A 57,231-nucleotide genomic window follows, 5' to 3' on the forward strand; every position below is an offset into this window, starting at 1 on the left:
TCATGGAAGCCACGGATGGCAACGCCGCGCAGCAAAGCAGCAGCCACTATCGCTGGGACGAAGGCGGGCGATTGGCCGAACGCCGGCTGCCCGCCACACCCCATGCGCCCGCACAAACCCACCGCTACGAATGGGATGCCGCCGGGCGCCTCACGGCGGCCAGCGTATGGCAGCACACCGGCGAGAACACCATCCAACTGCAAAGCCGCATAGCACTGGAGCGCGACGCGCTGGGCCGCATCACCGCAGAAGTGCAGCAGCTGTACCGCCCAGGCAAGGGCGGGGGCGGCAACGGGGGCGCGGAGCAGATCGAATACGAACACCGCATCGCCCACACCCTGGATGCGCTGGGCGCACGCCGGCACAGCCAGCTGCAAGGCCTGGGAGAGATCGCCTGGCTCACCTACGGCTCAGGCCATGTGCACGGACTGCAGCTCAACGGAGCCAGCCTCATCGACTTCGAGCGCGACAGCCTGCACCGCGAAGTCCGCCGCAGCCTGCACCCACCCACCGCCGCAGCAGACGCACACAACCCCCTGCAGGTGCAACGCCAATGGGACAGCCTGGGCCGCCTCACGGCCCTGGGCACCACGGGCCTGCAAGCGCTGCAGCACACCGACCTGACGGACACCGGCGCCCAGGTCCACACCCTCATCGGCCAGATCCTTGGCCGCCGCTACCACTACGACAGCCTGGGCCAGCTCGTTGCCATCGAACAGGCCGGCGCCCCAGGCCAGGCCGCACAACTGCTGCGCTACGGCTACGACAGCGCCGGACGCCTCAGAGCGGCCACCGACAGCCAGGACCCCCAGACCACCACCCGCTGGCAGATCGACCCTGCAGGCAACCGCCTGCCAGCACCCGGTGCACCGGGCCAGACGAACACCCAGGACAACTGGGCTGCCCAGGTCCACGCCCACTGGCGGCACACCGACTTCAACCTCATGGGCCTGGGCCACCTTGCAGGCCAGCGCCAAGGCCCCGTGCAGCGCTGGGAAGACAACCGCATCGGCTTCACCGAAGACTGCGTCTGGCGCTACGACCCCTGCGGCAACCGCATCGCGCAAATGAAGGCGGACCACAGCCAGCAGCAACTGCACTACGACGGAGCCCACCAGCTCATAGCAGTGCGCAGCAGCCAGATCCAGGGCAACGCCGAGCAGCTGCGCCACCACAGCTGCTACACCTACGACGCCCTGGGCCGCAGGCTCAAGCAGCAAGTGGAAAGCGCAGACACCGAACTGCCCACACGCACCCACTACTACGGCTGGGACGGAGACCGCCTCATCCACACCGAACGCCTGCAGGGCGGCGACGACACCCGCCACATAGAGCACACCATCTACGAACCGGGCAGCTTCACGCCCCTGGTGCGCCTGAGCACCACGGCCAGCGGCGACCCGCAAAGCGAGCCCCACCTGCTGGTGCAAGCCATCACCGCAGGCCTGCCCGACCAGGACGACCCCAACCACACGCCGGCCCTGGCCCTGATGCAAACCATGCTCAGCGCCATGCCGCGCGACATGCAGCAAGACGCCGCCCGCCACCTGCGCCACACCCTGGAGCACGGCCTGCCGCCCAGCGCCCAGGCCATGCTGGGCGAACAGGCCGAGGGCACCGCCCGCATGCTCAGCGGCATGCAGGCCAAGTTGCAGGAACAGGAAAAAGAACAGCACGCCCGCATCGCCATCCACCACTACCACTGCGACCATCTGGGCACGCCCATGGCCCTGACGGACCAGACCGGCCAGGTGGCCTGGGCCGCCAAGCTGGACCCCTGGGGCAATGTGCTGCAGGAGTACAACCCGCAAGGCATCCTCCAGGCGATCCGGCTGCCAGGGCAGCACCATGACAGGGAAACGGGGCTGTATTACAACCGGCATCGGTATTACGATCCGGTGGTGGGGAGTTATATCAATCAGGATCCGATTGGGTTGAATGGAGGCGTTAATTATTACAATTACCCAAAAAATCCAAATATTGGCATAGATCCATGGGGGCTGGTCGATTTAAATCTCTTTCCGGAGTCTGAAAATATTCGAGGTTTTGCAAACAAGGTTCCACCTAAGTCAGGGGTTTATCAAGTAGGAGCACATGGCAACCCTAGCTTGATTGTTGATGACAAGGGAAAAATTCTGTCCCCCTCAGACTTGGCGAAGAAAATCAAGAGCGACCCAAACTATAAAAGTGGAACACCTGTGGAATTACTTTCTTGCAACACTGGAAAAGGAAATGATCCATATGCGAAAAAACTAGCAAACGAATTGGGCGCAAAAGTAAGTGCACCGGATCAATACATGTGGTATTCCAGTGATGGAAGCACTACGCCGATGGGAATGACATCGGCAGGAGCTCAAGATAAGACCGCCCCTGGAAAGATGATAGATTTCAACCCTTCGTCAAAGGGGAAGTGATGCGGTACATTTTTATACTATTCATACTCATAACAATGACCAACATAGCCAATTCAGATCAATCATCCGGGTCAATTTATCATTTAAATCCAAATGAAATCCTTAATCTTAAAAAGAAGGCTGAAATTGATTCCAAGGCTTCTTATAGGCTTTACGAGTACTATACACTTTCTGAATACAATGAAGAAGAGTCCATGACTTGGCTGGAAAAAGCTGCCTTGTTGGGGCATGAACTGGCGCAATTCAACTATGTAAAGCATTTTTATGACAACGGAAATAAAAAGAAAGCAAATTCGCTAGCTAAGAAATGGAAAGACAATGTTGAGATAAATAAGTTATTTCTTGAAAAGAATCCCTCAAATAAAAAATAACAACTTCATTAAGTTTGATAGACTGTTTTTCTATAGACATTTCCCGCAAACTATATAAGTTGAAATATGACATAAACTCGGAAAATATGGGACACCCAGCGCACCCGCCCCGAGCGAACAGACCGGAAGCACCGCGCGCATGCCGAGTGGTGCACAGGCACAATGGTAGTAATAGCGCAGCATTGCCATCCTCCACTGCAACTGCGTACTCTGGGCAGCGCACTGCAGGCTCTGACGGACTGGGTTAGATATGTGATACGGACTGCAAAACTTGGCCCTTGAGGCAATTCTTTCCAGAAATACAACCCGAAAGAGATCCACCAGGCCTTCTGGCTACGAGGGCAGCACCATGACAGGGAGACGGGCTGTATTAAGCGCGACTTTCATAGACATGGCCCATTCCCAAAATTAATAAAAAACGATCCTGGGCAAAGCTAGGTAGAATCTGCTGCAGATAAATTATTGATTTCAAAAATGGAATAAAATTTGACTGCTATTGTTTCGATTAGAGAATTTTATTTCCTGAAATTGATGGCAAATAAAAATGAAAAAATTGGCATTAACTATAAGTCTATGTATTTTAACTTCTACTCAAAATTCCATGGCTGCAGATGAAAAAGAATGGATGTTGTTGAGTAGATCCGATGGATGCATATCATTGGAGGAGTTGTATTTTGAGTATCAATATCTAAATCGAAAGAAAACTCCTGGTGAAATATTTGGTGAGGTAAAGAAAAAATATAAAACAACAACCATTAAACCATTTCTGGATTATATAAAAGACGAAAAAACGGATGGAGAGAAGATTGGATTAAATGAGAGATCATTTTTTAAGAATTTCAATAGAAAAAATGCGATAATCATTGAAAGCAAAGAAGATAATATTGAAATAATTCTAGTCACGAAATTATTGTGCGAAAAGATTTTTAAAAAATAGAATACTTAACCACAGTAGCAGGAAAAACCACCAAGGACGATCTCCCTAGGGCGCATGATGAATGCTCAGCACCTAAGTGACTGGCGGCAGCATTCGTATCACGCATATAGTACTAAACACATCCATTTCTACCACAGGGATAGCAACTGCCTCATCCACGCCGAACGCATGCAGCACGGCGGGGAAACCCGCCGCATAGAACACATGGTCTACACAAGCCGGGCAGCTTCACGCATGAGCACCACGGCCAGCTAACCCTCTGCTGGTCAAGCCATTACCGCAGGCCAGCCCGACCGGGGCGCCCCCAGTCACACGTTGGCCCCGACCTTCATGCAAACCATGATCAGTTGCATACAGGCTCAACCGTAAAAACAGTAAAGAGAGCAGCACGCCCACATCGCCATCCACCACTACGACTGCGACCACCTGGGCACGCCAATGGCGCTGACGGACCAGACAGGCTAGGTAGCCTGAGCAGCAAAGCTGGACCCTTGGGGAAATGGTACTGCAGGAGTACAAAACGCAGGGCATACACCAGGCGATCCGGCTGCCGAGGCAGGACCATTCCATTTCGGTGCGGCATTGCACGTCATACAAGATGCGACTTCACCCTCTCACTCGGCATTTCAATTTTTGATTGGACAAGAGAGTACTATGGAAATTCTTATTCATATTGGCAAGGAATCGATTGTCCCCAGTAAGGATAGCTCTCTATTTGAGAGTACAAAGAAAGCGTGGGAAGCATTTAAATCCGGCGACATAAATAGATTCACCTGCCCCTGTAAATAAAATGAGAAATTACAGTTTCATAACGTGCACAGCATTTATGTGGCCCGCTACCTGCTGGGGATCAGGCGATATATCTGCCATCTATTTAATTTCAGTAGATACATTGGTTTTTATATTCTCAATATATTGCGTAACAAAAATCAAATGTGCGAAGAATAAAGTATATGCAATGGCATCTATTTTTTTTCTATTTCTTTTTAAGAGCATTATTAATTTCAAAATACCTTTTGTTGATAATGAATTTTCCATAATAACGTCAACTTGTATTTTTGTTATAGCAAGTGTTTGCATCATCATCCGTTTCAAGAAATAGTATATATACAAAATATACTATGGAAAGCTCCGTCTAAAATTGGTGATAAAAAAAGCGCCACGGCGCACAGCACAAAGCAAGTTCAGTTAAATGCAGCTTAACTTCAAGGGAAGGAAAAGAATGGTAACGGCGCATCGTCATTCCCTGCCATCCATGTGTCCATATGGACACGCCAATGGCCCTGACAGACCAGACCGGCCAGGTGACCTGGGCTGCGAAGCTGCACCCCTGGGGCAATGTGCTGCAGGAGTACAACCCGCAGGGCCTGCAGCAGGCGATCCGGCTGCCGGGGCAACACCATGATGCATTACAACCGGCATCGGTATTACGATCCGATGGTGGGGAGTTATATCAATCAGGATCCTATTGGTTTGAATGGAGGAACGAACATATCAGTGTATGCGCCAGATCCATTGCAATGGATTGATCCACTGGGATTAGTGAGGTGGGCTGATGCAGTGAATAATGGGTTAGGAATTTTAGGGAGCGCGGGCGGTGCAATCGTTGGCGGTGCCTTGCTGGCGGCACCAGAGCCAACCCTGATAACAAAAGTGGCTGGATCTGCCGTGCTTTCAAAATCTGTATATGGTTTTGGTGCAAGCTGGTATGGATTTACAAGAGCCTTGAGCGATGACCCAAGCTACGATATACCGAGCGATCAATCTTCATTGCCTCGTGCACTCGTTTGTGCTGCTGGATGCAATGATGCAGGCAGAGGGGTTGCAGATGTGATGGATTTAAGCTTGGATTTGGCTGTTGGAAAGATTCCAGTCAATAATAAAATAAAACTACCAATAAAATGGGGCATGGATGTGGACCCACCATGGAAACAGCCTGTCAGCAGTATGTTCACTCCTCGGCAAAAAACTGCTCTGGATGTATTGCAAGGAGCGACTGCTGCGCAAAGCATGATGAACTCCGGGGCGTCCATTTGCAAGAAATAGAAATCAATGAAAATAGATCACAAATCATCTTTAGTGCATTTTGAAAAATATTCAGATATATACGCTGGACTTGTATCTATTCTGATGAATTTAATGCTGGTTATTAATTTATTTGAGAATAGTGTAAGTTTACTATTTGGTTTCTTATTTTACATTTTTTGTGGATTGTATATATTTGGCGCAGGCTCAATGGAGCTAAGAAGAAAAAATAATAGAGGTTATTTTATTTTCTTTTTATTCTATTTAATTCCATATTTTTTCTCTGGTGTGTTTTGTTTATATTTTGCATTATTTAATAATGCTTAAAAACCCGCGAAGAATTCAAAATATCAATAAGCGTGCAATGATATTTTTATTCAAGTAGTACGACCACCTGGGCACACCCATGGCCCTGACCGACCAGACCGGCCAGGTGCCCTGGGCCGCAAAGCTGGACCCTTGGGGCAATGTGCTGCAGGAGTACAACCCGCAGGGCATCCACCAGGCGATCCGGCTGCCGGGGCAGCACCATGACAGGGAAACGGGGCTGTATTACAACCGGCATCGGTATTACGAGCCGGTGGTGAGAAGTTATGTGAATCAGGATCCGATCGGGTTGGCCGGAAGGGTTAACAAAGTATATATGCGATAAATCCCATGATTTCCATGGATCCTTTGGGCTTGGTTCCCGTAAAAACGTGTGTAGAGAGAATTTTGAAAGCAGCGGAGAAAAATAAAAAATCAAGAAAGATATTCATACACCTCCAATTATGGCTTTGGATCGAAAGTAAATAAATGTAATCTCGTTGTTCATGAGGTGCTAGAAAATGCAGATGTCGAATCTTCCTCGCGCTACAGATTCGAAATTATCTCAAGAGGACCAGCAACTGCTGGAGATTGGGAAAATCCACAAAAAAGCAATTCCCGTATTTGAATTTGTTACTTCTACAAAGCCTGGTAATATTGTTGCAGTAGCATGCCTATATGGGGACGCTACTGGGCATGTGCCATTCGTGACGGGGAGTCGTGCAACCATTGGCGCAGGCTCAGAAGATGGATCACATTCAACTAGTTGGTCAAGGAATGGGGTATCGCCTAAAGGCAATCCAATATATAGAAGATGCAGGATTGAAAAAGATTATGAAAACAGTAATTTACATAATAGCGGCAGCGCTTGGTTTTCAAATAATATCTTTGCTAATTTTCTTGATGGCACCGATGAAAATTGATTTATCGGATATAGAGGGATTTAATTTGTCTTATATTTTTAATAAGCTTGGAAATCCAGACTATGATTTGAGTGTCAAAGATATATTGGGATGGCAAAGCCATCGCTGCCTAATTCGTCAAAATGTCGTAATTAGGATAAAAGAATCGAACATTAAACCAACTGCTTTCCCTGCATCAATAAGTGTTTCAAATACATTGGGGGAAGAAACTCATTATTTCAAGTTATCAAAACACTCAAGATCTGACGGAAATAACAATTTTATTAGAACGACCACCATAACCGTATGGCCATACGGTGATTTTCTAATAAGTAAAGAGATTGTTGAAAACAAAAATCACCAGTCACAGTGAGTCTCGATATGCGTAGATTGTTCAGCCCCATGGGTTATAACAAGATGAGGCCAATACGCGCAGATCGCTTGGTCATGTTGGGTATCCACGACGAGCACACCACAAAAATGCTGCAGGAGATGCGCAAGTAACTGCAAAAGCAGGAGCGAGCGTAACAGGGCTCCGTAGCCATCCATCACTACCACTGCGACCATCTGGGCACGCCCATGGCCCTGACCGACCAGCGAGGGTTAGTGGCCTGGGTCGCACAGTAGGACCCCTGTGGCAATGTGCTGCACGAATACAACCCACAGGGGACGTCTCGCAGAGGTTTGAGGTATGGAGTGGTGAAGAAGGATTGCTTCATAAAGCACATCACTTAAGCCAGGAAATAGTACAACCGGGCGAGAATAGTGATCTAGGAAAAATTACAGAACAAGCTTGGAAAGATTTCAAAGGCAATGAAAGTAATGCGTTCAAAATTACTTGCGGATGCGATTGGACTGATTTTCTTTCTTGCATTACCCACGCCGGCTTTCGCTTTTGCAACCGATGTGGTGTTGTATTATTTTTGGGCAATATTTTTCGTATTTTTGGTTTGCATTGTTGGATCTATATATTTGCATTCAACAAGGAAAGCAATATACGCATCAATTTGGATAATAAGCGTATTTTTCTCTGTTTATTGTGAGGTTCCAAGAAATATAAAAATGCTGGTGACGATTTATTTACTCATTAGTCCGATAATTATTCTTGTGTTGATTTTTTATAGAAGTAATAATAAGCAGCAGAGCGAGAGAGAAAAAGAATAACACCTGACAAAGATCGTGAAAAATAATTTCCAAGATAGTATTGATGATGGCGGTGTATGGATCATAGAAAGAACTCTGGTGCGCTTAATGCAAGAAAATACTGGAAAACTCCATGAAGATTAAATTGGTAATTATTATTTTAATCTTGCTAAATGGATATTTTTTCTTCAGAAAAGATGGTTTTGATTATTATATAAATAAAGATTACGACTTTGTTTGTGTATTTCCGCCATATACGCCAAAATTAGTTGTTCTTGAAGAGCTGAGAAAATATTCAAGTGATTTAAAGGATGATGTGGCGTACAAAGAATCAATGGACGATGGTATTTTTACTTATTTCTTTATAAAAAATAATGAAATAATTTCTTCTGGAGAAGAAATGGTGAAGAATAATTCGATGGGTGAATATGGTTGTTTGGGTAGATGAAGATATTACCGCGATTTAACTTTCCTTGAAGTGAAGACTTGTGCCAAGTGCCATAGTCTTTTCTAACTAATGCACTCACACAGTTAAGCGAGTATTTTAGTACTGCATCCAATCTGGAGTGGGTGTGCACAGATCTTTCTTTGCTGATGTTGGACTAGCTGTTGTTGCAAAAAATAAATGGCTCTTTTTGGCCGGGGCGCTACTGTTATGCATGTCAAATTGTCCAATAGTCACGGTAATTTTGGTGGCGGATGTAGATTAGTTAGGCTGCAAGTAATAGAGGCTCCACTGGAATTTTTGGAGTTTCATTCTTGGGTATTGCGAAATAAGCGCTTGTTTTATGAGTATTGAATACATAAGCCCATGAAGAAGATAATAAAAGTATCTTTCGGATCATTCGTTGTGGTTGCACTTCTGGGATTTATTTTTCTTATTTCTTCAATCGAGAATGAAAAGGAGAGCTTCTTCTCTTCCTATGATCTATTGGATGAAGATGGACAAAGATATATCTCTTGGGTTCCCGCTTTTTTACCAAAGACTGCCTTTAATATCAGAATATATGCTGATGTGGAAACTAATCATTTTTATATGTTCTTTCAGCTGGAAAAAATTCAATCTATTGATTTTCAGAAAAAGATGAATATGAAAGCATCAAAAAATGGAGTCGCGCTGCTTCAAAAGGGCGTTGAGAAAATAAAATCAGGGTGGTGCGCTTTTCAGGACATTTCGAATGGATTTGGTGAAAATCTATATCTGCTGGGAAAAGTAAGCTCTAGTGAAGAAATTTATTATGTGACGAAGGCGACAACGGCTACTAATTTGAATTCAACTGAATATACTTCGGAAATGGCGAAGAAATATTGTGAGCATGGCGATTTCAAGCCTGAAATACAATATCTGGACATCAGGTAATTGGCGAGGGTGAATCTGTAGGATGTGATTTTTGCCGTCAGAAGACCGCTTCAGCCTTGCATCGCTCCTACAAAAAAGCGCTTGAATACGCACTCCATCCTCGCTGCCAAAGCACAGCACAGGCCTCATCGTGAATTAAATTCACAGATGGTGTTCCAGCAGACCGTCTAGTCCCGCGCAGCCCTTGAATCCATGATCCCGCCATCGACAGCCATAGGGTTCCTTGCATGCGGCAACTTTTTCCATCGCTTTCCACGGCCTCGGGCGCGGTCCTTCTGGCGCTTGTGATTTCCACGCCAGCCTTGGCGGCTTCGACGGTGCCGGCGGGTTCGGCTGAAGCCTCCAACTGGGCTGCCACGTGGCAGGCCAGCCCGCAGCCGGTCTGGGGGGCGGACTTCCTCTTTCCCACCAATCTGCCCGCCGTTCTGCAGGACCAGACCGTGCGCCAGGTGGCGCGCATCAGCCTGGGCGGGCCGCGCCTGCGCGTCGTGCTGTCCAACGCCTATGGCGGCCAGCCGGTGACCGTGGGCAGGGCGACCGTGGCAAAGCCGTTGCCGGCGGGCGCCATTGACGCTGGCAGCCTGCAGGCCGTGACCTTTGGCGGCAGCGCGCAAGCCACCATTGCCGCAGGCGCATCCCTGGTCAGCGACCCTGTGGCCTTGCCGCTGGCCTCGCTGTCGCAGGTGGCCGTGAGCCTGTACGTGCCCGGCGCCACGCCTGTGCAAAGTTTTCACTGGGATGGGCGTCAGACCGGCTGGATCGTGGCGGGCGACCAGTCCGCTGCTGCGGCGCTGCGGACTTCGGACCCTGGCGCAATCAGCAGCACGGCCCGCCCGCTGTTGGCGGGTATTCAGGTTGAGGCCGACCCCGCGTCACCCGCGGCGCCCGTGGTAGCGGTGATGGGCGACTCCATCACCGACGGCGCCACGGCCAGCCTGGACCGGGACAGCCGCTGGCCGGATTTCCTGGCCGCGCGCCTTGCGCCGCACGGCGCGGCGGTGGTCAATGCCGGCATTTCGGGCGCGCGCCTGCTGTCGGATGGCATGGGCGAGCATGCGCTGGCGCGGCTGGAGCGTGATGTGTTGGCCCAGCCCGGTGTGCGCAGCCTCATCGTGCTGCTGGGCATCAACGATATTTCCTGGCCCGGCACGGCCTTTGCGCGGCAAGCGCCGCGTCCCACGCTGCAGGACATGACAGAGGGCTATCGCCAGCTGATTGCCAGGGCGCGCAGCCACGGCCTGCGCGTGATCGGCGCCACCTTGCCGCCTTTCGAGGGCGCCTTGCCAGGCACGCCGCTGGACGACTATTACCAGGCCGAAAAGGACGATCTGCGCCGGCATGTAAACGCCTGGATACGCCTGGGCGGCGCCTTCGATGCGGTGATCGACTTCGATGCCGTGCTGCGCGATGGCGCCCATCCTTCCCGCATGGCGGCGCGCTTCGACTCGGGCGACCGGCTGCATCCTGGCGACGAAGGCAATCGCGCCATGGCCGATGCGGTGGATCTGAACGCCATACTGCCGGGCCTGCTGCCGCGCTAGCAGCGCCTGCACGCGGTGGAGGTGGCGTTGATGGTGGCGTTGGCGGCGGCGGGGCTGTCTCCCTATAAAATGCAAATGGTTCTCATTTGTCATTCGTCCCTGGCCTGCCTGCGCCCTGGGATACAGGGAGGGGTATCGTGGCCGCCGCCGAGTTTGCGCTTCAGCAACAAGTCGAAATTCTCTACACCGATCACCACGGCTGGTTGCGCGGCCTGCTGCGCCGCAAGCTGGGCAATGCCTTTGATGCGGCCGATCTGGCGCACGACGTTTACCTGCAACTGCTGCGCACCGGTCGTGTTCCGCCGGCCGACGAGCACCGCCGACATCTCACCCAGATCGCCAACGGCCTGGTGATCGACCTGTACCGGCGCCGCCGCGTGGAGGCGGCCTATCTTGAAGCGCTGGCCCTGCTGCCCGAGCAGATGGCGCCCTCCGAAGAAACACGTGCCCTGGCGCTGGAGGCGCTGGTGGAGATCGACGCCGCGCTGAACGGCCTGCCGCCCAAGGCGCGCAAGGCCTTGCTGCTGTGCAAGCTCGACGGCATGGCCTACCGCGATATCGCGGCCGAGCTGGGCGTGTCCGTGTCTTCGGTGGAGAAATACATCGCCGCCGGCCTGCTGGCCTGCTACCAGGCGCTGCACGGCCCGGTGTGCTGAACGGCCCGTCCGCATGTCCTCATCGCCTGCATCGCCCGACGCCTCCAGCGAGCTGCTGGAGCCGGCCATTGTCCAGCGCGCCGCCGAGTGGATGGCCCGGCTATGGGCCGATGACGCCAGCGACGAAGACCGCGCCGCCTGCGCCCGCTGGCGTGCCGAGCATCCGCGGCACGAGCTGGCCTGGAGCCGCCTGCAGGCCTTTGACGACAAGCTGCGCAGCGTGCCCGGCGGCATTGCGCGGCATACGCTGGCGGACACCTCCGCTGCGTCGCCGGCGCCACGCCGCGGCCGCCGCCGCGCCATGCAGTTGCTGGGCTTCATGGCCATGGCCGGTGGCATTGCCCATGTGGTGCGCGGCACCGATGCCTGGCAAATCGCCGCTGCCAGCCATGGCACGGCGCGTGGCGAGGTCCGCGAGATCACGCTGCCGGATGGCACGCAGGTGGTGCTGGCATCGGCCTCGGCCATCGACCTGCGCTTTGACGGGGCCGAACGCCTGATCCTGCTGCGCGCCGGAGAAATCCTCGTGACCACCGCGCCTGATCCGCAAAGCACACCGCGCCCGCTGCGCGTGCGCTCGCGCCACGGCACGGTGCAGGCCCTGGGCACGCGCTTCACCCTGCGCCAGGAAGATGAGCAGTCCCGCGTGACCGTGTTCGAGGGCGCGGTGGAGGTGCGTCCCGCCCGGGCGCCGGGCCAGGTGGTGCGCGTGGAGGCAGGGCAGGGCGCCGTCTTCTCCGGCGATCTGGCCCAGCCCCCGGTGGCCGCGCGGGAAAGCGCCGCCGCCTGGGCGCGCGGCGTGCTGGTGGCCGACAACATGCCGCTGGGCGAACTGGTGGCCGAGCTGGCGCGCTACCGCACGGGCCTGCTGCGCTGCGACCCGCAGGTGGCCGGCCTGCGCGTCACGGGCGTGTTCTCGCTGCGCGATACCGACCGCGCCCTGCACAACCTGGCGCTGGGCCTGCCCGTGCAGGTGGTCTCGCGCACGCGCTATTGGGTCACGGTGCAGGCGGCGGGCTGAGGCGCCTTTCATCACGGCGCCTTCCCTGTCTCTTGGAGCCCGTTACCGGCTGATTCAAATTCCTGCCCCTGCGGATTGAGGGTTTGGCGTTCTCGTTCGGAAGACAGGCAAGAGCCCTTGTTTTCTGTCCCGCCATGCCTTCCAGGAAATCCCATGCACTCCACCGATGCCGATGACCCTCAGGCCGGCCCCGGCCCCATTGCGCAGACGCTGCAGCCCATCCGCGCGCAGCTTGTTCTTGCCGCGCTGCTGTCGTTTGCGGGCGCCGTGCTGGCGCTGGCGCCGCTGGCGGGCATTGCCCACATCGCGCGGCTGGCGCTGGCCGATGGCGGCATGGTGGCGGCCGATGCCTGGCGCGTCATCGTGCTGTGCCTTGTCTGCCTGTTCGCAGGCATGGCCCTGGTGTCGGCGGGCGAGCTGGTTGCCCATCTGGCCGACAACCGACTCACCCACGGACTGCGCCTGTCGGCCATGCAGCGGCTGGCGCGCGTGCCGCTGGGCTGGTTTACCGAGCGGGCCTCGGGCCAGGTCAAGCAGGCCATGCAGGACGACGTGGCCACCCTGCACGAGCTGACCGCGCACTTCTACACCACGGTGGGGCGCGGTGCGGGCACGGTGGCCGCTTCTGCGGTCTACCTGGTGGCCATGGACTGGCGCATGGCCCTGGTCTCGGCCCTGCCGTTCGGCATCTTCTTTCTGGTGATGCGCCACGCCATGCAGGCCAGCAGTGCCCACATGCCGGCCTTTGGCGCGGGGCTGGCGCGCATCAACAACGCGGTGGTGGAGTTCGTAAACGGCATTCCCGTGGTCAAGGCCTTTGGTGCCAGCGGGCGCGCCCATGGCAGCTACCGCGAGGCCGTCGATGGTTTTACCGACGCCTTCCTCGGCTTTGCGCGCCCGCTGGTGTCCGCACGCGCCAATGCCAATGCGCTGATCGCGCCCGTGGCCGTGCTGGGCGTGATGCTGGCCTTTGGCACGCTGTTCACGGCCCTGGGCTGGATGGCGCCCGTGGATGTGCTGCCCTTTGCCTTGGTGGCGCCGGGCATCAGCGCGCCGCTGCAGCTGCTCAGCTTCAACCTGCATGCGCTCAACCACGCCACGGGCGCCGCCCAGCGCGTGCAGGCGCTGCTGCGCACGCCCGTACTGGAGCAACCGGCCGCCGATCAATGCAGGCTGCCCCAAGGCTGCGAAGTCCGCTTCGAAGGCGTTGGCCATGCCTACGAGGCGGGGCATGACGTGCTCAAGGGCATGGATTTCACGCTCAGGCCCGGCACGGTGACCGCCGTGGTCGGTGCCTCGGGCGCGGGCAAGTCCACGCTCGCCCGGCTGTTGCTGCGCTTCTTCGACCCGAACGAAGGGCGCATCACGCTGGGCGGGGTGGACCTGCGGCAGATCGAGACCCGGCAGCTGTACCGCCATCTGGCCTTTGTGCTGCAGGACGTGCGCCTGGTGCACGCCAGCGTGCGCGAGAACATCGCCCTGGGCCGGCCCTCGGCCAGCGCGCAGGAGGTGGAAGAGGCGGCGCGCGCCGCCCACATCCATGAACGCATCCTGGCGCTGCCGCGCGGCTATGACTCCGTGATCGGCGAAGACGCCCAGTTGTCCGGCGGCGAGCAGCAGCGCCTGAGCATTGCGCGCGCTGTGCTGCTGGATGCGCCCGTGCTGGTGCTGGACGAGCCCACGGCCGCTGCCGATGCCGAGAGCGAGGCCGCCATTCAGGAAGCCCTGTCGCGCCTGGCCGCCGGACGCACCCTGCTGGTCATCGCCCACCGGCTGGACACCGTCATGCATGCGGACCAGATTCTGGTGGTGGAGGGCGGAGCCATCCGCGAGCGCGGCCGCCATGCCGAGCTGCTGGCGCTGGGCGGACGCTACGCACGGCTGTGGGCGCTGGGCGGGTATGCACCACCGCCCACGCAAGCCCAGCCTTTCACCCCCGCCCTGGCCCCGGAGCTGCCGCCATGCTGAAGACCCTGATGCAACTGCTGGGCGACGATGCCCGGCTTTTCCGCCGCTATGCCTGGATGGCCGTGCTGCACGGCCTGCTCAGCGGCCTGGTCGTCACCGCTCTTGTGCCCGTGCTTTCGCGCCTGCTGGCAGGCGATACGCGCGGCGCCGCGGCCTGGCTGGCCGTGCTGCTGGCGGGCGTGGTGCTGTGCTGGGCCTGGCAGCGCCAGGTGGAAAAAGCCGGCCTGGGCCTGGGCGCCGCCGTGCTGCGCGTGGCACGCCACCGCCTGGGTGACCATGTGACCCGCCTGCCCGTGGGATGGTTCACCCCCGAGAACACGGCCCGGCTCAACCACGTGGTCTCGCAGGGAATGATGGAAGTGGCCCAGCTGCCGGCCCATGTGTTCACGCCCGTGTTCAGCGGCGCCGTGGCACCCTTTGCCGTAGTGGCCGCACTGTGTGCCATGGACTGGCGCATGGGCCTGATTGCACTGCTGGCGCTGCCGCTGCTGGCAGGCGTGCTGCTGGTCACCGCGCACCTGGGCCGCCATGCCGACGAGCGCCTGCAGCGCAGCATGGCTGGCGCCAGCCAGCGCATGGTGGAGTTTGCGCAGGCGCAGTCGGTGCTGCGCGCCTTCAATGGCGAAGGCGGCGGCACGCGCTGGCTGGAGCAGGCCCTGGGCCGGCAGCGCGCATCGGGCGCGCAATCCATCCGCCTGGTGGCGCTGTCGGGCGTGCTCAATGGCTGGGCCGTGCAGGCCGTGTTTGCGGCCCTGCTGGTGGCCGGCGCGCTGTGGCTGGACGAGCGCCTGGGCGGCGTTGCAGCACAGGGCATGGGCATGGGAATGGAAGCTGCCATCCCCGTGATCGTGGCCCTGCTGCTGGCCTGCCACCATGTCGATCCGCTGCTGGAGGTGGCCGGCTACGCCGACTCGCTGCGCGCCGCGCGCGTGCAGCTCGATGCCGTGCGCGACATCCTCGCGGTCCAGCCGCTGCCCGAGCCTGCCGTGCCCCAGGCGCCGCGCGATGCCTCGGTGGAGCTGCGCGATGTGGTGTTCCGCTACGCGCCGGGCCAGCCCGAAGTGCTGCGGGGCCTGAGCCTGCGCGTGGAGCCGGGCTCGATGACGGCGCTGGTGGGCGCCTCCGGCTCTGGCAAGTCGTCCGTGCTGCGGCTGATCGCGCGCTTTTTCGATGTACAGCAGGGCAGCGTTCTGGTGGGCGGCATCGACGTGCGTCAGATCGCGGGCGAGCGGCTGGCCGGGCAGATCAGCCAGATCTTTCAGGACAGCTACCTTTTCCAGGGCTCCATTGCCGACAACATCCGCATGGGCCGCCCGCAGGCCAGCGATGCCGAGGTGATGGAGGCCGCCCGCCAGGCCGGCGTGGCCGAAATCATCGAGCGCCTGCCGCAGGGCCTGGACACGCCGGTGGGCGAGGGCGGGGCGCGCCTGTCGGGCGGCGAGCGCCAGCGCATCGCCATTGCCCGCGCGCTCATCAAGGACGCGCCCATCCTCCTGGTCGATGAGGCCACGGCCGCGCTGGATGCCGAGAACCAGGCCGCCATCGCCCAGGCGCTGGCGCGGCTGCGCGGCCGGCGCACGCTGATCGTGATTGCCCACCAGCTGTCCACCGTGGCCATGGCCGACCAGATCATCGTGCTGGACCAGGGCCGCGTCAGCGAGCAGGGCACGCCGCAGCAGCTGGCGCAGGCGCAGGGCCTGTATGCGCGCTTTCTGGCGCGGCGGCGCGCCGCCAAGGGCTGGCGCATTGCGGGAACGCGCACGGGAACGGCCACAGGCACGGGCGAGGACCTCCGTTGAGCGAGCTTGCGAAGCCAGAGACAAGGACGCAGGCCCCGCGCCTGGCGCCGTGGCTGCTGCCGTTTGCCGCGCTGTGCTGCGCGTCCGTGCTCATCGGCGCGCGGCAGGTGGACTGGGGGCAGCTGCTGTCGCTGTCGGGCGATGCCTGGCTCACCCTCACGGCCAGCCGCCTGCCGCGCCTGGCAGCGCTGGTGCTCACGGGGGTGGGGCTGTCGGTGTGCGGCGTGGTGCTGCAGCAGATCGTGCAGAACCGCTTTGTGGAGCCTGCTACCTGCGGCGGGCTGGATGCGGCCAAGCTGGGCATTCTGGTGTCGCTGACGGTGGCGCCCGCCTCGGCCTTCACCTCGGGCGCGTGGGGCGTGGCCTGGCGCATGGTGTTCGCGCTGGTGTTCTGCCTGGGCGCCAGCCTGCTGTACGTGGCCATCATCCGCCGCATGCGCCTGCGCAACCTGGTGCTGGTGCCCGTGGTGGGCCTGATGTACGGCAGCGTGCTCAGCGCCATCGCCGAGTTCCATGCCTTCCGCCACAACCTGCTGCAAAGCATGCAGGGCTGGCTGCTGGGCGACTTCTCGCGCATCGTGCAGGGGCACTACGAAATCATCTATCTCATCGTGCCCATCGTGGCGCTCACCTATGCGTTTGCGCACCGCTTCACCGTGCTGGGCATGGGCGAGGGCATGGCCACCAGCCTGGGCCTGAGCTATCCGGCGCTGGCCACACTGGGCCTGGTGCTGGTGGCCGTCACCGTCTCGGCCACGGTCATCACCGTGGGCGCCATTCCCTTCGTGGGCCTGGTCATTCCCAACCTGGTGGCCATGCGCTGCGGCGAAAACCTGGGCCGCACCCTGCCCATCGTCGCGCTCAGCGGCGCCTCGCTGCTGCTGGCCTGCGACATCGTGGGCCGGCTGATCATGCACCCCTTCGAGGTGCCGATCGGCCTGACGGCGGGTAGCGTGGGCGGCGTGCTCTTCCTCGTGCTCATCCTGCGCAGGAGGCCGTGATGCGCAAGGCCTTGCCTCAGACAACCGCATGGATTGCGGCTGCCGTGGTTGCCGTCGCGCTGGCGGCCTGCTTCGTGCTGCTGGGCTCGGGCCTGGACTTCGGCTACGTCATTGCACGGCGGCTGACGCGGCTGTCGGCCATCGTCATCGGCGGCATCTGCATTGCGCTGTCGTCCATCGTCTTCCAGACGATTGCGGGCAACCGCATCCTCACGCCAGCCATCATGGGTTACGAGGCGGTCTACCTTCTGCTGCAGGCGTTGCTGGTGCTGGCCATGGGCGTGCAAAGCCTGGTGGTGCTGGGCCCCGGCGGCAACTTCTGGCTGTCGGTGGCCTGCATGCTGGGCTACTCCTGGGCCCTGCACCGCTGGCTGCTGGGCGGGGGCCGCGACAACGTGTACTTCCTGCTGCTGCTGGGCCTGGTGCTGGGCATGGTGATAGGCACCTTCACGCAGTTCGTGCAGCTGCGCATCAGCCCGGGCGAATTCTCTGTGCTGCAGGGCTACAGCTACACCTCGTTCAACCGCGCCCGGCCCGCGCAGCTGCTGTGGTCGGCGCTGATCGTGGCCGTGGCCTGCGTGATCGTGCGGCGCAGCCTGCCCGTGCTGGACGTGCTGGCCCTGGGGCGCGAGCAGGCCATCTCGCTGGGCGTGCACTACCAGCGCCAGCTGCGCCTGCAGCTGGCGCTGATTGCCGCGCTGGTGGCGGTGTCCACCAGCCTGCTGGGGCCCACGGCCTTCATGGGCATCTTCGTGGCCCACATCAGCTACGCGCTGGCGGGCACAGCGCGCCACCGCGTCACGCTGCCGCTGGGCTGCGCCGTGGCCGTGTCCATCTTCATCGCGGCGCAACTGGCGGTGGAGCATGTCTTCAACTACCGCACCTCGGTGGGCATCCTCGTCAACCTCGTGTGCGGCAGCTACTTCCTCGCGCTCATGGTGCGCGGGCGTGGCCGGGCCTGAGCCGGCCCCCGGCCTCCCAAAAACACCCAATGCGATGCATCCCATTTTTCAGGAGAGAAAGCCCGTGACCCGTCTGTTCCGCATTCCCCATCACGCTTCCATGTTGGCCCTGGCCGCTGCCCTGGCCCTGTCGGCCTGCGACCGGCCCGCCAACCCGTCGGCACAGGCCGCAGCGCCCCAGGCGGCGGCCGGCGAGTTCAAGCCCGTCACGGTGCAGCACCAGCTCGGCACCACGGTGGTGGAGCACCTTCCGCAGCGCGTGGCCGCGCTGGACATGAACGAGGCCGACTTCCTCGACCAGCTCGGCGTGCCTATTGCCGGCATGCCCAAGGACTTCGTGCCCCACTTCCTGGCACAGTACAAGGACGACGCCGGCGTGCAGGACCTGGGCTCCATCGTCCAGCCCAACCTGGAGCGCGTGCACGCGCTCAAGCCTGACCTGGTGCTGATCTCGCCCATCCAGGCCAGCGCCTACCAGGAGCTTTCGGGCTTTGCGCCCACGGTGCATTTCGACGTGGACTTCAGGAACAGCGGCACCCGGCACCTGGACACCGTGCGCGATCATCTGCTCACCCTGGGCCGCATCTTCGGCAAGGAGGACCTGGCGCGCGCCAAGGCCGCCGAGATGGACGACAAGGTCGCCCAGGCCCGACGCGCCACCGAGGGCCGTGCGGAGACGGCCCTCATCGTCATGCACAACAACGGCGCCTTCAGCTCCTTCGGGCCGCAGTCGCGCTACGGCTTTGTCTTCAACGCACTGGGCGTCAAGCCCGCCAGCACGGCGGCCGAGGCCGACCTGCACGGCCAGCCCATCTCCAGCGAATTCATACAGCAGGCCAACCCGGACATCCTCTACGTGATCGACCGCACGGCCATCATGCAGCGCCGCCCGGGCATGGACGCCGCAGGCATGGACAACCCGCTGCTGCGCCAGACCAGCGCCTGGAAGAACAACCGCGTGGTCTTCGTCGATTCAGAGGCCTGGTACGTCACGGCGGCCAGCGTGACCTCGGTGAAGCTCATGGTCGATGACGTGCTCAAGGGCTACGGCGATGCGCCGGCAGCGGGCGCGGCATCGGTGGCAACTGCGGTTGCAAATTGATCGCATTCTCGATTGAGGGTTTGGCTTTCTCGTTCGGAAGACAAGGTGAAACACCCAACGCCTACCCGAATCGAAAGGAGTCCCGCATGGCACTACGCCATCCATCCCGCCCCGCGCACAACGGCGCATCGCGCGCCCTGCCGCACCCGGCCTTTGCCTCCAGGCACACGGCCATCGCCGTGCAAATGCTCTGCATGGCGGGCCTGGCACTGGGCGGCCTGGCCGTGGCCATGCCGTCCGCGCTGGCGCAGGCGGCTGCCCAGGGGGCCGCATCTGGAGCAGCCTCCGGGGCGGCACCCGACGAGGCCCGCCGCGCCTTCAACATCCCCGCCGGTCCGCTGGGCCAGGCGCTCAACGCCTTTGCCGCATCGGCCGGCGTGGAGCTGACGGTGGATTCCAGCCTGCTGCAAGGCCGCAGCAGCTCAGGCCTGTCGGGCAGCTACAGCGTGGCCGACGGCTTTGCCGAGCTGCTGCGCGGCCAGGGCCTGCGCGCGCTGCGCGAAGCCAACGGCAGCTACACCCTGGGCCGTGACCGCAACGCCGCAGCGCCCGTGGAGGGCGGCGTGCTCCTGCCCGCCGTCACCGTGCGCGCACAGGCTCAGCAGGCGCCGGAAGCCTATGCCGGCGGCCAGGTATCCACAGGCGGCCGCATGGGCCTGCTGGGCGACAAGGACTTCATGGAGACGCCCTTCAACACCATCAGCTACACCGAGAAATTCATGGCCGACCGCCAGGCCCGCGACATCACCGACGTGATCTCGGCCGCCGACCCCACCGTGTTCAGCACGGGCATGACCGGCATCATCAGCGAGAACTATTCCATTCGCGGCTTCAGCTCCAGCATTGGCGATGTGACCTTTGGCGGGTTGTTCGGCGTGGCGCCGTTCTACCGCGCATCGCCAGAAATGTTCGAGCGCGTGGACGTGCTCAAGGGCCCCTCGGCCCTGCTCAACGGCATGCCGCCTGGCGGCTCGGTAGGCGGCACGGTCAACCTCGTGCCCAAGCGCGCGGGCGACGAGCCGCTCACGCGGCTGACCACCTCCTTCATGTCCGATGCGCAACTGGGCGCCCACATTGACCTGGGCCGCCGCTTTGGCGAGCGCAAGCAGTTCGGCATCCGCTTCAACGGCGTGCTGCGCGATGGCGACGGCGCCGTGAACCACCAGGAAAAGGAAACCCGGCTGGCTTCGCTGGGCCTGGACTGGCGCGGCGACCGTGCCCGCCTGTCGGCCGACCTGTACAGCAGCGATGACCGCACCGACGGCCTGAACCGCGGCATCAACCTGGCCGCAGGCCTGCCCGTGCCCAGGCCGCCCAAGGCCGACACCCTGCTCAATCCCAGCTGGGCCTTCTACGACACCAAGGACAAGGGCGCCATGGTGCGCGGCGAACTCGACCTGGGCGACCGCGTCACGGCCTATGCCGCCGTGGGCACCAGCAAGACCCGGTACCGTTCCACGGGGGCCTACCTGATCCAGGTCTTCAACACGGCCGGCGACTACCGCACCAACCTGGCCGACCTGGGCTTCGAGATGGACAAGAAGTCGGCCGAGGCCGGCCTCAAGGGCAAGTTCCAGACGGCCGGCGTGGGCCACCAGTGGGCGCTCAACGCCACCTACTACACGCATACCGACAAGCAGTTCGGCCGCCGCAACGTGCTGGCCCAGGACTGGATCACCAACATCTACAACCCCATCTGGGGCCCGGCTACCAGCTTCAACGCGCCCCCGATCTCGCGCACCGAACTGCGGCTGACCAGCATCGGCGTGGCCGACACCCTGTCTTTTGCGCAGGACCGCGTGCAGCTCACCCTGGGCCTGCGCCGCCAGCAGGTGCTCAGCGACACCTTCAACGTGACCACGGGCGCGCGCACCTCGCGCTATGACCAGGGCGCCACCACGCCCGCCGCCGCGCTGCTGGTGAAGGCCAGCGAGCGTGTCTCGGTCTACGCCAACTACATCGAAGGCCTGAGCCAGGGCGCCACCGCACCCATGACGGCGGCCAACGCGGGCGAAGTGTTCGCTCCCTACAAATCCAGGCAGAAGGAGCTGGGCCTGAAGCTGGACCTGGGCGACTTCGCCCACACCTTCAGCCTCTACGAGATCCAGCGCCCCAACGGCTACACCGATCCTGTCTCCAACGTCTTCTCCTTCGGCGGCGAGCAACGCAACCGGGGCGTGGAATGGGGCTTCTTCGGCAACGTGGCCACGGGCGTGCGCCTGATGGGCGGCATTGCCTACGTACAGCCCAAGCTCACCCGCACGGCAGGCGGCGTGAACCAGGGCAAGCTGGCGGCGGGCGTGCCCAGGCTGCAGGGCAAGCTGGGTGTGGAGTGGGACGTGCCTGCCCTGCAGGGCCTGACGCTGACGGCCAATGCCACCACGGCATCCAGGCAGTACATCAATGCCGACAACTCGCTGTCCGTGCCGGGCCGCACCGTGTTCGACGTTGGCGCACGCTATGTGACCACGGCGGCCGGCCATCCGCTCACGCTGCGCGGCAGCATCACCAACGTGGCCAACAAGGCCTACTGGGCCACGCCGCTGTGGACCAGCCTGGGTCTGGGCGCACCGCGCACTTTCATGCTGTCGGCCACGGTTGATTTCTGAGCGATGACACGGCGCCTTGCCGTAGATCAACCCGAACCCGAGCCGGGCCGAGCCTGCGCTGCCGCCCTGCGGGCTATAAACTAGCCCGATGGGGCGGCGAGCATGCCGGCCCGCCAACCCGCCCACCCTCCATTACCAGGATGACAGACGCCTATGGACAGCCGCAATGACAGCATGGACCTGAGCGACGACAGCGTGTTCGAGAGCGCTGCGGAGCTGTTCCGTGCCATGGCGGCGCCCGTGCGCCTGAAGATCATCAGCGTGTTGTGCCATGGCGAGAAGAACGTGACCGAACTGCTCGCCGACATCACCACCACGCAGCCCAACATGTCCCAGCACCTGAACACGCTGTACCAGGCCGGCGTGCTGGGCCGGCGTCGCGAAGGCGTCAGCATCTACTACTTCATCGCCAACGCGCAGGCTGCGCAGATGTGCTGCGCCATCTGCACCCAGGTCGCCATCGAGCAGGGCTGAGCGCGGCAGACCCGCAGGCTGCAAAAAGGGATCTCAAGGGGACCCAAGGCGACTCCGCTAGGATGCCATCCATGCCGCCCACACCCACCCTGGTCCAGCCCCTGCCGCTCGATGCCGACGGCATCCTCGCGCTGGCAGCGCGCTCCATGTTCCAGCTGTTCTCCACCATGAGCCAGGGCATGTTCCTGGCCGACAGGGCAGGGCGCATCGTCTGGGTCAACGAGGGCTACCAGCGCTTTCTGCCCGACCTGGGCGTGGCCTCGGTGGACGACTTCCTGGGCCACATGGTCGAGGACGTCATCCCCAACACCCGCATGCGCCGCGTGCTGGAAACCGGCGAGCCCGTACTCATCGACCTGCTCACCAACCGCGCCGGCACCTTCGTGGTCAGCCGCATCCCGCTCAAGGACGATGCGGGCGCGGTCATCGGTGCCATCGGCATCGTGCTCTTCGACCAGCCGGAGACCACGCTGCAGCCCCTCATCAGCAAGTTCGCCGTTCTGCAGCGCGACCTGGACGAGGCCCGGCGCGAGCTGGCCGCCCAGCGCAACCGCAGCCTGCGCGTGGCCGTGCAGGGCGAGCGCCGCGCCAAGTACAGCTTTGCCAGCTTTGTCGGCAGCAGCCCGGCGGCCGTGGAGGTCAAGCGCCAGGCGCGCCGCGCGGCCCAGTCGCTCAGCCCCGTGCTGCTGCTGGGCGAAACCGGCACCGGCAAGGAACTGCTGGCCCATGCCATCCACGCGGCATCGGCCCGCACCGGCGGCCCCTTCGTCACCGTCAACATCGCCGCCGTGCCGGATGCCTTGCTGGAGGCCGAATTCTTCGGCGTTGCCCCCGGCGCCTACACCGGCGCCGACCGCAAGCCGCGCGACGGCAAATTCAGGCTGGCCGACGGCGGCACGCTGTTCCTCGACGAAATCGGCGACATGCCCCTGAACCTGCAGGCCAAGCTGCTGCGTGCGCTGCAGGAGGGCGAGATCGAACCGCTGGGCTCCAACCAGCTCGTGCGCTTTGACGTGCGCGTGGTGGCAGCCACCTCGCGCGACCTGCCGCAGATGGTGCGCGACGGCCGCTTCAGGGAAGACCTTTTCTACCGCCTGCACGTGCTGCCCATCCGCGTGCCGCCGCTGCGCGAACGCAGGCGCGACATCCCGGCCCTGGTCGAAGTCCTCTCCGAAGAACTGGCCCTGCGCAACGACATGCCCCCGCCAGAACTGCTGCCCGACGCCCTGGCCCTGCTGGCCGGCCAGACCTGGCGCGGCAACATCCGTGAGCTGCGCAACGTGCTGGAGCAGGCCGCCATGCGCAGCGAAGACACCGCCATCAACGCAGAGCAGCTGCGCGAAGTGCTGCGCTCATCCGGCGTGGAACCCGCCGCCCCCGCACCGGGCCCCGAGACTGCACCCGCCCCGTCCCCTGCCGAAAACAGCCCCGCCGACACCGACCTGCTGCGCCCCCTGGCCCAGCAGGTGGCCGAGCTGGAACGCAAGGCCATCACCGCCACCCTGGCCGCCAACAGCGGCAACAAACTGGCCACGGCGCGCCAGCTGGGCATTTCGCGGGCCACGCTGTATGACCGGATGGCGGTGCTGGAACTGCAGGGCTGAGTCACCCGCCATCTGCAAGCCGTACCGTGGCCAAGAGGCAGGGCGCTTCCTGCCGCTCCCGATCCTGGGACCGATCCCGGAACCAATCCCGTGAACATGAAAAATCTCCTCACCCGCCTCAAGACCGCATTCAGCAAGCCCGCCCCCGAGCCCGCTCGCCAAGAGGAACACCAGCATACCCAGCACCAGCCGCACGAACCCCAGTCGGATGGCGCAGAAGACGAAGTACTCATCAACGCCTACTGCACCGTCTGGGACCTTCCCGCGCTCGACTTTCCGCACACGCTGGCCGGGCGCCGCGATCTTTCGGACCCTGAGCTGGCGCCCCATCTTTCCGGCTTTGTCGGCTATGTGCTGGGGCGCGGCGATGGGCAGATGACGCGCAACCGCTACCACGCCATGCGCCACATCCAGCGTGTGCAGCAGCACCTGAGCCTGGGCATTGCGCCGGCCCAGCTCGATGCCTTTGCCGGCTGGGCGCAGCGCGCCAACGCCATCGCCTTTCTGACGGACGGCAGCATCCGCGATCCGCAAGGCCGCATCCTGCTGGATGCCAACGGCGCCGAGCCTGATGAGCAGGCTGCGCTGCCCTATCCGCAGCAGGCCTGGCAGCGCAAGCAGCGCAGCGAGCAGGCGCTGGCGCAGCGCGGCTTCACGCCATCGGCCAGCCTGCCGCCGCTGATCTCCGAGCCCGAACTGCGCATGCGCGCACCCGACGAGATCGCCGCACGCGCCTTTGCCCTGCTGGCCGTGGCCGTGCGCGCCGAATCACTGAACGACGCACTGAACGGAGCACTGAACAGTGGCGAACCGCTCACGCCCGAGCAACTGTTCCAGCGCCTGTCAGCCGCCCAGGCCGCGCTCACCCCCAACGAGCGCGAATTCATGGCCACTGCCCGGCCCTCCGAAGAGGCCATCGCCAAGTTCGGCTGGCGCTACGAAGCCGCGTATTTGCTGGAATGGGCGCTGGGCCTGGTCGATGCGCTGCCTTTCCCCGACGCCATCTGCGACGTGCCGCTCACCTCGCGCACCCTGCTGCAGGCGGGCGACCTGCAAGGCGCCCTGCATGCCGCACGCATGCGGCCCGACAGCGAAATCCTCGACGCCCTGGACCAGCACTACCGCCTGCACTGGATCGTGCGCCAGGCCCAGGTGCAACAGCAGCCCGCGCCAGCCGGGCTGAGCGCCGACGTGCTCATGGAACGCCACCATGCGCTGAACTGGCTGGTGCGCTTCGAGGGCAATGACTGGGATGACGTGGACACGCCGACCTGAGGCGTGCAGCGCAGGGCGCCTGGCTGCCGCGGCCACAGCTCAACCCACGCCCAACTGCTCCAGCGTGATGCAGGCCAGCCACCTGCATCCATCCGATGGCCAGGCGGCGTCATCCGAGATACAGCGCCCGGCGGCGTCCATCTGGATGCGGGTGACGTGGCGGTTGGCGCCGGGCCTTGAGCGGCGGGCGGGCATGGCCAGCAAGGTTTCGGGCAGCGGCTGCGCTGGTGGATAGGGTTCGAGGCGCGTGAGATTGTTTGCAGAGCGCAGGCGCAGCGGTGATCGCTCCATGCCGATCACCCAGGTCCAGAAGAGCGCCGGGTAGCGAAATCTGTGGCCTGGCATTTCCAGCAGCAGCATGGCGCTGCCGCCCCGCTGCATGGCTTGCGCACAACGCAGCGGAGCGAGGGCGGGGAAATTCTCAAGCTGCGCTTGCCAGCCGGGCAGCAGCAAAGCCAGAACCTGAGCCAGCTCTTGCGGGCCGGGCTGTGGCGTCAACTGCAGCGGCAATTGCACCTGCAGCCATGCCCGTTGCCGCAGCACGGCAGCGCATCGCCGTGCACACCACCAGGCGCCCAGCGGATCGGGCAGGCACTGGGCATCGGGAACCGTGGGCAGTGTGGCCCAGCGCGTCTTGCGCGTCTGTGTACCCACCTCGTAGCGCCATTGCGTATCGAAGCGCAGGCCGGGCATGAAGGTACGAATGGGAGACCTGGGCATGTGCATTGCGGCTGCAGAGTCACCAGCCTCAGGCCGGTGCGGGCCTGGCTGCAAGCGTGACCGTGCCAAGCCACTGGCATGGGTGCCACGGGCCGCCCGCATCATGCAGGAGGCAGGTCCCGTCGGCTTGCACCTGGATCCGGGTGGCGTACCCGCTGGACCAGGGCAGGGTCGAGCCAAAGGGCAGGGCAAGCAAAGCCTTGGGAGGCGCCATGGCCTGCGCGCCCGGTGACGGCCATGTGTCGGACGCAACGCAATCGTCGGTGCACGACAACGGCAGCTCCGGCTCGTACCCCACCACCCAGGCCCAGAAAATACCCGGCTTGGGCCCTTCGCATTCCGGTGACTCCAGCATCAGCAAGGCACTGCCTCCCTGCTCGACTGCCTGGGCGCACAGCAAGGGCGTCCGGGCGCATTCAGAAGGTGCCTGCACGTCCCAGTCGGGCAGCAGCACATCAAGGATCTGCGCCAGCTCCTCCACGCCGGGAAGCGGGGGCAGGTGAACTGGCAGCCGCAGGAACAACCAGTGGTGCTGCTCCAGAACCACGGCGCACCGGCGAACGCACCACCAGGTGCCATAGGGGTCGGCCGGGCCAGCAAGGTCGGAGGCCATAGGCAGTTGTGTCCAACTGGTCTTGCCGGCTTCCGCACGCCTTATGTATTGCCAGTGACCATCAAAGAGCAGGCCGCTGATGAGGCGTTGACCGGGACTGCTTGGCTCCAGCGGAATTTCCCGCTCGTACTGCTCTGGCGTGAGATTGGAGTTCTGCATTTCTTCGGGTCAGGAAAGCCGGTCAGGAGAAGCCGCCGTTGATGGCAATGTCGTTGCTCAGTGGCTCCAGCGTGATGGCCGCCGTGCAGCGGTACCGGCTTGCGCGCGCATCCAGGCCATCCACATCACACAGCCCCTCGCCATCCACCGTCACCCTCAAGGCGTGGTTCCATGCCAGGGGCGAGCCGAAGGGCCAGATCAGCAGCGCGCCAGGGCGCCCGGGCATGTCAAAGGCTGAAATGCGCTTGGCACGCTGGAATCTCTCGTGCATTTCCACGCCGATCACCCAGGCCCAGAAAACGGCTTGCACGCCATCGCTTGAATCCTCGGCCTGCAGTTGCAGCAAAGAGCAGCCACCGGCAAGCAGCGCATCGGTGCTGCGCAGCAGCGGCGCCTGTGTCGAGGGGTCATCCAGCATCTTCACGTTCCAGCCCGCAAGCATTGCGCCCAGGGCCAGCGCCACATCGCCACATTCCGGCTGCGCAGGCAGGCCCGAGGGCAGATGCGCGGAACGCCAGGGCCTGCGATTGAGCACTGCAACGCACTGGCGCACGCACCACCAGGCCCGCTGTGGATCTGCTGCAGCCATGCCGCCTGCCCGGGTTGCCGGCAGCCGTGCCCAATAGGCTCGGCCTGAAGGCGTGAGCGCCGAGTAGGTCCACAGTCCGTCAAAGCGAAGCCCTCGGGTGAAGCGGTGGGTGAGGTGCGTGGTCTCAGCCACAGGACCTCTCATCATCGTGTGCCGAAGGCTGGGCACCGTACGGAGTCTTGATGCCGCAGCGGTCCCCGATGCGCATGAGCGCCATACCCAGGGATGTGCGCGGCTCTTTGGTCTTGCCCAATGCGAGGTCAGAAATCGTTGCTTGACCGCAGCCCACTTCGCGGGCGATCTGGCTTTGACTGACACCCTTCGCAGCAAGTCTGGCGAGGTAGTCTTTCCATTCCATAGTTTCATGCTATCGAAAAGTCGATTTTTTTACAATCGAATTTGACATATCGGTTTTCCGTAAGCTACGGAGCATGTCAACCGATTTCGGCCAACGCCTCAAAAGCGCTCGCAGTCTCGCGGGCCTCACCCAAGCGCAGCTAGGCCGCCAGGCGGGCATGGGGCAATCGACCATTGCTGACCTTGAGAGAAGCGGAAACGGCACCTCCAAAACAGCCACGCTCGCATCCCTGTGCGGTGTCTCGGCCCTGTGGCTGGAATGTGGCAAGGGCCCCATGTCGGCCGGTGCCGCGGCGCTGCAGCGCCAGCTGCCCCAGGGCACGCGTCGCTATCCCCTGCTTGGCCTGCAGCAGACAAGCTGCCGCAGCGCACAAGACGCCATGGACGATGCCGACGATGAGCAGTTTCTGGGCATCGAAGTCGCCAGCGACAACGCATCGCCCCGTGCGTTCTTCGTGCGACTGGAAGACAACGCCATGGCCCCGGAAATCCGGGAAGGGGACCGCGTGCTCATCGATCCCGCCCTGCCGCCGCGGCCCGGGGACTGCGTGCTGGCCACCGACTCCCGGCAACAGGCCATCTTGCGCAAGTACCGGGTGCGCGGCCTGGACAAGGCCGGTGCGGAAATCTTCGAGCTGGTGCCGCTCAACGAAGACCATCCCACACTATCCAGCGACGAGCAGGCGCTGCAGTTGCGCGGCACCGTGGTGGAGCATCGCCGGCGGTTCCAGGCCCGGTAGCAGGGCCGAGGCCTTGGCACCGCTGCGGCGGCCTTGGTGCTGCCGGCTGCCGCGCCCGTGATTCATGGATGGCGGCAAGGGACAAGCGGCTTGGGCAAATCTTCCGGCTCGGGCAGGCATCAACACAGTGGGTGCCCCTGCAGGAGGCCGGCATGGCCGAATTGGTCGACTTGACCGCATTGGCCATCTCGCGCGGGCGACAGCGTCACTGCGGCCAGGCAGCGGCACTCGCGCCACTGCCCGTCAATGCCATCCACGTCGCAGTGCCCGTCGCGGTTCATCTGCACCCGCGCCGCATAGCCGCAGGCCCAGGGCATGCTCCAGCCAAAGGGAATAGTCAGCAGCGCGGCAGGGCGGGGCGCGCGACTTGCGGGCCATGGCTTCACCGGCGCGGGCCGCATCTTCTGATGCATCTCCACGCCAATCACCCAGGCCCAGAACGTGCTCTGCGGCCGCTGGTGCAGCGCCTCTGACTGCAGTTGCAGCACCGCTCCGCCCCCGGCCATCACTGCCTGGGTGCAGGACTGCATGGACATGTGCCCGGCCCCTGCGCTCAGTTGTACCTGCCAGCGCGGCATCAGCGCGTTCAGGGCCAGCGCCACATCTTCCGGCCCCGGCCGCAAGGGTATGTCTGAAGGCAGATCCACCGACTGCCACATCTCCCGCCGCAGCACGGCAGCGCAGCGCCGCACACACCACCAGGCGCCATGCGGATCAGCCCTGCCCGCATCAGGCTGCCCCAGCGGCAGCCGCGACCAACAGGCCCGGCCCGATGGCGCGCGGGCGGCGTACTTCCATTGCGCAGCGAAGCGCAGGCCAGGGGTGAAGTGGTGGGTGATGTGCATGGATGTAGGCGTCTGCGTCTAGTTGAAGCTTGTGCGGCCAAGTTGATCCAGAGTTTGGACAGCTTCACCGAAAGCGGTATGAGAAGTTTTAAGTTGAGCCATAGGCTGGCTCTTCAAAACTGGCGAATTCAAGTGAATTTTCACTAACTCTATCGTACCGAAATCGGTATATCAAGACCAAAGAATGCTGCCCATGCGCAGCTTCGTGAACGCAACATTGGCCGAAAACGCTGCCCTGATGATCAAGGGCAAGGCGATCGGGCGCCTGCGTAGTGACATGAAGAATGCTGGATTCGACATCGGGCAGGGCACTTTGCAGCGCATCGTTGGCGGGGAAACCGGCGTGCGAATGGAGTCACTGCAGAAGTTTGCTGATTACTTCAGCGTGGACGTCGATACCTTGTTGCGAGGCCGTGTCGCGGAAGGTGAGGACTTCATCCAACTCGTCCGCCTGGATGTTGAAGCCGCGCCCGAACGCTCTCGAAAAACCAATCTTGTCGAGGAACTCGGGGCTCTCCAGTTCCGACGCGATTTTCTGCGTGCTATCGGCGTCAGCCCGGTGAACGCGGCCCTCGTCCATGTGGCAGGAACCAGCATGGAGCCCACGATCCGGGAAGGTGCCGTGCTCTTGCTCAATCGTGCGGATCAAACGCCGCGCCGTGGCAGCGTCTATGCATTCGCGTGGGAAGGGCAGATGCTTGTGCGGCGCTTTCAGCGGGTGGGCGATGTTTGGCATGCCGTGGCCGACAACGCTGATAAGGGCGAGCACCCGGATATCGTCATTGCCGGAAAGGCAGAGGGTCTGGTGCAAGGGCGAGCCATATGGGTCGGGGCCAAGCTCTGAGTCTGTCCTGTGTTGATGGCTGCCTTCTCCATCGCCGCGAGAACTTGAATGCTTTGTGCATGCGTTTGGGATGGGGCAGTCGCAGAGCCAAGCGCTTGGGCTCTCCCTCGGAACTGATGAACCGGCTTGGCCGGTCGTCTAGCTTCTGGTCTGATATCGACCCATTTGGTGATGCTGATCTGTGGGTTGTGGGTGTCGGCTTTGCAGCGGGTGCGGTCGCTTGGACAACGTGTCCGTGTCGACCTTTCTGTTAGGCCGCATCGGACACCACCTGCGCAAGGCATCGGCGCAGAACATTGACCAGCTCGTCCAAGTGTCGCTGACGCAAGGACGGGGACAAACGCTCCGGCAGTGCTCCGCGCTCAGTGACAACAGAAAGCGCGATTAGTAGCTCCCGCACTCCATCGGCCTTTGAGGCCGACTCCGCTGGCATCGGCCAGAACACCCCGAGTAGCTTCTCTTTCGGATAGAACACGGACTTCAACTGGCGAGTATCGCCCTGGTACAGAACGATTTGCCGGACGCCGCTGGACCAGGATGCTGGAAGAAGGAGAAGCATTGTCTCGACGTCTCGCCGCGAGAGGCCGTGACTGGCTCCGTTCTGCACAGTGACTTTCATGCGGTCTAACGTTTTATATGAGAAGCGCTGCCCGGCTTGCCGGGTGGCGCCTCTCGATGGAAGGGTTGGGTATCAGTGTGCAGCGCCAACTGGAACTCCTGCTTTGAGTGTGATGCTGTGCACTGCCTCACCAAGTGCACGCCTACAACTCTGCAGATCATTATTGTTTTGGCGCCCGTAGGCAATTGCGCAAGACGCTGCTGCCTCAACAAAGAACGTACATGCGATTCGGGTCATCATGATTGTGGAGTTGACCCGGTTCCGTGGACACATCATTCTTTGTGTTCAAGGAGCCGAAAATGTCCAAAGTCAGGCTGCCGTATCCGGCGCAGTTCAGGCAGCAGATGGTCGAGTTGGTACGTGCCGGACGCACGCCCGCCGAACATGCACGCGAATTCAACGTAACCGCGCAGTCCATCACCAACTGGGTCGGTCAAGCCGCCATTGATAGCGGCAAGGAAGGCTTGACCTGCGTCGAGCGCGAGGAGCTATTACGGCTGCGCCGTCAACTGCGTCAAATTCAGCAGGAGCGCGACATCCTGGCAAAGGCTACGGCCTGGTTTGCCGGTCGCAGCGATGCGACTTCGACGAAGTCTTCGGACTCGTGATGGCAAACCAGGCCGACTCCCCGTGCGCACCATGTGCCGTGTTCTAGGCGTATCCGCCAGCGGTTTCTACGCTTGGCGAGAGCGCAAGTCTTCCCAGCGCAGCATCACCAACGCGGTAATGACCGAACGAATACGCCAGATTCAAAAGGACTCTACGAGTCGTACGGCATGCCGCGCGTGAGAGCCGAGCTCATTGAGCAAGGCGTCTCCATCAGCCGACAGCGTGTTGCGCGCCTCATGCGTCTGGCCCGCATCCAGGGCATCAGCCGCCGCTGTGGCTTCACGATTACCACGCGCCAAGACAAACGTGTCTCACCCCACAACGACCTGGTCAAGCGCCAGTTCAAGGCCAGGGACCCCAATCAACTTTGGGTGGCCGACATGACCTAAGTGCCAATCTGGACGGGATTCTTGTACTTGGCCGTGGTCATCCGTGTGGAGTCGGCGTGTGGTGGATTGGTCTATGGGCGAGAGAATGAAGACCGACCTTGTGCTATCGGCGCTCAACATGGCGCTGACCCAGCGCAAGCCGCAAGACGTCATCCACCATAGTGACCAGGGCAGCCAAGGCGTATTCAACCGGTCGTCGTAACACTTTCAATCATTGAGGTGTTTATGGGACGATCTGCGGGGTGGAGGCAGAAGTTATCTGGGCGAAGTGCCATGCGCTCACCCGGTGCTCCTTCGCTTCGCCGAGAGGTGGAGCAGCAGTTCTGGAAGCAGATTGTCACCGGAATCACGAGTGAGAAGGCTGCCGAAGCCGTTGGCGCCGTCACAGCGGTATGGGCTACCTCTCACCTCTGAATTTGAAAGGAGCCAGCAGGCACGATTCAATGTCTGCAAGCACGACCCATCGTACGCTGACGAAGCACCCCAGATGGTTTGAGAATCAAATCAGAAACCGTCCACGGGACCGGGTCAACTCCAACTCCAGAATGCCTGTTTGCAGCACGAACAGGACGCCGTTGAGGTGGCTTCATACGCTGACTGCTGGCTTGCGCACACCGCCTTTGGCAGAAGGTACGAAGGCTGCGATCAGGGGTTGTAGCTGTCGCCACAGTTCTTTGCCTACGCGTCGTTGTGCCATTAGGGCAGCGAGCATAACTGCTCTGCGGGGGCCTTTGACGAAGTGGTGTTAGCCACTCTTACTAATTGTGTCTGTAGTAGTCAGGCTCTGATTTCTCAGTCATTTCCAAAGAGATGGAGAGCTATAGTTGCTGCTTGAGTGGGAGCCTGTCTTACTGCAGGTTGTCACTTTTATTAAAAATATAGAGGAAGAATATTTTAATTTCCGTGAATTGAGCCGGTTATGGAAAATTTTTCGGTCGTTCCATCAGGACGATTTACCCAAAAACACTTTGTCCCAAAGTCGGCACTTCGGACACTAAAGTCTCTGATGCCACAGCCAATCTCTGCAGCTGCATTCGGATGGTGTTCTAGCGCCGCCTGTAGAATTACGGCATCTTGAACGTTGACTCGATCACCAACGTCGTACCGATGAAGCATGTCCTTTAAGTAAGCAACTGCATCACCCCTTTTTTCAAAATGCAATGGCCCGAGAGAAATAGGTTTGGCTGGCATGTGTGATCTCCGATTTGGTGCAGGCATTAATTGGCGATATCGCCAAGAAAAAGACGCTCGCGTATTTCACGAATAATAATGGCTGGAATATCCATTGATTTGAATTGATTCAGGCGCTCAACTATCCATTTTGAGCATTCTTCTTTGGTAAGATCGTTATGAGCAATCCTTTCATACAAAGCAACCGCGCTCATGCGGGAAAGGCCGAGTTCCATAAGCGAGAGAAGTGTCATTGAAGAAACGCCGAATTCCAGTTGAGTACCGATATCCAAGCCGTCGTCAATCAAATCTTCACGGTTCGTTTCTCGAAGATGAAAATGCAGCACATCCATATAAGCGGAGAGGTATTTTGGCGCCCTAAATCTGGCAATTTGTTCTACTAGTTCCATCGTGCTGCGGATGAGTTCCGGTAGTTTGAAAGATTTACCTGCTTCTTGATGCCATTTAATGCTATCACTAATTATTCTGGCTAATGAATACCCTTTTAACCATTTGAAAACAATTAATGCATATAGCCTAATGCGCCCTTCGGGTGTAAAGGCTGGGAATAAATGCGTATTTATTCTTCCCATAATTGTGATTAGCCGGTCGTAGCTGTCATTGCTGGCTATCTCTGCTAATAGTAGGTTTTCGATATCACCGGCATATGATCGAAAGGCTTCGAGAAGGCGTTGAAGACCGATTGCGCTAACTCCTGGATGTCTAGCCGCTAGATTGACGTCGATTTCTATCTTTGCTGCCGAGGCAGCGAGGGTCTGATCAAGTTTTTCGATCAATGCCGTGTCATGACGTTTTGAAAAGCTCGCCGCTGATATGGAGCCTATTCGCATGAAGGTGGTGAGTAAATAAGCGCCAACTTGCTCAAACTTTTCCATATCAGAAATACTGGAAAAATTCGATTCCCAGCGCTCGGAAAGGTAGTTTTCCATGCCTCCTCCAAGCTCGAGTACAGCATCGCTTTCACGTTTAATTGGATAGCGTGCTCGGCTAGGAACTCCTCCGGGCCAGGCTTGCAGGTCCTCCGGATCAATACAAATAATATTACCCTGAAATTCATCGCCCCATCGACCGGCACGGCCTGCCAGATTCCAGAAATCGTGCGGCTCCATCGGGTGGCCTTTCCCCTTCCGTGGACCTCGCACCACGATTGTGCGGCACGACAGGTTGACACCCTCGATTAAAGTTGAGGTGCATACCAAGAAGCGGATTTTTCCTGAGCGGAATAGCCTTTCTATCTCTAGCCGAAGCAGTGATGGCATGTTTCCGTAGTGGAAAGCAACTCCTTGAACAACTAACGGTGCAATCCGAAAGTCCTGATGTACGCCCTTTCGAGCAAGTTCAGCAAGCTCTAAAAGCTCCAAATCGTTGGAGTCAAGTTTTGGCAAGAGCTGGCTAATCAGATCAGCAACCTCTTCAGCCTCTCCAGCACCATTGGCGTAGACGAGCGTTCCACCTCTTTCTCCTACAGCAGCGGCGATGAATGCGAGACGCTTTTTTAGTCCATCCGGCGTGCTTGCCAACTGAAGGGTTCCTACCGGGAGTGCCCCCCCTTCCTGTCGAAGAGTAAGCGTCCAGAGTTTTGATTTTCGCGGTACCTGGGTTGCAACCATCAAATTCTGAAGAACAGTCGAGGAGTCGCTATCGACGGTGACAGTTTGCATGCCCTCGGGCGCATCCGAGAGTAACTCTTCCGGGTTTTGGGTTGCCGGACTGATAAATACAGCCTTCAGATTCGGATTGGCGCGGGTGGCGCGCTCTATTGCATCCTGCAAAATGACACCGCGCTGATTGTCACCGATCTTGTGTGCTTCATCTACAATGAGTAGGTCGATAGAGAAAACGTCACTGAGAACGTTGGCGAGAAAATGTAGCCTCTCCTGAGTAAAAACGAGAATTAATCTTGAACCCCCAGAGCAAGCAGATTTATATTTTTCGGGAAGAGGTAGGGATGACACCTCAATCACCTTGATATTTTCCAGGAGTATTTTAAGATTTGTCTCGATTTCAGAAACTAAAGCTCTTGTCGGCGCGAGGTAAACGGCAACCCTTACCTCATTCGCTAATATTTGATCGATCAACCACTGAAGTACGAGAAATGTCTTGCCCGATGCGGTGGGGGCGGATGCCGAAAGCCAACACTTTCCACCAGCATTTTTCCAGAAGCGTTGCTGAAAATCGTTTACTTGTAGCCAGGCACCGCTCGACTGAATCAAAATTGATCGTTCCATCTCACGGCGCTGAGATTCGAGACGTAATGCGACGCCTAATCGTTCATCAAGATTGGCGTTTAGCAGGTTCCGATTGGTGGCTAGTGAAATAGCCCTGAAGTTCGAGAGCTTACCCAAGAGGACTGCGCCTGCATCTTTTAGAGATTGACTGTCTGATAAAGAAATTACGGCGGTTGCTATTCGGAGTGCGGCTTCTTGATCGCTCCTTTGATCAGATCTAGCTAAAATGCTACCTGCAAGCAGCATTCTGGGCCAATCAATTGCTATTGAGGACGATGCGGAAGGATCCGGAACTAGATTATCTAATTCATTGCGTACTGTAAGCCGAGTGATTGCATTGAGTTCGTCTCGAACGCCTTCTTGGAGAAGCCATGATTGGAGATCGGTGAGACTCATTGGTTATTTATCCCCATTGCCTTGAGAAAGGCTGTGCGGAAACCCTCTGCTGATGGCAAAGGGATGCAGAATATTTCGATATCCATCTGCTCAAGCTTTTCCAATTTGAGCCGCTCTCCAATACGATCGCGCCAAACTGTGAGCTCTGTGCGAGATGCCTTGATAATTTCCTCAGCAACTGCCTTTGCACTGTCTTGCGGGTAGAAGGGCGCATCAAAACCTACAAGAGCCATGCCGCAATATTGAACCCGCTTCGACATGACCGACGACTTGTCAAAATATTTCTTCAGCGCATCGGTTAGCGTAGGATTGCTCAGATCAGCTTTGTCGCTCAGGAGCATCAAATCGCGCTCCCGCCCCGCTTCTTCGTGCTCAAGCTCTGTTAGAAAGGGGGCCAGGGAATTAATGCATGCGCGAATCGCAGCGCTTGCATCTTGGTAGATTTTTGATTCACCCCAGTAGAGCTTCAAAGTCCCTTCCGATGTCACCCCTGCATAGACTCCATCCGCGCCGTGATAGTGCATCCGCGTGTCCGTCTTGAGATCCATCTTGCAAAGAATTTGTGGCAGCTTTAGGAAGCGCTCTGCCAGTAGGAACAGCAACATCTCTCCACCCTCACCAGTGTTCGCCAGGTCCGTAAACGAGCGCTTGGCTCGTTCGACGAGTTCGGCGACTGCCTCAGTGCTGTTAAACCTGTTGTCGCGCGCTTTTGCATCTGCAAGTTTGGAGCGCGGGATCGCATAGTCAACGACGGCGTTCCGCATGAACTCAGCTAGGCGATGTGGTTGAACACGGCCATTACCGTCAACGGAAAGGCAGTGACAGTGAATTTTGACCACATTTCCTTCGATAGACACGTCTCGCTCTACAAGCGTTAGATGAACTTCAAGTGCTTCTGGGTTTCCTGTCAAAGCAGATTCGAGATCGGTGCTGGTGATGGTTGACAAATGGCCTCCATATCTTCTATCCGTCAGATGGATTGCAGCAAGCAAATGTAACCTCATGAGCAGCCGTAGTCCATGGATTGGCTGACCTTCAAGTCACTTTAAGATGTACGGTCCCAGGAAGTCATGGTGCATTCTTCAGCCTGAAACCATTGTTCTGTGTTTCACTGCGGCCGTCCGCTTCTTGCCGGGAGCGGTAGCGAAGCCGGGCGCCAGCCAGCAGCCAGTCATGTCCCGCAGCAGCGGTGTTCGAACCAGGACTGCGGGATTTTCACCACGTCAGATCTCCGTCTGCTCGGAGATCGCAAGGGCGTCATCTACCTCAATGCCGAGATATCTCAAGGTCGACTCTAGCTTGGAGTGCCCCAGGAGCAATTGCACGGCGCGCAGATTCTTGGTGCGCCGATAGATCAGGGTCGCCTTGGTTCTGCGCATCGAGTGCGTCCCATAGTCGGTGCGGTCCAGCCCGAGTTCATCGACCCAGTGGCCGAGGATCCGTGCGTATTGCCGCGTACCGAGGTGTGGTGAGCCGTGAAGTCGGCTGGGGAAGAGGAAGTCCTCCTGCTTCAGCCCAGCCTGCTTGATCCACGCCTGCAACGCCTCCCGGGTGGTCTGGGGTATCACGAACTGAATCGGGCGCTTGGTCTTGTGCTGCATGACGATGGCGCGCGTCGCCACCTGATCGCCATGCCACACGTCCCGAACCTAGAGAGCGACGAGGTCACAGCCGTGCAGCTTGCTGTCGATGCCGAGGTTGAACAAGGCGAGTTCACGAACCCTGCCGTCCATTTGGAGCCGAACGCGTAGCGCCCAAATGTCCTTGAGTTTGAAGGGCACCTTTTGGCCGACGAGCTTGCCCTTGTTCCATGGCTCGCGATGAATGAAGTTGCCTGTGGTTCCCATGATGGTCTCCCATCGAGTAAAGAACACTGCAGGATGCACTTCTCAACGGACCGAAGTCGCAGAGTTGCCGGTGCTCCACGCCGGCTACGCGGGAATTTTCGACGTCGGCTGACTTGCGTGCTTGTGGAATGTCAGTCTCGGCCAACAGCAGTCCTTGGAGGTGTTCCTGCAAGCGACTGCTTCGGCAGGACAACGGACATTAGCTTGACGACGCCGACGGGTTGCTGCTCGCAAAACCTTTCGCCAACACATATAGTTACCGCTATGCTTGGTTGCGTGTTCACACGAGAAATCTTGAACTTTGCCGAAATCTAAGCAGCCTGCTTAAAGATCAATCTTCAACTACTATAGGAAATACCGAGTTATCGTCCTCCGGATTTAAAGGATTAAATCGGTATATTTTAACAAAATATTTCGAGCCATGAATAATCACTTTGATAGTATGCTTTTGGAGATTGAGCAATGCAAGTCAGACGTGGAGTGTAGGGTGAGAATAGTTTCTTGCATTCGCTTGCTTCTGCAACAAATTGACTACGGATTGCTTGAGTGGATTTCCCAGCAACAACCTTCCATCGAATTTCAACCCGATCAATTTGTCCTTGATGCGCTGAGAGCGCCTGCGGATGGTTCGTTAGTAGACGCCTTGGAAGCCCTTCTGATTTCCGCTGAACAGCTAGGCTGGGTCGGTGTTGCGCGTATCCTGGCTACTTCCTCGCACGGTAGGCCTGCGGAGAAAATATGCGGCGATCAACCTCGGACACTATTGGGGCTGTTGCGTGGGATGGTCTCGATCCGAAACAACGGTGCAGAAGGACATGGTCTCGTTGGCGGCTATGCGCGAGATGTCGAACTCGATGCATTGCGGTTTGTAATTGATGGTCTTGCGGATGTCACGCCGATTCTCGCGGATGACGGGGTGCAGGCAGCGATTGGACCAGAACGACTTCGACGTAACTTAGACTTCATCAGGGGGTGGGCTGGTCAACCCGCCCTGATTCGCCGCATTAAACCTATAGGTGCAGAGCGCGTGAGAGCCTTCTGTCAAATCGCTAAGGATGCGGATTCGAGAGAAGAGTTTAATTATGAGGCGGTCAGTCCATTCATTAATGTGACCGGCCGCTCTCTGCCGGCACCGATAATTTGGAACAATTCGTGGGAACCGTTTGTTTATCTTCCCGATCGCACAACAGACTCATTCACTGGCCGCGATCCTCAATTAATTGAACTTCAGGATTGGCTAAATGACATGGATTCACGTGCCTGCCTGATTCATGGTGATGGCGGCTACGGTAAAACCACATTGGCTCTTGAGTTTCTACATCGGGTTCTGGACGAAGAAGTGGAAGTAGAATGGCAACCGCAAATGATCTTGTTCTACACGGCAAAGCGCTGGCAATGGGGGCTGAATGGCCTTAAGCCCATTGCAGCTGGTCAGCCACATCTTTTAGAACTCTTGGCGCACCTGTATATTCTGTTTTTTGGAAAATATCCATCTACGGATTTCTATCGATTCAATGTTCCGCAGGCGGCGATCAACTTACAGTTAAAGATTAAATCAGAATTAAAATTAGAAAGAAAAGAGATTTTAATTGTTATTGACAATGCAGAAACGCTTATCGAAAGCGAGGAGGAGCGCGCCGTTCTTCGCAAAGAATTGCAGGAGATATCCAGGCGCGTCGGTCGAGTCATACTCACGTCTCGGCGTTGGGAACAAATTGAGGCATATCCTATCGCCGTGGATATTCTCACAGAGCGTGAGGCCCTTGCATTTTTGCGAGATCGCGCTGAAAAGTTAAATATTAAAATTGTTAATAAAGCCAGCGATGCCGACATCCTCGAGTCCGTGAAAAAGCTTGAACGACGGCCTATTGTTCTCGCCGCGTTTGCAAATGCATTGGTCGATCCGGCATTAAAAAACATAGATCAAGCCGCTTCGCAGGTAGCGGCGATGCTCCGCAAAGATCTTGGTGAGTTCCTATTTTCCGATGCGTGGGCTCGTCTCAATCAGGACGTCCGCCGCCTTTTGCTGCTCATGACTCGGATTGGAGACGTGCATGACGATCAGTCGTTGAAAATCTGCGCGGACGTAGCCGGTGTATCTGCGCAGATTGCCGAGGCGGCGCTACAAGAATCTGGGGGTATCGCCTCTATGATTAACGTGCAGGGCTCCTTGCAGATTGCTTTTTCAAGGAATTTTCTCGAATATGCCCGCGAAAAGCAAGTAACGACCTCAACTGGAGCGAAGAGTCCCAACGCGGAAGAAATTACTAAGGCGCGTACTGCCTATTCTGCTTTTATACAAAAGGCGCAGCGATTCACCGGTGACCGCTTTCCACAGGCATTCCGAACCCCACAAGCGAAAGCGGCCCATAGAGCGCGACAAGAAGGCGACACCGTGGAGGCCAGACGCTTATACGATGCGGCAGTGATGACCGATAGTACCAATGGATGGTTGCTTAATCGGTTCGCCTTCTTCTTGTCTCACGATGCTCGCGATAACACGGCGGCTCTCCATCAGGCGCAGAAGGCTGTTGAATTGTTGCCTAGCGAGGGGGAAGTCTGGTATACGCGGGGCCTCATCGAGGCTAGATTAGGGCTGGTGCGGGAATGTGAAACGTCTCTTGCAAAAGCTCAACAATTCGGAATTGAGCCAAATCGATGCTCTATGCAACGTGCGTGGGCATACCTGAAAGCTCGTCCGAGGCAGTTAGGATTGGCTGAAAAAGAGATCAACACATTGAAAAATTATCTGCAATCCAATGCGAAGGATGTCAGGCTTCAAGAGGAAATTCGACTGCTTGAAGGGCGTTTGGGCAATCTACGCGATCGCTTTAAAGAATAAAGGGACAGCCTTGGGCTCGTTCGGGTACCGTTCCCAGCCCAACGACCGCTTGCGCTTAAAAGCTGCCGAAGAGGTGGGGCATCGTTCAGCGTCTGGAGTGGGTCGATCGCTGGCGGACACGAGGGCTGCTGAAGCGTACCCTCGGTGTATCGCGCTGCCCCATCAAGTCTGCCATCCAGCGACAGACCGCTCACAGCCTGAAGCCATCGCTCGGAAGTCTTCGCGCGACAACTACAAGAAGGCAGTTGATGAAAAACATACTGCGAAGGGGCGCGATCACGGCATTGCTGGCAACTCTGGGATGCAGCCAGTCGCCGAGTGGGCGGTGGGAAGCGACGCAAAGCGTCGATGTTCTGCTGAAAAAAGGCGATCTACAGACAGTGGCATTTGTCCTCAACGCAGGGGACGTTTGCGCACTCGGCCAGCAGTGGAGCTTTGAAAAGGAGCTGCGTTACAAGGAAGTGATCTGCCCCCAAGGCAAGGGCTGGATCACTTCCGACACGCCGTTCAAAAAGCTGAGCGGCTGAGCTGGCAATGAAGGCTCGCAGCGCCCCTCAGAAGCTATGCATCAACCCCGCAGTCACCCCCGTAGCCACATCCTTGTTCTGCCCGCCCTGAAACCCTCCACTCCAGTGCGTGCGGTCCAGTTCCGCATACAGCTTGCTGCGGCGTGACAGCTTGTATTCCGCAAACAGCAGGGCGCGGGTGTAGCCGTCTGCGGCGCGGCCGCTGCGTTCGCGTTCCACGCGGTACAGGGCGGCGGTCAGGTCCAGCGTGCTGCGGGCAGACCAGGTGGCGCCCAGCGAGTGCACGCGCTGCACGGTGCGGGCGGTGGTGGCGTTGGTCTGGCCGTCGCTGCGCGCGGTGTTCAGTGCAAGGCGCAGGTTGTCCCATTTGTAGGTTGCGCCCAGGGTGGCGGCTTTCAGCTCCCATTGGTCTGCGGTCTTGAAGCGCTGGTAGGCGCTGGAGACCGTCCATGTCTGCGTGCCATAGGCCAGGCCTGCGCCGGCCGATGAGCGGGCGGAGCCGCCTTGCGCCGTCTCGCCAAAGCTGTACATGGCGCGGGCGGTGAGGCCGCCGAAGCGGCCGGTGTACTTGACCGAGTTGTCCAGCCGGTATGAGCCCGTGGTGGCGCCTGCGCTGCCGTATTCCACACCCAGGCCGTGGCTGCTGAGCGCGGCGGTGGCGATGTTGGGGTTGAAGGCGGCGAAGCGCATGCCCACGGGGTCCACGGGGCTGATGGCATCTGCCAGCAGGTTGGTCTGGCGGCCGGCCGTGACCTGGCCCCAGTTGCCGCCCAGGCCCACGATGGCCGCGCGGTCGAAGAATTTGCTGGAGTTGGCGGTGGTGCCGGTGTCCAGGTTCAGGCCGGTTTCCAGGTTGAACAGGGCGTACATGCCGCCGCCCAGGTCTTCGCGGCCGCGAAACCCGAAGCGGCTGGTGGTGTTGACGCCGCTGGACAACGCGGCGCCCGAGGTGTTGCTGGCGGCGTTGGCAGCGGTGAGGCCGCTGGTGTAGCGCACGCCGGTATCGGCAATGCCGTAGAGCGTGATGCTGGATTGCGCAAGGGCCGACAGAGGTGCAGCGGCGAGGGTGATCAGCACCAGGGTTTTGGTGTTCATGGGTGTTGCGAGGGTGATAGGGCTGGGCAGCGGCATGCCGCAGCAGTGCCGTTGCAGCGCCGCTGAATGAAGGTCGAACCGGGGAGGGGTGAAGGCCCCCTGTGTGTCGAGGGCCTTGAGGGCCTTGAGTGCCTAGAGAGCCTTGAGGGCTCGGGGGCCCGCCGTCAGGGCTTGGCCGCCGGCTCCATGCCCGTGCTGCGCACGATGGGCGCGGCGGCGGGGGCTGCCAGGAAGCGGATCAGGTGGCGCGCCGTCTCAGGGCTCTTGGCGCCGGTGGCCACGCCTGCGGAGAAGAAGACGCGCTGCTGCACTTCATCGGGCAGGGGGCCGACGAATTCCAGTTCCTTGAACGGCAGCAGTTCGCTGACCTGCTGGAAGCCGATGTCCGCATCGCCACGCAGCACCACGGCGCCCACGCGCTCGCTGAGGATGCGGGTGGCCTTGCCCTTCATCTGCTCGGCCACGCCCAGGCGCGGGAACAGTTCGTTGGCCAGATAGGTGCCGCTGGCGCTGGCCGAGTAGGCAATGGTCTTGGCATCCAGCAGGGTCTGCTTGAGCGCGTCCACGGTGCTGATGTCGGGCTTGGGCGTGCCCTTGCGCACGCTCATGCCGATCATGGAGCGCGCCAGGTCCACGCGGCTGCCCGCCTCCACCTTGCCTTGGGCGGCCAGATTGTCCAAGGCTCCATCCGCAAGGATGACGATATCGAACTGCTCGCCGCGTGCCAGGCGGCTGGGAATGGAGTCCTGCGCATTGCCCATGGAGGCGCCGCGCGAGGTGACGACCTTGTGGCCCGTGGCCTGCTCGTACAGGGGTATCAACTGGTCGTAGGCGGCAGAGAAGCCGCCCGAGGTGACCACGCGGATTTCATCTGCGCTGGCCGTGGAGGGCGTGGCAGCGCCCAGGGCCAAGCCCAGGCTGAGGGCGCCGCCCAGCAGCGCGCCCAGGGTGCGGCGGCGCAGGGTGGATGGCACGGAGGACTGCAGAGAGGACTGCTGGGGGGTGGAACGGATGGCGGTCATGGTTTGTCTCCTGGTTTTTTATGGTTGGGGGATGGCTGCCGAAGCTGCGGAGGCTGTTGAAGCTGCCGAGGGAATCAATCGGCGGTGATTTTTCGCTCGCGGATGATGCGGCCCCACTTGGCGTGCTCGGCGGCAATGAACTGGCCCAGTTCCTCGCGGGTGCCCGGGGCGGCGGTCTGGCCGTGCTTGAGCAGGTTGTCGCGCACTTCGGGGGTGTTCAGCACCTTGACCAGCTCGGTGTTCCAGCGGTCCAGCAAGGGCTTGGGCGTCTTGGCGGATGCCACGAAGGCGTACCAGTTGGTGGCGTTGAAGCCGGGGAAGCTCTCGGCCACGGTGGGCACGTTGGGCAGGTAGGCCGGGCGCGTGAGGCCCGTGGTGGCCAGCGGGATCAGCTTGCCCGATTCGATGTGGGGCAGGGCTGTGGGCGGGGCTGCGTAGAAGGAGGTCACGCGGTTGCCCAGCACATCCTGCAGGGCGGGCGCGCCGCCCTTGTAGGGCACGTGCAGGGTGTCGATCTTGGCGACATCGTTGAGCAGTTCACCGGCCAGGTGCGATGCGGAGCCGGGGCCGGTGGAGGCGAAGTCCAGCTTGCCGGGTTCGCGCTTGGCCTTGGCCACGTATTCGCCCAGGGTCTTGATTCCCGTGGCGGCAGGCACGACGAGCACGTTGGGAAAGTTCACGCCCATGGTGATGGGGGCCAGGTCCTTGAGCGGGTCGTAGCCGATCTTCATGAAGTGCGGCGCAATGGCCAGCGGGCCGATGGAGCCGAAGAGCAGCACCGAGCCGTCGGACGGGCCATTGGCCACCTGCGTGTGGGCCAGGTTGCCGCCTGCGCCGGGCTTGTTTTCCACGACCACGCTCTGGCCGATGTTCTCGCCCAGCTTCTTGGCGATGATGCGCGCGGCAATGTCGGCCGAGCCGCCTGCGGCGAAGCCGACCACCATGACCACGGGTTTCTTGGGGGGGAAGTCCTGGGCCTGGGCGGTGCCCACGGCCAGGGAAAGAAGGGCGGCCAGGGCGCCGCCTGCGATCAGTCTGCGTTGGTGCATGTCGTCTCCGTTTGTTGGTCTTGCCTGCCCGCAGGGGGCAGCGTTATCAAGGGCGCCATCCTATGCAGCGGGTGTTATTCTGTGAATTGCAACTTTTGGAAGGACTGTTGCGTGCAGCGCATCAAATTCGACATGGGGGAATTGATCGCCTTCGTGACCACGGCCGAGAAAGCCAGCTTTCGCCTGGCCGCAGAAGCGCTTTTCCTGTCGCCGCCTGCCTTGAGCCGGCGGGTGGAGCGGCTGGAGTCCGTGCTGGGCGCGCGGCTGCTGGAGCGCACCACGCGGCGTGTGGAACTGACCGAGGTGGGCCATGAATTCCTGCAGGAGGCGCGCAGGGCCCTGGCCGGCCTGGACGAGGCCGTGCAGCGCGTGGATGACCAGCTGAAGCTGCGCCGTGGCCGCGTGACGGTTGCCTGCGTGCCTTCGGTGGCCACCAATCTGCTGCCGCCCGTGCTGAAGACCTTTGCCGTGGAGCAGCCCGATGTGCAGGTGCACGTCATCGACGAGAGCGCGCAGCAGGTGGTGGAGGCCGTGCTGCGCGGGGATGCGGACTTTGGCCTGAGCTTCACGGGCAGCCAGGAGCCATCGCTGCGCTTTGAGGCGCTCACGCGCGAACGCTACGTGCTGGCCATGCCGCGCAGCCACGCCTGGGCCGGGCGCAGCCAGGTGGAATGGGCCGAGCTGGCGGGCAAGCGCCTGGTCTCCGTCTCCCACAAGAGCGGCAATCGCCTGCTGCTGGACCAGGTGATGGCCGGCCTGCCAGAGCAGCCCGTGGCCTGGCACGAGTGCAACCACGTCACAGGCGCCCTGGCCCTGGTGGAAGCCGGCCTGGGCCTGGCCGCCGTCCCCCAGCTCGCCCTGCGCCAGGACCACGCCCAGGTCTGCGGCGTGCCCCTGACCGCGCCCGATGTGTGGCGCACGCTGGGCCTGCTGCAAAGGCGTGACCGCGTGCTGGGGCCTGTGGCGCAGGCGTTGCGGGAGTGCCTGGTGCAGGTGCAGGGCGCGGGCGGCTGAACTGGCCTTGGATTCACTGCGCAGCAACCCCGTTGCGCGCAGGCCCTGGCATGGCTGCCGCATAGCGCAGTGCGCAAAAGGATGGGATCACACTTTCACATGACTACAGTTCATGCATCTGTGAAATAAAACCATTTTACTTCATCGATTCGCATCCCTACCATTCGCTCCCATTGTTCGTTTGCATTTTGGGAAGCAGTCATGGTCATCACCACACCCTCGGATCGCATGGATGCCGGAGCCGGCTTCCGCGCTGAACTTGGCCATCTCGCGTGAAAGCAGCCATGTCACGTCCGCTCCGTCTGGTCGCCGTTTCCGGTGGACTGCAACGCCCCTCCAAATCTGCCGCCCTGGCAGAGCATCTGTCTGATCTGATCGCCGACGAAATTCCGTGCGAACAACGCCTGGTGGAACTGGGCCAGCTTGCGCCGCAGCTTGCCGGCGCGGTGTGGCGCTCGCAGTTGCCCGAGATGGTGGAGCGCGAGCTTGCGGCGGTGGAGCAGGCGGATGTGCTGGTAGTGGCCACACCGGTCTTTCGTGGCGCCTACACCGGGCTGTTCAAGCACTTCTTCGACTTCGTCCACCAGGACGCCTTGATCGACAAGCCCGTGCTGCTGGCGGCCACCGGTGGCAGTGAGCGCCATGCCCTGGTGATCGACCACCAGCTGCGGCCGCTGTTCAGCTTCTTCCAGGCGCGCACGCTGCCGCTGGGCGTCTACGCGACCGACAAGGATTTCGTGGACTACCGCCTGCACGACGAGGCCCTGATACAGCGGGCCGCACTGGCGGTGCAACGGGCATTGCCGCTGGTCGAACTGATGCACCGCGCCAGGCCCTGGGTGGCCGAGGAAATGGCTGCGGCCTGAATCAACCCACGTTTTTATTTCTAAATCAGGTCATTGGATCACCATGAACGCAGAACTGCACTTCAGCCTCAAGAGCATCCGTTTCGATGAGAACTATCACCCATCGGACAGCACGCGCATTACGACCAACTTTGCCAATCTGGCCAGGGGAGCGAGCCGGCAGCAGAACCTGCGCCATACGCTGAGGATGATTGACAACCGCTTCAATGAACTGGCGCATTGGGACAATCCGACGGGAGACCGCTATTCAGTGGAGCTGGACATCATCTCCGTGGAGATGGGCATGGGTGCGGAGATGGGAAGTGGCGTATTTCCGTTGATCGAGATATTGAAGACCAGCATTCTCGACAGAAAATCTAACAAGCGCATAGCCGGCATTGCAGGGAATAATTTTTCTTCCTACGTGCGCGACTATGACTTCAGTGTTCTGCTGCCGGAGTACAACATCAACCGCCAGGAGTTCGGCGCGCCGGACGATTTTGGTGACCTGCATGGCAAGCTGTTCAAGCAATTCGCCCGTTCGAGCACGTACAGGGAGCACTTCAACAAGCCCCCCGTCATCTGCATCAGCGCCTCTACCAGCAAGACCTATCAGCGCACCGGGAACCAGCATCCCGTACTGGGTGCCGAGTATCAGCAAAATGAGTTGTCATCGACGGACCGGTATTTTGGGAAGATGGGAATGCAGGTTCGATTTTTCATGCCGCCCAATAGCGTTGCACCCCTGGCCTTCTATTTTCAGGGCGACCTGCTGGCCGACTACACGAATCTTGAGTTGATCGGCACCATCAGCACCATGGAAACCTTCCAGAAGATTTATCGCCCCGAGATCTACAACGCCAATTGCGCGGCAGGAAAAATCTATCAGCCGAGCCTGAAGAACCACGATTACTCGTTGACGCAGATTGTCTATGACCGCGAAGAGCGCAGCCAGCTGGCCGTCAAGCAGGGCAGGTTTGCGCAGGAGCATTTCATCAAGCCGTACAGGAATGTTCTTGAGCAATGGGCAGCCGATTGCGCGCTCTGACCGGCCAGACAGACAGACCATTTTTCATTGATTGCACAGCGGCTTGGGACAACGGTCCTGAAGTACGCTGGCACCACCCCTCTTTGCCTTGAAGGAATTCTCCGATGTTTGAAACCTCTATCGCCGGCAGCCTGCCCAAGCCAGCCTGGCTGGCCGAAACCAACAAGCTCTGGCCCCAGTGGCAGGCCGAGGGCGATGCGCTTCGCCAGGCCAAGGCCGATGCAACCCTGCTGTGGATCAAGGCCCAGGAAGATGCGGGCCTGGACATCGTGTGCGACGGCGAGCAGTCGCGCCAGCATTTCGTGCATGGCTTTCTGGAGCAGGTGGAGGGCATCGACTTCGACAACAAGGTGAAGATGGGCATCCGCGACAACCGCTACGACGCGATGGTGCCGCAGGTGGTTGCCGCCCTGCGCCTGAAGGGCCGCGTGCATGCCTTCGAGGCGCAGCTGGCGCGTGCGCACACCAGGAAGAAGCTGAAGTTCACGCTGCCCGGCCCGATGACCATCGTCGATACCGTGGCGGACCGCTTCTATGGCGACAAGGTCAAGATGGCCTTCGCCTTTGCCGAGCTGCTCAACCAGGAGGCCCTGGCGCTGCAGGCCGACGGCGTGGACATCATCCAGTTCGACGAGCCCGCCTTCAATGTCTACATGAAGGACGCCGCCGACTGGGGCGTGCAGGCGCTGGAGCGCGCAGCGCAGGGCCTGACCTGCACGACGGCCGTGCATATCTGCTACGGCTACGGGATCAAGGCCAATACGGATTGGAAGAGCACGCTGGGCGAGGAATGGCGCCAGTACGAGACGGTGTTTCCCGCGCTGGCCAGGAGCCGCATCGACCAGGTGAGCCTGGAATGCATCCACTCCCATGTGCCGCCCGACCTGATGAGGCTGCTGGCCGGCAAGGACGTGATGGTCGGCGTGATCGACGTGGCCAGCGACGTGGTGGAGACACCCGAGGAAGTGGCGGACACCATCGGCCGGGCACTGGAGTTCGTGCCGAAGGAGCGGCTGTTCCCCTGCACGAACTGCGGTCTGGCGCCCATGGGCCGGGACGTGGCGTGGCGCAAGCTGAAGGCGCTGGCAGAAGGCACGAAGCTGGCAAAGGAGCGGCTCGCCAAGGCCTGATGCCCTGCGTGGCCAAGCGCAGGGGAAGATGCCAGGGGTGCCAGGGGTGCCAGGGGTTCATGGTTTGCCCTGTTTCCGATTCAGGCAACTGTCTGAATTCAAGACACTGAATCTGTTCAATAGTCGGGCATTCGCTGCCCGTGCTCTGCCCGCGCCCGCCATTGCGCCTCCTTGGCCCGCCCGGGCCCGCCTGGCACAAAGCATGCATGGTCCCTCCCCACAAAAGCAGCGGGCGCCAGCCCAGCCGCCAACCCAAGGAGACAAACCATGCAACGCCGCCCCTTCCTGCATTCCGCCCTCGCACTCTCTGCCATGGCAGCCATGGCCGCTGCGGCTCCTGCCGCCATGGCCCAGCAGGGCGAGATCCGCATTGCTCACGTCTACAGCAAGACCGGCGCGCTGGAGGCATATGGCAAGCAGACCCAGGCCGGGCTGCTGATGGGGCTGGAGTACGCCACGGGCGGCAGCATGGCGGTGAATGGCAAAAAGCTGGTGGTGATCGAGAAGGACGACCAGGGCAAGCCCGACCTGGGCAAGAGCCTGCTGGCCACGGCGTATTCCGATGACAAGGCCGATCTGGCCGTGGGGCCCACGTCGTCCGGCGTGGCGCTGGCCATGCTGCCGGTGGCCGAGGAGTACAAGAAGATTTTGCTGGTGGAGCCGGCCGTGGCCGATTCGATCACGGGCGACAAGTGGAACAAGTACATCTTCCGCACGGGCCGCAACTCCAGCCAGGACGCCATCAGCAATGCGGTGGCCATCGACAAGGCGGGCGTGACGATTGCCACGCTGGCCCAGGACAACGCCTTCGGCCGCGATGGGGTGAAGGCCTTCAAGGACGCCATCAAGAAGGGCAAGCTGGCGCATGAGGAGTACCTGCCCGCCGCCACCACGGATTTCACGGCAGGGGCGCAGCGGCTGATCGACAAGCTCAAGGACCAGCCGGGCAGGAAGATCATCTGGATCGTGTGGGCCGGGGCGGGCAATCCGTTCAAGATTGCGGACATGGATCTCAAGCGCTACGGGATCGAGATCGCCACGGGCGGCAACATCCTGCCCGCCATGGCGGCCTACAAGAATCTGCCGGGCATGGAGGGCGCCACGTACTACTACTACGGCATTCCCAAGAACCCGGTGAACGAGGCGCTGGTGTCCATGCACTACAAGCAGTACAAGACGCCGCCGGATTTCTTCACGGCCGGCGGTTTCTCTGCGGCCATGGCCATCGTGACGGCGCTCAAGAAGACAGGTGGAGACACCAAGACCAACACGCTGATCAAGGCCATGGAGGGCATGAGCTTCGACACGCCCAAGGGCCAGATGACCTTCCGCAAGGAAGACCACCAGGCCCTGCAGAGCATGTACCACTTCAAGATCCGCGTGGACCCGGCGCTGGCCTGGGGCGTGCCCGAGCTGGTGCGCGAGATCAAGCCCGAGGAGATGCAGGTTCCCATCCGCAACGGCCGCTGAGCAATGTTGCGCACAGAGGATCTGACCATCCGCTTCGGGGGCCATGTGGCCGTCAACGGCGTGAGCTGCGCTTTCGAGCCGGGCACGCTGACGGCCATCGTGGGCCCCAACGGGGCGGGCAAGACCACGTATTTCAACCTGATCTCGGGGCAGCTCAAGGCCACGGCCGGGCGCGTGCTGCTGGGCGGGCGCGAGCTGACGGGGCTGGCCCCTTCGGCGCGCACGCGGGCCGGGCTGGGGCGGGCGTTCCAGCTCACCAATCTGTTCCCGCACCTGAGCGTGCTGGAGAACGTGCGCCTGGCCGTGCAGGCGCGCGACGAGGGGCCGCACCGGCGCGGCCTGAACCTGTGGAGCATCTGGAGCGACCACCGGGCATTGACGCAGCGGGCGCTGCACATCCTCGACCAGGTGGCCCTGTCCGCCCGGCGCGACGAGGCCGTGGCCGCGCTGCCGCATGGCGACCAGCGCAAGCTGGAGGTGGCCTTGCTGATGGCGCTGGAACCCCAGGTCTATATGTTCGACGAGCCCACGGCGGGCATGAGCCATGACGAGGCGCCGGTGATCCTGGACCTGATACGCAAGCTCAAGCAGGACCGCAGCAAGATCATCCTGCTGGTGGAGCACAAGATGGATGTGGTGCGCGAGCTGGCCGACCGCATCATCGTGCTGACCAGTGGCACGCTGGTGGCCGATGGGCCGCCGGCCGAAGTCATTGCCTCGCCTGTGGTGCAGCAGGCCTACCTGGGTGTGATGCCGGAGCAGGGCGCCGTGAAGGAGGCCGCATGAGCGCTGCCGCCAACCTCAACCCAAACCCCAACCTGCTCGAACTGTCGGGCGTGCACACGCATATCGGGGCCTATCACATCCTGCATGGCGTGGACCTGGCCGTGCCGCGCGGGCAGCTGACCATGCTGCTGGGGCGCAACGGCGCGGGCAAGACGACCACGCTGCGCACCATCATGGGCCTGTGGCGGGCCAGCCAGGGGCGCATCGCCTTTGGCGGGGCCGACATCACGGCCCTGCCCACGCCCGCGATTGCGCGGCTGAACATTGCCTATGTGCCCGAGAACATGGGCATCTTCGCGGACCTGACGGTGCAGGAAAACCTGCTGCTGGCCGCGCGCGGCGCCTCGCGCGCCGACCGCATGGACGCGCAGCGGCTGCAGTGGATCTTCGGCATGTTCCCGGCCGTGGAGAAGTTCTGGAACCACCCGGCCGGCAAGCTGTCGGGCGGGCAAAAGCAGATGGTGGCGGTGGCGCGCGCCATCGTGGAGCCGCGTGACCTGCTGATCGTGGACGAGCCCAGCAAGGGCCTGGCACCGGCCATCATCGAGAACATGATCGCGGCCTTCGCGCAGCTCAAGGCGGGCGGCACGACGATTGTGCTGGTGGAGCAGAACCTGGGCTTTGCGCGCCGCCTGGGCGACCGCGTGGCGGTGATGGACAACGGCCGCGTGGTGCACGCGGGCGGCATGGCCGAGTTCTCGGCAGACGCGGCGTTGCAGCAGTCGCTGCTGGGGCTTTCGCTATGAACAAGCTGAACAGGCTGGATGTGGATTTCAAGCCGCTGCTGCTGGTGCCCGTGCTGGCCCTGGTGGCGCTGCCGCTGGTGGGCTCGGCCTCGACCTGGCTGACGCTGACGGTGGCGGGGCTGGCCATGGGGATGATCGTGTTCATCATCGCCTCGGGGCTGACGCTGGTGTTCGGGCTGATGGATGTGCTGAACTTCGGCCACGGCGTGTTCATCGCGCTGGGCGCCTTCGTGGCCACCAGCGTGCTGGGCGCCATGGGCGACTGGACGGGGTCCGAGCAGCTGTGGCGCAACCTGCTGGCCGTGCTGCCGGCCATGGTGGTGGCCATGCTGGTGGCGGGCGCCATCGGGCTGGCGTTCGAGCGCTTCATCGTGCGGCCCGTGTACGGCCAGCATCTCAAGCAGATCCTGATCACCATGGGCGGCATGATCATCGGCGAGGAACTGATCAAGCTCATCTGGGGCCCGCAGCAGATTCCGCTGCCGCTGCCCCAGGGCATGAAGGGCGCCTGGCTGCTGGGCGATGCCGCCGTGGAAAAGTACCGCGTGGTGGCCGTGCTGGTGGGGCTGGCGGTGTTTGCCCTGCTGGCCTGGACGCTGTCGCGCACCAAGATCGGCCTGCTGATCCGCGCAGGCGTGCAGGACCGCGAGATGGTGGAGGCCCTGGGCTACCGCGTGCGCCGCCTGTTCGTGGGCGTGTTCGTGGCGGGCTCGGCCTTGGCCGGGCTGGGCGGGGTGATGTGGGGCATGTACCAGCAGAGCGTGGTGCCGCAGATGGGCGCGCAGGTCAATGTGCTGATCTTCATCGTGATCATCATCGGCGGGCTGGGCAGCACAGGCGGGGCGCTGATCGGCGCGCTGCTGGTGGGGCTGATGGCCAACTACACGGGGTTCCTGGTGCCCAAGGTGGCGTTGTTTTCCAACATTGCGTTGATGGTGGCCATCCTCTTGTGGCGGCCTCAGGGCGTCTATCCCGTAGCGAACCGCTGAAGGAGTGATCGACATGCTCAACCGATTGCTTTCCGGCGACATGCCGCGCAGCCGCGTGCTGGCGGTGCTGCTGCTGTTGATCTTCCTGGGGCTGGCGGCGGCGCCGTTCGTGTTCCCTGGCGTGAAGGCGCTGAACGTGGCGGCCAAGGTGCTGATCTTCGTGGTGCTGGTGGCCAGCTTCGATCTGCTGCTGGGCTACACCGGCATCGTGAGCTTTGCGCACACCATGTTCTTCGGCATTGGCGCCTATGGGGTGGCGATAGCGTCCTCGCGCATGGGTGCGGGCTGGGGCGCGCTGGCGCTGGGCCTGGGCGCGGCGCTGCTGGTGTCGCTGCTGCTGTCGCTGGCCATCGGCCTGTTCTCGCTGCGGGTACGGGCCATCTTCTTTGCCATGATCACGCTGGCCGTGGCGGCGGCGTTCCAGACGCTGGCCTCCCAACTGTCGGAATGGACGGGCGGGGAGGACGGGCTGAGCTTCAAGTTGCCCGAATGGCTGTCGCCCAGCTTCGAGCCCTTCGAGAACGAGGTGCTGGGCGTGCTGATCGACGGGCGCATCATCACCTACTACCTGCTGTTCGTGCTGGCCGTGGCGCTGGTGCTGGCGCTGCTGCGCATCGTCAACTCCCCGTTCGGCCGCGTGCTGCAGGCCATCCGCGAGAACGAGTTCCGTGCCGAGGCCATCGGCTACCGCGTGGTGGTGTACCGCACGCTGTCCAGCGTGCTGTCGGCCCTGTTCGCCTGTGTGGCCGGGGCCATGCTGGCGCTGTGGCTGCGTTATAACGGGCCAGATACCTCGCTGTCGTTCGAGATCATGATGGACTGCCTGCTGATCGTGGTGATCGGCGGCATGGGCACCATCTATGGCGCGGCGATCGGCTCGGTGCTGTTCCTCATTGCCCAGAGCTATCTGCAGGACCTGCTGCGCGTGGCCAGCGAGGCCGCGCACAGCCTGCCCTGGCTGGCCGCGCTGCTGTCTCCCGACCGCTGGCTGCTGTGGCTGGGCGTGCTGTTTGTGTTGTCGGTCTACTATTTCCCCACGGGCGTCGTGGGGCGTCTGCGTTCTTCCCGCGCCGGAGCCTGACCAGGGCCCCTGGCGCATTCGTGCATCAGAGAACTACCACAAGGAGATGGGCATGTTGAAGCGTGAAGAGATGGTGTCGTCGATTCCTGCAACCCCCTGGCGCTGGGCCTTCACGGCGCTGGCGGCGGCCGCGCTGGCAGCCTGCGGCAGCGGCGAGCATGAACCCAGCAACGATCTGCCCAAGGGCTTTACCGAGCTGGGCGCCACGGTGTATCCGGCCACGGCCACCGGCACGGGCGCCACGGCGGCCACGCAGGACTTGCTGACGGGCGGCCTGGGCAAGACGGGCCTGGGCGCCGCAGCCGCGCCCCTGTACGCGGACCCTGCCAATCCCACGGCGGCGGAGCTTCGGCGCAATGCGCTGTACTCCAACTACCGGGGCATCCTGGACCCCACGGCGGGCGGCGGCTACGGCACGCTGTACGGCCCCAACATCACGGCAGACGGGCAGGTGACCACGGGCGAAGGGCTGATCCCCGGGCGCGAGTACCTGGCCGTGCTGGACGACGGCACGGGCCGCAAGCAGACCATGGTGGCCGTGCAGGTGCCGGACAGTTTTGACCGCAACCGGCCCTGCATCGTGCTGGGCCCGTCCTCGGGCTCGCGCGGCGTGTATGGCGCCATCGGCACGGCGGGCGAGTGGGGCCTGAAGAAGGGCTGCGCCGTGGCGCTGACCGATGCGGGCAAGGGCGTGGGCCTGCACAACCTGAGCGACGACACCGTCAACAAGCTGGACGGCACGCGCGCCACGCGCACGGATGCGGGCAGCCTGTCCTTCTTTGCCGCGCGGCTGACCGATGCGGCGCGCGCCGCCTACAACGCTGCGTTTCCCAACCGCATTGCCATCAAGCACGCGCATTCCCAGCAGAACCCTGAAAAGGACTGGGGCAACGACACGCTGGCCGCGGCCCGCTATGCGCTGTACGTGCTCAATGCCCGCTATGGCACCACGCAGGACCCCGTGCCCTTCGGCAAGGACAACACGCTGGTGCTGGCGGGCTCGGCCTCCAACGGCGGCGCGGCCGTGCTGCGCGCGGCCGAGCTGGATGCAGACGGCCTGATCGACGGCGTGGTGGCCTCCGAACCCGTGACCGAGATGCCCACGCGCCAGGGCTACACCATTGCCGTGGGCAGTGCGACCATGCCCAACCCGGGCCGCACGCTGGCCGAGTACACCACCTACGGCAACATCTACCAGCCCTGCGCGGCGCTGGCGCCCGATGCGGCGCTGACCGAGACATCCATCTTCAACTACATAGGCCTCACCGCCATGACGGCGCGGGCCGAGGCACGCTGCACCAGCCTGGCCGCCAAGGGCCTGGTCATTGGCAGCACCACGGCCGACCGCGCCGCCAATGCGCTGAGCAAGCTGCGCCTGTACGGCTGGACGCGTGACCACGACCGCATGCACAACGCCCACTACGCGCTGGGCAACGGCCCCATCCTGTCTGCCATGTACACCATGGCCTATGGCCGGTTTGGCGTGGATGCCAACCTGTGCCGCACCAGCTTTGCGGCCGCCAATGCCACGGGCGACGTGGTGCCCGCCACGGGGGCCGCGCTGGCTCAGAGCTTTGCCACGGCCAATGGCACGGCCAACGGCACGCCCGCCACGGTGGTCTACAACGACTCGGTGGGCGGGGCCAAGGCCTGGCAGTTTGCCGTGTCGCCCTCCACGCGCGTGGCCGACCTGGGCCTGGACAACGCGCTGTGCCAGCACGCGCTGGTGACGGGCTTCGATCCGGTGACCGGCTTCAATCTCTCCGAAAGCAGCGTGCCCACGCGTGCCCAGAGCGACGCCGTGCGCGCCGGCATCAACGAGGTGCTGCACACCGCCAAGCTGCGCGGCAAGCCCACCATCATCGTGGCGGGCCGCAGCGATGCGCTGGTGCCGGTCAACCACAATGCGCGCGCCTACACGGTGCTCAACCGGGGGCTGGACGGCAGCAACACGCGGCTGCGCTATATCGAGGTGGTGAATGCCCAGCACTTCGATGCCTTCCTGCCGTTCTCGGGCTTCGACACGCGCTTCGTGCCGCTGCATCCGTACTTCAACCAGGCCATGGATGCCGTGTGGGCCAACCTGCGCAGCAGCACCGCGCTGCCCGCCAGCCAGGTGGTGCGCACCACGCCGCGCGGCGGCCAGCCGGGCGCGGCGCCCGCCATCACGGCGGCCCAGGTGCCGCCCTTCGTGGCGCGGCCCAGCACGGCCAACACCATCGAGGTCAGCGACGGGCTGATCCGCATTCCTGAGTGAGCCAGGCCCTGGAGCGGCCGGCGGCCAAGGCGGCCGGCCGCTCCTGCACAGCAGAGATTTCTCCCATGGCTTCCAAAGCATCTTCCTCATCCGCGCCCGTACCCGCTTCCTGCTACACGCAATGCGCGGGCTACGAGATCCACTACATGGACTGGCAGCCCGCGCCCGATGTGGCGCCAGCGGGCACCGTCGTCGCCTGGCACGGGCTGGCACGCACGGGGCGCGACATGGATGCACTGGCGCAGTTCCTGGCAGGCCAGGGCTGGCGCGTGATCTGCCCCGACACGCCGGGCCGGGGCCTGAGCCAGTGGAGCCGCGCGCCGCGCGAGGAATACCGGCTGGGCTTCTACGCCCGCATCGCGCGCGGGCTGTTCGATGCGCTGGGGCTGGAGCGCGCGCATTGGGTAGGCACGTCCATGGGCGGGGCGATTGGCACGGTCTGCGCCTCGGGCCTGTTCGAGCCGTCGCTGCGCGCACGCATTGCCACGCTGGTGCTCAATGACAATGCGCCGCAGCTGGCCGAGTCGGCGCTTGCACGCATCAGGTCCTATGCGGGCCAGCCCCCGGCCTTCGATACTGTGGGCGAGCTGGAGGCGTTCTTTCGCCAGGCCTACCGGCCCTATGGCTGGCTCAGCGATGCCGAGTGGCGCAAGCTCACCGAAACCAGCGTGCGCCGCCTGCCCGATGGGCGCGTCACGCCGCACTACGACCCGGCCATGATCGAGCAGTTCACGGCCCATGACGACGACTACGGCATCTGGCCGCACTACGACGCCTTGCAGATTCCCGTGCTGCTGCTGCGGGGCGTGGACTCGGACCTGGTGCTGCCCGAGGTGGCCCGGGAAATGACCACGCGCGGCCCCGGCGCGCGCGGCCTGCTGCACTGGCAGGAGGTGCCCGGCTGCGGCCATGCGCCGGCGCTGAACGTGCCCGCGCACTGGCAATGGGTGCTGGAGCATCTGCAGCGCGGCTGAGCATCAACCCGGGCCGGGCGCGGATGTTGCTGCCGCGCTAGCATTTGCGACGGGTGCAGCCTCGCCTTCTTTTCGGGCGCGGGCACCGTCTGGGCAAGAGAGGCCTGACATGGGTTTTCTGGTGGAGCTGATCCGCGAGTACGGCTTCGGCATCGTCTTTCTCAATGTGTTCGTCGAGCAGCTGGGTGCGCCGATTCCGGCCTACCCGGTGCTTGTCGTGACCGGCGCGCTGGAAGGCGCCGACTGGGTGCGCCTGCTGTGGCTGGTGGCCGTGGCCGTGAGCGCCGCACTCATCGCCGACCTGTTCTGGTACCAGGCCGGCAAGGCCTACGGCCACCGGGTGCTGGGGCGCATCTGCCGCATCTCGCTGTCGCCCGACGCCTGCATCCGCCAGACCGAGACCGTCTATGGCCGCTGGGGCGCAAGGTCGCTGCTGGTGGCCAAGTTCGTGCCGGGGTTTGCCTCCATCGCCAGCGCGCTGGCCGGCGTGATGGGCACGCCGCTGCGCAGCTTCGTGCTGTATGACGGGCTGGGCGCGCTGATCTGGGTGGGCTCGGCCGTGTACCTGGGCTCGCTGTTCAGCTCCACGGTGGAAGACCTGCTGGGCGTGCTCACGGCGCTGGGCCAGTGGGGCCTGTTGCTGCTGGGCGTGGCGCTGGGGCTGTTCATCGTGCGCAAGTGGTGGCAGCGCCATCGCATGGTGCGTTCATTGCGCATGCCGCGCATGTCGGTGCGCGAAC

50 protein-coding genes and 6 pseudogenes (1 of these 56 only partly in view) are annotated in these 57,231 nt (G+C 61.2%); 42 read left to right on the forward strand and 14 right to left on the reverse strand.

From position 1 onward, the window contains the following. The 3 genes from ACM14_RS19215 to ACM14_RS31685 all read left to right on the forward strand — a co-directional run. On the forward strand, nucleotides 1–2,414 hold a 2,414-nt coding region (locus ACM14_RS19215; RefSeq protein WP_139093458.1), incomplete at its 5' end, for an RHS repeat-associated core domain-containing protein. 35 nt (nucleotides 2,415–2,449) lie between these two features. Then, nucleotides 2,450–2,785, forward strand: coding sequence for a hypothetical protein (locus ACM14_RS31680; RefSeq protein ID WP_139093459.1), 336 nt, complete (start codon nucleotides 2,450–2,452; stop codon nucleotides 2,783–2,785). 544 nt (nucleotides 2,786–3,329) lie between these two features. Then, nucleotides 3,330–3,722: a hypothetical protein gene (locus tag ACM14_RS31685; protein ID WP_139093460.1), complete on the forward strand. Its 393-nt coding sequence runs from the start codon at nucleotides 3,330–3,332 to the stop codon at nucleotides 3,720–3,722. An 870-nt stretch (nucleotides 3,723–4,592) separates the two neighbouring features. Here ACM14_RS31685 and ACM14_RS31695 read toward each other — a convergent pair. Next, entirely contained in the window at nucleotides 4,593–4,805 is a 213-nt protein-coding gene (locus tag ACM14_RS31695; RefSeq protein ID WP_139093461.1) for a hypothetical protein, read from the reverse strand. A gap of 173 nt (nucleotides 4,806–4,978) precedes the next feature. Between ACM14_RS31695 and ACM14_RS32640 the strand changes: the two are divergent. From ACM14_RS32640 to ACM14_RS19285, 20 genes and pseudogenes are all read left to right on the forward strand, one after another. Further along, nucleotides 4,979–5,768, forward strand: a pseudogene (locus ACM14_RS32640) (RHS repeat-associated core domain-containing protein); the annotation flags it as partial. Between the two features lie 6 nt (nucleotides 5,769–5,774). After that, nucleotides 5,775–6,074 carry a hypothetical protein gene (locus tag ACM14_RS31700; protein ID WP_139093462.1) on the forward strand — a complete coding sequence of 100 codons (300 nt, stop codon included), beginning with the start codon at nucleotides 5,775–5,777 and terminating at the stop codon, nucleotides 6,072–6,074. Between the two features lie 79 nt (nucleotides 6,075–6,153). After that, complete coding sequence (locus ACM14_RS19225; RefSeq protein ID WP_254662093.1) at nucleotides 6,154–6,399, forward strand: RHS repeat-associated core domain-containing protein; 246 nt, start codon at nucleotides 6,154–6,156, stop codon at nucleotides 6,397–6,399. 401 nt (nucleotides 6,400–6,800) lie between these two features. After that, entirely contained in the window at nucleotides 6,801–7,328 is a 528-nt protein-coding gene (locus tag ACM14_RS31705; protein ID WP_139093463.1) for a hypothetical protein, read from the forward strand. A 170-nt stretch (nucleotides 7,329–7,498) separates the two neighbouring features. Continuing rightward, the gene (locus ACM14_RS32645) at nucleotides 7,499–7,582 is read left to right on the forward strand and encodes an RHS domain-containing protein (protein ID WP_071957083.1); all 84 of its coding nucleotides are present in this window, start codon (nucleotides 7,499–7,501) and stop codon (nucleotides 7,580–7,582) included. 186 nt (nucleotides 7,583–7,768) lie between these two features. Further along, nucleotides 7,769–8,119 carry a hypothetical protein gene (locus ACM14_RS31715; RefSeq protein ID WP_139093464.1) on the forward strand — a complete coding sequence of 117 codons (351 nt, stop codon included), beginning with the start codon at nucleotides 7,769–7,771 and terminating at the stop codon, nucleotides 8,117–8,119. A 112-nt stretch (nucleotides 8,120–8,231) separates the two neighbouring features. Continuing rightward, complete coding sequence (locus ACM14_RS31720; protein ID WP_139093465.1) at nucleotides 8,232–8,546, forward strand: hypothetical protein; 315 nt, start codon at nucleotides 8,232–8,234, stop codon at nucleotides 8,544–8,546. A gap of 363 nt (nucleotides 8,547–8,909) precedes the next feature. Then, nucleotides 8,910–9,458 carry a hypothetical protein gene (locus ACM14_RS31725; protein WP_139093466.1) on the forward strand — a complete coding sequence of 183 codons (549 nt, stop codon included), beginning with the start codon at nucleotides 8,910–8,912 and terminating at the stop codon, nucleotides 9,456–9,458. Nucleotides 9,459–9,685: 227 nt separating this feature from the next. Further along, nucleotides 9,686–10,999 carry an SGNH/GDSL hydrolase family protein gene (locus tag ACM14_RS19230; protein ID WP_065347031.1) on the forward strand — a complete coding sequence of 438 codons (1,314 nt, stop codon included), beginning with the start codon at nucleotides 9,686–9,688 and terminating at the stop codon, nucleotides 10,997–10,999. Between the two features lie 137 nt (nucleotides 11,000–11,136). After that, nucleotides 11,137–11,655, forward strand: coding sequence for a sigma-70 family RNA polymerase sigma factor (locus ACM14_RS19235; RefSeq protein WP_013803359.1), 519 nt, complete (start codon nucleotides 11,137–11,139; stop codon nucleotides 11,653–11,655). A 13-nt stretch (nucleotides 11,656–11,668) separates the two neighbouring features. Then, on the forward strand, nucleotides 11,669–12,676 hold the full coding sequence (locus ACM14_RS19240) for a FecR domain-containing protein (protein ID WP_065347032.1): 1,008 nt from the start codon (nucleotides 11,669–11,671) through the stop codon (nucleotides 12,674–12,676). 153 nt (nucleotides 12,677–12,829) lie between these two features. After that, nucleotides 12,830–14,644: an ABC transporter ATP-binding protein gene (locus ACM14_RS19245; protein ID WP_065347033.1), complete on the forward strand. Its 1,815-nt coding sequence runs from the start codon at nucleotides 12,830–12,832 to the stop codon at nucleotides 14,642–14,644. Continuing rightward, nucleotides 14,638–16,443, forward strand: coding sequence for an ABC transporter ATP-binding protein (locus tag ACM14_RS19250; protein ID WP_065347034.1), 1,806 nt, complete (start codon nucleotides 14,638–14,640; stop codon nucleotides 16,441–16,443). The genes ACM14_RS19245 and ACM14_RS19250 overlap by 7 nt, the downstream gene beginning before the upstream one ends. Continuing rightward, nucleotides 16,440–17,444, forward strand: a complete 1,005-nt coding sequence (locus ACM14_RS19255) for an ABC transporter permease (RefSeq protein WP_065347035.1) — start codon at nucleotides 16,440–16,442, stop codon at nucleotides 17,442–17,444. The genes ACM14_RS19250 and ACM14_RS19255 overlap by 4 nt, the downstream gene beginning before the upstream one ends. Next, nucleotides 17,444–18,406, forward strand: coding sequence for an iron chelate uptake ABC transporter family permease subunit (locus ACM14_RS19260; RefSeq protein WP_065347036.1), 963 nt, complete (start codon nucleotides 17,444–17,446; stop codon nucleotides 18,404–18,406). Before ACM14_RS19255 ends, ACM14_RS19260 begins: the two co-directional genes overlap by 1 nt. A gap of 64 nt (nucleotides 18,407–18,470) precedes the next feature. Beyond that, entirely contained in the window at nucleotides 18,471–19,508 is a 1,038-nt protein-coding gene (locus ACM14_RS19265) for a siderophore ABC transporter substrate-binding protein (protein WP_065347062.1), read from the forward strand. Between the two features lie 86 nt (nucleotides 19,509–19,594). Next, nucleotides 19,595–22,117, forward strand: a complete 2,523-nt coding sequence (locus ACM14_RS19270; RefSeq protein ID WP_065347037.1) for a TonB-dependent siderophore receptor — start codon at nucleotides 19,595–19,597, stop codon at nucleotides 22,115–22,117. Between the two features lie 153 nt (nucleotides 22,118–22,270). Beyond that, nucleotides 22,271–22,591: a metalloregulator ArsR/SmtB family transcription factor gene (locus ACM14_RS19275; RefSeq protein WP_065347038.1), complete on the forward strand. Its 321-nt coding sequence runs from the start codon at nucleotides 22,271–22,273 to the stop codon at nucleotides 22,589–22,591. 71 nt (nucleotides 22,592–22,662) lie between these two features. After that, nucleotides 22,663–24,195, forward strand: a complete 1,533-nt coding sequence (locus ACM14_RS19280) for a sigma-54-dependent Fis family transcriptional regulator (protein WP_065347039.1) — start codon at nucleotides 22,663–22,665, stop codon at nucleotides 24,193–24,195. Nucleotides 24,196–24,291: 96 nt separating this feature from the next. Next, a complete protein-coding gene (locus ACM14_RS19285) occupies nucleotides 24,292–25,470 on the forward strand; it encodes a DUF4272 domain-containing protein (RefSeq protein WP_065347040.1) in 1,179 nt (392 codons plus the stop codon). 39 nt (nucleotides 25,471–25,509) lie between these two features. Here the strand turns inward: ACM14_RS19285 and ACM14_RS19290 are convergent, their stop codons facing one another. The 4 genes from ACM14_RS19290 to ACM14_RS19305 are packed head-to-tail and all read right to left on the reverse strand — an operon-like array spanning nucleotide 25,510 to nucleotide 27,909. Beyond that, nucleotides 25,510–26,190, reverse strand: coding sequence for a hypothetical protein (locus ACM14_RS19290; protein ID WP_254662094.1), 681 nt, complete (start codon nucleotides 26,188–26,190; stop codon nucleotides 25,510–25,512). Between the two features lie 28 nt (nucleotides 26,191–26,218). Then, nucleotides 26,219–26,962, reverse strand: a complete 744-nt coding sequence (locus ACM14_RS19295; RefSeq protein ID WP_065347042.1) for a hypothetical protein — start codon at nucleotides 26,960–26,962, stop codon at nucleotides 26,219–26,221. A gap of 22 nt (nucleotides 26,963–26,984) precedes the next feature. After that, nucleotides 26,985–27,683, reverse strand: a complete 699-nt coding sequence (locus ACM14_RS19300; RefSeq protein WP_065347043.1) for a hypothetical protein — start codon at nucleotides 27,681–27,683, stop codon at nucleotides 26,985–26,987. After that, nucleotides 27,676–27,909 (reverse strand): hypothetical protein, encoded by a 234-nt coding sequence (locus ACM14_RS19305; protein ID WP_065347044.1) that lies wholly within the window; start codon nucleotides 27,907–27,909, stop codon nucleotides 27,676–27,678. Before ACM14_RS19305 ends, ACM14_RS19300 begins: the two co-directional genes overlap by 8 nt. Before the next feature lie 73 nt (nucleotides 27,910–27,982). Here ACM14_RS19305 and ACM14_RS32750 point away from each other — a divergent pair. Both ACM14_RS32750 and ACM14_RS19310 read left to right on the forward strand, forming a co-directional pair. Continuing rightward, nucleotides 27,983–28,132 (forward strand): annotated as a pseudogene (locus tag ACM14_RS32750) (helix-turn-helix transcriptional regulator); the annotation flags it as partial. Between the two features lie 51 nt (nucleotides 28,133–28,183). After that, nucleotides 28,184–28,648: a S24 family peptidase gene (locus ACM14_RS19310; RefSeq protein WP_233094653.1), complete on the forward strand. Its 465-nt coding sequence runs from the start codon at nucleotides 28,184–28,186 to the stop codon at nucleotides 28,646–28,648. Between the two features lie 119 nt (nucleotides 28,649–28,767). Here ACM14_RS19310 and ACM14_RS19315 read toward each other — a convergent pair whose 3' ends face one another. Further along, nucleotides 28,768–29,493, reverse strand: coding sequence for a hypothetical protein (locus ACM14_RS19315; protein WP_065347046.1), 726 nt, complete (start codon nucleotides 29,491–29,493; stop codon nucleotides 28,768–28,770). A 193-nt stretch (nucleotides 29,494–29,686) separates the two neighbouring features. Here ACM14_RS19315 and ACM14_RS19320 point away from each other — a divergent pair, with 193 nt between their 5' ends. The 3 genes and pseudogenes from ACM14_RS19320 to ACM14_RS30810 all read left to right on the forward strand — a co-directional run. Further along, the gene (locus tag ACM14_RS19320; protein ID WP_254662095.1) at nucleotides 29,687–30,337 is read left to right on the forward strand and encodes a S24 family peptidase; all 651 of its coding nucleotides are present in this window, start codon (nucleotides 29,687–29,689) and stop codon (nucleotides 30,335–30,337) included. 918 nt (nucleotides 30,338–31,255) lie between these two features. Continuing rightward, nucleotides 31,256–32,132 (forward strand): annotated as a pseudogene (locus tag ACM14_RS32495) (IS3 family transposase); the annotation flags it as partial. A 47-nt stretch (nucleotides 32,133–32,179) separates the two neighbouring features. Continuing rightward, nucleotides 32,180–32,347: pseudogene (locus ACM14_RS30810) on the forward strand (IS30 family transposase); the annotation flags it as partial. 196 nt (nucleotides 32,348–32,543) lie between these two features. Here the strand turns inward: ACM14_RS30810 and ACM14_RS31735 are convergent. The 5 genes and pseudogenes from ACM14_RS31735 to ACM14_RS19350 form a co-directional block, all read right to left on the reverse strand. Then, nucleotides 32,544–32,666: pseudogene (locus ACM14_RS31735) on the reverse strand (IS5/IS1182 family transposase); the annotation flags it as partial. A gap of 182 nt (nucleotides 32,667–32,848) precedes the next feature. Beyond that, nucleotides 32,849–33,145, reverse strand: a complete 297-nt coding sequence (locus ACM14_RS30815; protein WP_084027410.1) for a DCL family protein — start codon at nucleotides 33,143–33,145, stop codon at nucleotides 32,849–32,851. Nucleotides 33,146–33,171: 26 nt separating this feature from the next. Next, complete coding sequence (locus tag ACM14_RS30820; protein ID WP_084027411.1) at nucleotides 33,172–35,769, reverse strand: DEAD/DEAH box helicase; 2,598 nt, start codon at nucleotides 35,767–35,769, stop codon at nucleotides 33,172–33,174. Further along, nucleotides 35,766–36,716 carry a DUF1837 domain-containing protein gene (locus ACM14_RS19345; protein ID WP_139093468.1) on the reverse strand — a complete coding sequence of 317 codons (951 nt, stop codon included), beginning with the start codon at nucleotides 36,714–36,716 and terminating at the stop codon, nucleotides 35,766–35,768. Before ACM14_RS19345 ends, ACM14_RS30820 begins: the two co-directional genes overlap by 4 nt. A 276-nt stretch (nucleotides 36,717–36,992) precedes the next feature. Next, nucleotides 36,993–37,616: pseudogene (locus tag ACM14_RS19350) on the reverse strand (tyrosine-type recombinase/integrase). Between the two features lie 421 nt (nucleotides 37,617–38,037). Between ACM14_RS19350 and ACM14_RS31740 the strand changes: the two are divergent. Then, nucleotides 38,038–40,458: a M48 family metallopeptidase gene (locus ACM14_RS31740; RefSeq protein WP_139093469.1), complete on the forward strand. Its 2,421-nt coding sequence runs from the start codon at nucleotides 38,038–38,040 to the stop codon at nucleotides 40,456–40,458. A 248-nt stretch (nucleotides 40,459–40,706) separates the two neighbouring features. Continuing rightward, a complete protein-coding gene (locus ACM14_RS19360) occupies nucleotides 40,707–40,985 on the forward strand; it encodes a hypothetical protein (protein WP_065347053.1) in 279 nt (92 codons plus the stop codon). Nucleotides 40,986–41,012: 27 nt separating this feature from the next. On the opposite strand, the gene ACM14_RS19365 is transcribed toward ACM14_RS19360, so the two are convergent. The 3 genes from ACM14_RS19365 to ACM14_RS19375 form a co-directional block, all read right to left on the reverse strand. Next, nucleotides 41,013–42,116, reverse strand: coding sequence for a porin (locus ACM14_RS19365; protein WP_065347054.1), 1,104 nt, complete (start codon nucleotides 42,114–42,116; stop codon nucleotides 41,013–41,015). A gap of 128 nt (nucleotides 42,117–42,244) precedes the next feature. Then, nucleotides 42,245–43,102, reverse strand: a complete 858-nt coding sequence (locus ACM14_RS19370; RefSeq protein WP_065347055.1) for a substrate-binding domain-containing protein — start codon at nucleotides 43,100–43,102, stop codon at nucleotides 42,245–42,247. A 74-nt stretch (nucleotides 43,103–43,176) separates the two neighbouring features. Beyond that, complete coding sequence (locus ACM14_RS19375) at nucleotides 43,177–44,151, reverse strand: tripartite tricarboxylate transporter substrate binding protein (RefSeq protein WP_034391632.1); 975 nt, start codon at nucleotides 44,149–44,151, stop codon at nucleotides 43,177–43,179. A gap of 111 nt (nucleotides 44,152–44,262) precedes the next feature. Between ACM14_RS19375 and ACM14_RS19380 the strand changes: the two genes are divergently transcribed. The 12 genes from ACM14_RS19380 to ACM14_RS19435 all read left to right on the forward strand — a co-directional run. After that, on the forward strand, nucleotides 44,263–45,165 hold the full coding sequence (locus tag ACM14_RS19380) for a LysR family transcriptional regulator (RefSeq protein WP_034391636.1): 903 nt from the start codon (nucleotides 44,263–44,265) through the stop codon (nucleotides 45,163–45,165). Between the two features lie 284 nt (nucleotides 45,166–45,449). Then, entirely contained in the window at nucleotides 45,450–46,031 is a 582-nt protein-coding gene (msuE, locus tag ACM14_RS19385) for an FMN reductase (RefSeq protein WP_065347056.1), read from the forward strand. A gap of 43 nt (nucleotides 46,032–46,074) precedes the next feature. Beyond that, the gene (locus ACM14_RS19390; protein WP_065347057.1) at nucleotides 46,075–47,058 is read left to right on the forward strand and encodes a DUF1852 domain-containing protein; all 984 of its coding nucleotides are present in this window, start codon (nucleotides 46,075–46,077) and stop codon (nucleotides 47,056–47,058) included. 104 nt (nucleotides 47,059–47,162) lie between these two features. Next, nucleotides 47,163–48,188, forward strand: a complete 1,026-nt coding sequence (locus tag ACM14_RS19395) for a methionine synthase (RefSeq protein WP_034391642.1) — start codon at nucleotides 47,163–47,165, stop codon at nucleotides 48,186–48,188. Between the two features lie 267 nt (nucleotides 48,189–48,455). Continuing rightward, nucleotides 48,456–49,658 carry a substrate-binding domain-containing protein gene (locus ACM14_RS19400; protein ID WP_065347058.1) on the forward strand — a complete coding sequence of 401 codons (1,203 nt, stop codon included), beginning with the start codon at nucleotides 48,456–48,458 and terminating at the stop codon, nucleotides 49,656–49,658. A 3-nt stretch (nucleotides 49,659–49,661) separates the two neighbouring features. Next, complete coding sequence (locus ACM14_RS19405; RefSeq protein ID WP_065347059.1) at nucleotides 49,662–50,444, forward strand: ABC transporter ATP-binding protein; 783 nt, start codon at nucleotides 49,662–49,664, stop codon at nucleotides 50,442–50,444. Then, nucleotides 50,441–51,190, forward strand: coding sequence for an ABC transporter ATP-binding protein (locus ACM14_RS19410; RefSeq protein ID WP_016454051.1), 750 nt, complete (start codon nucleotides 50,441–50,443; stop codon nucleotides 51,188–51,190). The genes ACM14_RS19405 and ACM14_RS19410 overlap by 4 nt, the downstream gene beginning before the upstream one ends. Beyond that, a complete protein-coding gene (locus ACM14_RS19415; RefSeq protein ID WP_034391650.1) occupies nucleotides 51,187–52,179 on the forward strand; it encodes a branched-chain amino acid ABC transporter permease in 993 nt (330 codons plus the stop codon). The genes ACM14_RS19410 and ACM14_RS19415 overlap by 4 nt, the downstream gene beginning before the upstream one ends. A 13-nt stretch (nucleotides 52,180–52,192) precedes the next feature. Continuing rightward, entirely contained in the window at nucleotides 52,193–53,260 is a 1,068-nt protein-coding gene (locus tag ACM14_RS19420; protein WP_065347063.1) for a branched-chain amino acid ABC transporter permease, read from the forward strand. 52 nt (nucleotides 53,261–53,312) lie between these two features. Then, nucleotides 53,313–55,517: a 3-hydroxybutyrate oligomer hydrolase family protein gene (locus ACM14_RS19425; protein WP_065347064.1), complete on the forward strand. Its 2,205-nt coding sequence runs from the start codon at nucleotides 53,313–53,315 to the stop codon at nucleotides 55,515–55,517. A gap of 65 nt (nucleotides 55,518–55,582) precedes the next feature. Continuing rightward, the gene (locus ACM14_RS19430) at nucleotides 55,583–56,491 is read left to right on the forward strand and encodes an alpha/beta fold hydrolase (RefSeq protein WP_065347065.1); all 909 of its coding nucleotides are present in this window, start codon (nucleotides 55,583–55,585) and stop codon (nucleotides 56,489–56,491) included. A gap of 109 nt (nucleotides 56,492–56,600) precedes the next feature. Continuing rightward, nucleotides 56,601–57,231: the 5' portion of a rhodanese-like domain-containing protein gene (locus ACM14_RS19435; RefSeq protein WP_065347060.1), read on the forward strand. It continues 365 nt past the right edge of the window; 631 of the gene's 996 nt are visible here — the first part of the coding sequence; the start codon lies at nucleotides 56,601–56,603; its stop codon lies beyond the right edge, outside the window.

Source organism: Delftia sp. JD2 (assembly GCF_001682645.1).
Lineage (GTDB): Bacteria > Pseudomonadota > Gammaproteobacteria > Burkholderiales > Burkholderiaceae_C > Comamonas > Comamonas acidovorans.

What these genes read in the sequence shown, in the direction of transcription:
- ACM14_RS31720 (WP_139093465.1), top strand. Translation starts at nt 8,232, where the DNA reads ATGAAGATTAAATTGGTAATTATTATTTTAATCTTGCTAAATGGATAT.
- ACM14_RS19365 (WP_065347054.1), bottom strand. Translation starts at nt 42,116, where the DNA reads ATGCCGCTGCCCAGCCCTATCACCCTCGCAACACCCATGAACACCAAA.
- ACM14_RS19420 (WP_065347063.1), top strand. Translation starts at nt 52,193, where the DNA reads ATGCTCAACCGATTGCTTTCCGGCGACATGCCGCGCAGCCGCGTGCTG.
- ACM14_RS19260 (WP_065347036.1), top strand. Translation starts at nt 17,444, where the DNA reads ATGCGCAAGGCCTTGCCTCAGACAACCGCATGGATTGCGGCTGCCGTG.
- ACM14_RS19270 (WP_065347037.1), top strand. Translation starts at nt 19,595, where the DNA reads ATGGCACTACGCCATCCATCCCGCCCCGCGCACAACGGCGCATCGCGC.
- ACM14_RS19240 (WP_065347032.1), top strand. Translation starts at nt 11,669, where the DNA reads ATGTCCTCATCGCCTGCATCGCCCGACGCCTCCAGCGAGCTGCTGGAG.
- ACM14_RS19425 (WP_065347064.1), top strand. Translation starts at nt 53,313, where the DNA reads ATGTTGAAGCGTGAAGAGATGGTGTCGTCGATTCCTGCAACCCCCTGG.
- ACM14_RS19410 (WP_016454051.1), top strand. Translation starts at nt 50,441, where the DNA reads ATGAGCGCTGCCGCCAACCTCAACCCAAACCCCAACCTGCTCGAACTG.
- ACM14_RS31680 (WP_139093459.1), top strand. Translation starts at nt 2,450, where the DNA reads ATGACCAACATAGCCAATTCAGATCAATCATCCGGGTCAATTTATCAT.
- ACM14_RS19400 (WP_065347058.1), top strand. Translation starts at nt 48,456, where the DNA reads ATGCAACGCCGCCCCTTCCTGCATTCCGCCCTCGCACTCTCTGCCATG.
- ACM14_RS30820 (WP_084027411.1), bottom strand. Translation starts at nt 35,769, where the DNA reads ATGAGTCTCACCGATCTCCAATCATGGCTTCTCCAAGAAGGCGTTCGA.
- ACM14_RS19305 (WP_065347044.1), bottom strand. Translation starts at nt 27,909, where the DNA reads ATGGAATGGAAAGACTACCTCGCCAGACTTGCTGCGAAGGGTGTCAGT.
- ACM14_RS19290 (WP_254662094.1), bottom strand. Translation starts at nt 26,190, where the DNA reads ATGCCCAGGTCTCCCATTCGTACCTTCATGCCCGGCCTGCGCTTCGAT.
- ACM14_RS31705 (WP_139093463.1), top strand. Translation starts at nt 6,801, where the DNA reads ATGGATCACATTCAACTAGTTGGTCAAGGAATGGGGTATCGCCTAAAG.
- ACM14_RS19280 (WP_065347039.1), top strand. Translation starts at nt 22,663, where the DNA reads ATGCCGCCCACACCCACCCTGGTCCAGCCCCTGCCGCTCGATGCCGAC.
- ACM14_RS19430 (WP_065347065.1), top strand. Translation starts at nt 55,583, where the DNA reads ATGGCTTCCAAAGCATCTTCCTCATCCGCGCCCGTACCCGCTTCCTGC.
- ACM14_RS19285 (WP_065347040.1), top strand. Translation starts at nt 24,292, where the DNA reads ATGAAAAATCTCCTCACCCGCCTCAAGACCGCATTCAGCAAGCCCGCC.
- ACM14_RS19315 (WP_065347046.1), bottom strand. Translation starts at nt 29,493, where the DNA reads ATGCACATCACCCACCACTTCACCCCTGGCCTGCGCTTCGCTGCGCAA.
- ACM14_RS31725 (WP_139093466.1), top strand. Translation starts at nt 8,910, where the DNA reads ATGAAGAAGATAATAAAAGTATCTTTCGGATCATTCGTTGTGGTTGCA.
- ACM14_RS19360 (WP_065347053.1), top strand. Translation starts at nt 40,707, where the DNA reads ATGAAAAACATACTGCGAAGGGGCGCGATCACGGCATTGCTGGCAACT.
- ACM14_RS31685 (WP_139093460.1), top strand. Translation starts at nt 3,330, where the DNA reads ATGAAAAAATTGGCATTAACTATAAGTCTATGTATTTTAACTTCTACT.
- ACM14_RS19320 (WP_254662095.1), top strand. Translation starts at nt 29,687, where the DNA reads ATGCGCAGCTTCGTGAACGCAACATTGGCCGAAAACGCTGCCCTGATG.
- ACM14_RS19395 (WP_034391642.1), top strand. Translation starts at nt 47,163, where the DNA reads ATGTTTGAAACCTCTATCGCCGGCAGCCTGCCCAAGCCAGCCTGGCTG.
- ACM14_RS19250 (WP_065347034.1), top strand. Translation starts at nt 14,638, where the DNA reads ATGCTGAAGACCCTGATGCAACTGCTGGGCGACGATGCCCGGCTTTTC.
- ACM14_RS31740 (WP_139093469.1), top strand. Translation starts at nt 38,038, where the DNA reads ATGAATAATCACTTTGATAGTATGCTTTTGGAGATTGAGCAATGCAAG.
- msuE (WP_065347056.1), top strand. Translation starts at nt 45,450, where the DNA reads ATGTCACGTCCGCTCCGTCTGGTCGCCGTTTCCGGTGGACTGCAACGC.
- ACM14_RS19310 (WP_233094653.1), top strand. Translation starts at nt 28,184, where the DNA reads ATGTCGGCCGGTGCCGCGGCGCTGCAGCGCCAGCTGCCCCAGGGCACG.
- ACM14_RS19390 (WP_065347057.1), top strand. Translation starts at nt 46,075, where the DNA reads ATGAACGCAGAACTGCACTTCAGCCTCAAGAGCATCCGTTTCGATGAG.
- ACM14_RS31715 (WP_139093464.1), top strand. Translation starts at nt 7,769, where the DNA reads ATGAAAGTAATGCGTTCAAAATTACTTGCGGATGCGATTGGACTGATT.
- ACM14_RS19295 (WP_065347042.1), bottom strand. Translation starts at nt 26,962, where the DNA reads ATGCAGAACTCCAATCTCACGCCAGAGCAGTACGAGCGGGAAATTCCG.
- ACM14_RS19245 (WP_065347033.1), top strand. Translation starts at nt 12,830, where the DNA reads ATGCACTCCACCGATGCCGATGACCCTCAGGCCGGCCCCGGCCCCATT.
- ACM14_RS31700 (WP_139093462.1), top strand. Translation starts at nt 5,775, where the DNA reads ATGAAAATAGATCACAAATCATCTTTAGTGCATTTTGAAAAATATTCA.
- ACM14_RS30815 (WP_084027410.1), bottom strand. Translation starts at nt 33,145, where the DNA reads ATGCCAGCCAAACCTATTTCTCTCGGGCCATTGCATTTTGAAAAAAGG.
- ACM14_RS19225 (WP_254662093.1), top strand. Translation starts at nt 6,154, where the DNA reads ATGGCCCTGACCGACCAGACCGGCCAGGTGCCCTGGGCCGCAAAGCTG.
- ACM14_RS19375 (WP_034391632.1), bottom strand. Translation starts at nt 44,151, where the DNA reads ATGCACCAACGCAGACTGATCGCAGGCGGCGCCCTGGCCGCCCTTCTT.
- ACM14_RS19275 (WP_065347038.1), top strand. Translation starts at nt 22,271, where the DNA reads ATGGACAGCCGCAATGACAGCATGGACCTGAGCGACGACAGCGTGTTC.
- ACM14_RS31695 (WP_139093461.1), bottom strand. Translation starts at nt 4,805, where the DNA reads ATGATGCAAACACTTGCTATAACAAAAATACAAGTTGACGTTATTATG.
- ACM14_RS19405 (WP_065347059.1), top strand. Translation starts at nt 49,662, where the DNA reads ATGTTGCGCACAGAGGATCTGACCATCCGCTTCGGGGGCCATGTGGCC.
- ACM14_RS19370 (WP_065347055.1), bottom strand. Translation starts at nt 43,102, where the DNA reads ATGACCGCCATCCGTTCCACCCCCCAGCAGTCCTCTCTGCAGTCCTCC.
- ACM14_RS19415 (WP_034391650.1), top strand. Translation starts at nt 51,187, where the DNA reads ATGAACAAGCTGAACAGGCTGGATGTGGATTTCAAGCCGCTGCTGCTG.
- ACM14_RS19230 (WP_065347031.1), top strand. Translation starts at nt 9,686, where the DNA reads ATGCGGCAACTTTTTCCATCGCTTTCCACGGCCTCGGGCGCGGTCCTT.